The 57,671-nt window shown below is 31.5% G+C and carries 53 protein-coding genes, 2 pseudogenes and 1 riboswitch (1 of these 56 only partly in view); of the genes and pseudogenes, 44 read left to right on the top strand and 11 right to left on the bottom strand.

Annotated features, from left to right (window positions below; genetic code table 11):
* Positions 1-672 carry the 5' portion of a TetR/AcrR family transcriptional regulator gene (locus IMX26_RS06755; RefSeq protein ID WP_195160913.1) on the bottom strand. The gene continues 3 nt to the left of window position 1, outside the view, so the window shows 672 of its 675 coding nt (coding positions 1-672); it begins with the start codon at positions 670-672; its stop codon lies beyond the left edge, outside the window.
* A gap of 196 nt (positions 673-868) precedes the next feature.
* Between IMX26_RS06755 and IMX26_RS06750 the strand changes: the two genes are divergently transcribed.
* Genes IMX26_RS06750 through IMX26_RS06740 form a run of 3 tightly spaced genes read left to right on the top strand, consistent with a single transcriptional unit; the run spans position 869 to position 5,059 of the window.
* Positions 869-2,191 (top strand): glycine/sarcosine/betaine reductase component B subunit, encoded by a 1,323-nt coding sequence (locus IMX26_RS06750; protein WP_195160912.1) that lies wholly within the window; start codon positions 869-871, stop codon positions 2,189-2,191.
* 13 nt (positions 2,192-2,204) lie between these two features.
* Entirely contained in the window at positions 2,205-3,515 is a 1,311-nt protein-coding gene (grdH, locus tag IMX26_RS06745; protein ID WP_195160911.1) for a betaine reductase selenoprotein B, read from the top strand.
* A gap of 47 nt (positions 3,516-3,562) precedes the next feature.
* Positions 3,563-5,059: a BCCT family transporter gene (locus IMX26_RS06740; RefSeq protein ID WP_195160910.1), complete on the top strand. Its 1,497-nt coding sequence runs from the start codon at positions 3,563-3,565 to the stop codon at positions 5,057-5,059.
* A 118-nt stretch (positions 5,060-5,177) separates the two neighbouring features.
* Here the strand turns inward: IMX26_RS06740 and IMX26_RS06735 are convergent, their stop codons facing one another.
* Positions 5,178-5,552 (bottom strand): hypothetical protein, encoded by a 375-nt coding sequence (locus tag IMX26_RS06735; protein WP_195160909.1) that lies wholly within the window; start codon positions 5,550-5,552, stop codon positions 5,178-5,180.
* Positions 5,545-6,135, bottom strand: a complete 591-nt coding sequence (locus IMX26_RS06730) for a TetR/AcrR family transcriptional regulator (protein WP_195160908.1) — start codon at positions 6,133-6,135, stop codon at positions 5,545-5,547. The genes IMX26_RS06735 and IMX26_RS06730 overlap by 8 nt, the downstream gene beginning before the upstream one ends.
* Positions 6,136-6,355: 220 nt before the next feature.
* Between IMX26_RS06730 and IMX26_RS06725 the strand changes: the two genes are divergently transcribed.
* Together IMX26_RS06725 and IMX26_RS06720 are read left to right on the top strand one after the other, a co-directional pair.
* Complete coding sequence (locus IMX26_RS06725; protein ID WP_195160907.1) at positions 6,356-7,807, top strand: NAD(P)-dependent oxidoreductase; 1,452 nt, start codon at positions 6,356-6,358, stop codon at positions 7,805-7,807.
* An 83-nt stretch (positions 7,808-7,890) separates the two neighbouring features.
* Positions 7,891-8,850: an alpha/beta fold hydrolase gene (locus tag IMX26_RS06720; protein WP_195160906.1), complete on the top strand. Its 960-nt coding sequence runs from the start codon at positions 7,891-7,893 to the stop codon at positions 8,848-8,850.
* Between the two features lie 7 nt (positions 8,851-8,857).
* Here IMX26_RS06720 and IMX26_RS06715 read toward each other — a convergent pair whose 3' ends face one another.
* Positions 8,858-9,676 carry a MerR family transcriptional regulator gene (locus IMX26_RS06715; RefSeq protein ID WP_195160905.1) on the bottom strand — a complete coding sequence of 273 codons (819 nt, stop codon included), beginning with the start codon at positions 9,674-9,676 and terminating at the stop codon, positions 8,858-8,860.
* Positions 9,677-9,817: 141 nt separating this feature from the next.
* Between IMX26_RS06715 and IMX26_RS06710 the strand changes: the two genes are divergently transcribed.
* Positions 9,818-10,357 (top strand): hypothetical protein, encoded by a 540-nt coding sequence (locus tag IMX26_RS06710; protein WP_195160904.1) that lies wholly within the window; start codon positions 9,818-9,820, stop codon positions 10,355-10,357.
* Positions 10,358-10,568: 211 nt separating this feature from the next.
* Here IMX26_RS06710 and IMX26_RS06705 read toward each other — a convergent pair whose 3' ends face one another.
* The 4 genes from IMX26_RS06705 to IMX26_RS06690 all read right to left on the bottom strand — a co-directional run bounded on the left by IMX26_RS06705 (position 10,569) and on the right by IMX26_RS06690 (position 13,997).
* On the bottom strand, positions 10,569-10,922 hold the full coding sequence (locus tag IMX26_RS06705; RefSeq protein WP_195160903.1) for a four helix bundle protein: 354 nt from the start codon (positions 10,920-10,922) through the stop codon (positions 10,569-10,571).
* Between the two features lie 165 nt (positions 10,923-11,087).
* Positions 11,088-12,503 carry a deoxyguanosinetriphosphate triphosphohydrolase gene (locus tag IMX26_RS06700; protein ID WP_195160902.1) on the bottom strand — a complete coding sequence of 472 codons (1,416 nt, stop codon included), beginning with the start codon at positions 12,501-12,503 and terminating at the stop codon, positions 11,088-11,090.
* 74 nt (positions 12,504-12,577) lie between these two features.
* Positions 12,578-13,183, bottom strand: a complete 606-nt coding sequence (locus IMX26_RS06695) for a TetR/AcrR family transcriptional regulator (protein ID WP_195160901.1) — start codon at positions 13,181-13,183, stop codon at positions 12,578-12,580.
* Positions 13,184-13,346: 163 nt separating this feature from the next.
* Positions 13,347-13,997: a hypothetical protein gene (locus IMX26_RS06690; RefSeq protein ID WP_195160900.1), complete on the bottom strand. Its 651-nt coding sequence runs from the start codon at positions 13,995-13,997 to the stop codon at positions 13,347-13,349.
* Positions 13,998-14,217: 220 nt separating this feature from the next.
* On the opposite strand from IMX26_RS06690, the gene IMX26_RS06685 reads away from it, so the two are divergent.
* The 14 genes from IMX26_RS06685 to IMX26_RS06620 all read left to right on the top strand — a co-directional run bounded on the left by IMX26_RS06685 (position 14,218) and on the right by IMX26_RS06620 (position 29,037).
* The gene (locus tag IMX26_RS06685; protein WP_195160899.1) at positions 14,218-15,117 is read left to right on the top strand and encodes a bifunctional enoyl-CoA hydratase/phosphate acetyltransferase; all 900 of its coding nucleotides are present in this window, start codon (positions 14,218-14,220) and stop codon (positions 15,115-15,117) included.
* 80 nt (positions 15,118-15,197) lie between these two features.
* Positions 15,198-16,982, top strand: a complete 1,785-nt coding sequence (gene iorA / locus IMX26_RS06680) for an indolepyruvate ferredoxin oxidoreductase subunit alpha (protein ID WP_195160898.1) — start codon at positions 15,198-15,200, stop codon at positions 16,980-16,982.
* Positions 16,983-16,984: 2 nt separating this feature from the next.
* A complete protein-coding gene (locus tag IMX26_RS06675) occupies positions 16,985-17,557 on the top strand; it encodes an indolepyruvate oxidoreductase subunit beta (protein ID WP_195160897.1) in 573 nt (190 codons plus the stop codon).
* Between the two features lie 84 nt (positions 17,558-17,641).
* Entirely contained in the window at positions 17,642-18,736 is a 1,095-nt protein-coding gene (gene hisC, locus IMX26_RS06670; RefSeq protein ID WP_195160896.1) for a histidinol-phosphate transaminase, read from the top strand.
* Between the two features lie 325 nt (positions 18,737-19,061).
* Complete coding sequence (locus tag IMX26_RS06665; protein ID WP_195160895.1) at positions 19,062-20,708, top strand: hypothetical protein; 1,647 nt, start codon at positions 19,062-19,064, stop codon at positions 20,706-20,708.
* Between the two features lie 9 nt (positions 20,709-20,717).
* On the top strand, positions 20,718-21,605 hold the full coding sequence (locus IMX26_RS06660) for a UbiA prenyltransferase family protein (RefSeq protein WP_195160894.1): 888 nt from the start codon (positions 20,718-20,720) through the stop codon (positions 21,603-21,605).
* A gap of 11 nt (positions 21,606-21,616) precedes the next feature.
* Positions 21,617-22,012: a GtrA family protein gene (locus IMX26_RS06655; protein WP_195160893.1), complete on the top strand. Its 396-nt coding sequence runs from the start codon at positions 21,617-21,619 to the stop codon at positions 22,010-22,012.
* Between the two features lie 240 nt (positions 22,013-22,252).
* Positions 22,253-23,881 carry a hypothetical protein gene (locus IMX26_RS06650; protein WP_195160892.1) on the top strand — a complete coding sequence of 543 codons (1,629 nt, stop codon included), beginning with the start codon at positions 22,253-22,255 and terminating at the stop codon, positions 23,879-23,881.
* Positions 23,882-23,886: 5 nt separating this feature from the next.
* Positions 23,887-24,783: a UbiA prenyltransferase family protein gene (locus IMX26_RS06645; RefSeq protein ID WP_195160891.1), complete on the top strand. Its 897-nt coding sequence runs from the start codon at positions 23,887-23,889 to the stop codon at positions 24,781-24,783.
* Positions 24,784-24,846: 63 nt separating this feature from the next.
* Positions 24,847-25,683, top strand: a complete 837-nt coding sequence (locus tag IMX26_RS06640; protein ID WP_195160890.1) for a creatininase family protein — start codon at positions 24,847-24,849, stop codon at positions 25,681-25,683.
* Positions 25,684-25,696: 13 nt separating this feature from the next.
* Positions 25,697-26,470, top strand: a complete 774-nt coding sequence (locus tag IMX26_RS06635; RefSeq protein WP_195160889.1) for a MerR family transcriptional regulator — start codon at positions 25,697-25,699, stop codon at positions 26,468-26,470.
* Between the two features lie 199 nt (positions 26,471-26,669).
* Positions 26,670-26,762: riboswitch (THF riboswitch) on the top strand.
* A 95-nt stretch (positions 26,763-26,857) separates the two neighbouring features.
* Positions 26,858-27,376: a folate family ECF transporter S component gene (locus IMX26_RS06630; RefSeq protein ID WP_195160888.1), complete on the top strand. Its 519-nt coding sequence runs from the start codon at positions 26,858-26,860 to the stop codon at positions 27,374-27,376.
* A 237-nt stretch (positions 27,377-27,613) separates the two neighbouring features.
* Positions 27,614-28,450 carry a transposase gene (locus IMX26_RS06625; protein WP_195160887.1) on the top strand — a complete coding sequence of 279 codons (837 nt, stop codon included), beginning with the start codon at positions 27,614-27,616 and terminating at the stop codon, positions 28,448-28,450.
* Between the two features lie 299 nt (positions 28,451-28,749).
* Positions 28,750-29,037: a metalloregulator ArsR/SmtB family transcription factor gene (locus IMX26_RS06620; RefSeq protein ID WP_195160886.1), complete on the top strand. Its 288-nt coding sequence runs from the start codon at positions 28,750-28,752 to the stop codon at positions 29,035-29,037.
* A gap of 71 nt (positions 29,038-29,108) precedes the next feature.
* Here the strand turns inward: IMX26_RS06620 and IMX26_RS06615 are convergent.
* Positions 29,109-29,782, bottom strand: a pseudogene (locus IMX26_RS06615) (TIGR00266 family protein).
* A gap of 246 nt (positions 29,783-30,028) precedes the next feature.
* On the opposite strand from IMX26_RS06615, the gene IMX26_RS06610 reads away from it, so the two are divergent.
* The 5 genes from IMX26_RS06610 (at position 30,029) to IMX26_RS06595 (ending at position 32,505) form a co-directional block, all read left to right on the top strand.
* Positions 30,029-30,523 (top strand): NUDIX domain-containing protein, encoded by a 495-nt coding sequence (locus IMX26_RS06610; RefSeq protein WP_195160885.1) that lies wholly within the window; start codon positions 30,029-30,031, stop codon positions 30,521-30,523.
* Between the two features lie 80 nt (positions 30,524-30,603).
* Positions 30,604-30,918, top strand: a complete 315-nt coding sequence (locus tag IMX26_RS17835; RefSeq protein WP_243259318.1) for a small multi-drug export protein — start codon at positions 30,604-30,606, stop codon at positions 30,916-30,918.
* Positions 30,912-31,085, top strand: a complete 174-nt coding sequence (locus IMX26_RS17830) for a small multi-drug export protein (RefSeq protein WP_243259317.1) — start codon at positions 30,912-30,914, stop codon at positions 31,083-31,085. Before IMX26_RS17835 ends, IMX26_RS17830 begins: the two co-directional genes overlap by 7 nt.
* 99 nt (positions 31,086-31,184) lie before the next feature.
* Entirely contained in the window at positions 31,185-32,015 is an 831-nt protein-coding gene (locus IMX26_RS06600) for a GNAT family N-acetyltransferase (RefSeq protein WP_195160884.1), read from the top strand.
* 13 nt (positions 32,016-32,028) lie between these two features.
* On the top strand, positions 32,029-32,505 hold the full coding sequence (locus tag IMX26_RS06595) for an HAD hydrolase family protein (protein ID WP_195160883.1): 477 nt from the start codon (positions 32,029-32,031) through the stop codon (positions 32,503-32,505).
* A gap of 46 nt (positions 32,506-32,551) precedes the next feature.
* Here IMX26_RS06595 and IMX26_RS06590 read toward each other — a convergent pair whose 3' ends face one another.
* On the bottom strand, positions 32,552-33,223 hold the full coding sequence (locus IMX26_RS06590) for a membrane protein (protein WP_195160882.1): 672 nt from the start codon (positions 33,221-33,223) through the stop codon (positions 32,552-32,554).
* Positions 33,224-33,233: 10 nt separating this feature from the next.
* Positions 33,234-34,814: a D-aminoacylase gene (locus IMX26_RS06585; protein ID WP_195160881.1), complete on the bottom strand. Its 1,581-nt coding sequence runs from the start codon at positions 34,812-34,814 to the stop codon at positions 33,234-33,236.
* Between the two features lie 344 nt (positions 34,815-35,158).
* Between IMX26_RS06585 and IMX26_RS06580 the strand changes: the two genes are divergently transcribed.
* The 19 genes and pseudogenes from IMX26_RS06580 to IMX26_RS06490 all read left to right on the top strand — a co-directional run bounded on the left by IMX26_RS06580 (position 35,159) and on the right by IMX26_RS06490 (position 57,665).
* Positions 35,159-36,211 (top strand): NADH:flavin oxidoreductase, encoded by a 1,053-nt coding sequence (locus IMX26_RS06580; RefSeq protein WP_195160880.1) that lies wholly within the window; start codon positions 35,159-35,161, stop codon positions 36,209-36,211.
* A 109-nt stretch (positions 36,212-36,320) separates the two neighbouring features.
* Positions 36,321-37,535 carry a hypothetical protein gene (locus IMX26_RS06575; protein WP_195160879.1) on the top strand — a complete coding sequence of 405 codons (1,215 nt, stop codon included), beginning with the start codon at positions 36,321-36,323 and terminating at the stop codon, positions 37,533-37,535.
* Between the two features lie 70 nt (positions 37,536-37,605).
* Positions 37,606-37,890: pseudogene (locus IMX26_RS17820) on the top strand (glutaredoxin family protein); the annotation flags it as partial.
* 24 nt (positions 37,891-37,914) lie between these two features.
* Positions 37,915-39,003, top strand: coding sequence for a hypothetical protein (locus tag IMX26_RS06565; RefSeq protein WP_195160877.1), 1,089 nt, complete (start codon positions 37,915-37,917; stop codon positions 39,001-39,003).
* Positions 39,004-39,270: 267 nt separating this feature from the next.
* Complete coding sequence (locus IMX26_RS06560) at positions 39,271-40,899, top strand: M20/M25/M40 family metallo-hydrolase (protein WP_195160876.1); 1,629 nt, start codon at positions 39,271-39,273, stop codon at positions 40,897-40,899.
* 11 nt (positions 40,900-40,910) lie between these two features.
* Entirely contained in the window at positions 40,911-42,212 is a 1,302-nt protein-coding gene (locus IMX26_RS06555; protein WP_195160875.1) for a M18 family aminopeptidase, read from the top strand.
* Between the two features lie 49 nt (positions 42,213-42,261).
* Positions 42,262-43,497: a peptidase T gene (gene pepT, locus IMX26_RS06550; RefSeq protein ID WP_195160874.1), complete on the top strand. Its 1,236-nt coding sequence runs from the start codon at positions 42,262-42,264 to the stop codon at positions 43,495-43,497.
* Between the two features lie 158 nt (positions 43,498-43,655).
* Positions 43,656-44,294: an alpha/beta hydrolase gene (locus IMX26_RS06545; RefSeq protein WP_195160873.1), complete on the top strand. Its 639-nt coding sequence runs from the start codon at positions 43,656-43,658 to the stop codon at positions 44,292-44,294.
* 45 nt (positions 44,295-44,339) lie between these two features.
* Positions 44,340-44,540 carry a hypothetical protein gene (locus IMX26_RS06540; RefSeq protein ID WP_195160872.1) on the top strand — a complete coding sequence of 67 codons (201 nt, stop codon included), beginning with the start codon at positions 44,340-44,342 and terminating at the stop codon, positions 44,538-44,540.
* A gap of 556 nt (positions 44,541-45,096) precedes the next feature.
* On the top strand, positions 45,097-46,302 hold the full coding sequence (locus IMX26_RS06535) for an MFS transporter (protein ID WP_195160871.1): 1,206 nt from the start codon (positions 45,097-45,099) through the stop codon (positions 46,300-46,302).
* Positions 46,303-46,396: 94 nt separating this feature from the next.
* Positions 46,397-46,771, top strand: a complete 375-nt coding sequence (locus IMX26_RS06530) for a DUF2500 domain-containing protein (protein ID WP_347707899.1) — start codon at positions 46,397-46,399, stop codon at positions 46,769-46,771.
* A gap of 305 nt (positions 46,772-47,076) precedes the next feature.
* Positions 47,077-48,198: an efflux RND transporter periplasmic adaptor subunit gene (locus IMX26_RS06525; protein ID WP_195160870.1), complete on the top strand. Its 1,122-nt coding sequence runs from the start codon at positions 47,077-47,079 to the stop codon at positions 48,196-48,198.
* 1 nt (position 48,199) lies between these two features.
* Positions 48,200-51,208: an efflux RND transporter permease subunit gene (locus IMX26_RS06520; RefSeq protein ID WP_195160869.1), complete on the top strand. Its 3,009-nt coding sequence runs from the start codon at positions 48,200-48,202 to the stop codon at positions 51,206-51,208.
* Positions 51,209-51,579: 371 nt separating this feature from the next.
* Positions 51,580-51,924: a metalloregulator ArsR/SmtB family transcription factor gene (locus IMX26_RS06515; protein WP_195160868.1), complete on the top strand. Its 345-nt coding sequence runs from the start codon at positions 51,580-51,582 to the stop codon at positions 51,922-51,924.
* 13 nt (positions 51,925-51,937) lie between these two features.
* Entirely contained in the window at positions 51,938-52,276 is a 339-nt protein-coding gene (locus IMX26_RS06510) for a hypothetical protein (protein ID WP_195160867.1), read from the top strand.
* An 18-nt stretch (positions 52,277-52,294) separates the two neighbouring features.
* Complete coding sequence (locus IMX26_RS06505; protein ID WP_195160866.1) at positions 52,295-54,352, top strand: heavy metal translocating P-type ATPase; 2,058 nt, start codon at positions 52,295-52,297, stop codon at positions 54,350-54,352.
* Positions 54,353-54,476: 124 nt separating this feature from the next.
* On the top strand, positions 54,477-54,635 hold the full coding sequence (locus IMX26_RS06500; RefSeq protein WP_195160865.1) for a DUF1540 domain-containing protein: 159 nt from the start codon (positions 54,477-54,479) through the stop codon (positions 54,633-54,635).
* Between the two features lie 184 nt (positions 54,636-54,819).
* Entirely contained in the window at positions 54,820-55,869 is a 1,050-nt protein-coding gene (gene mnmH / locus IMX26_RS06495) for a tRNA 2-selenouridine(34) synthase MnmH (RefSeq protein WP_195160864.1), read from the top strand.
* A 188-nt stretch (positions 55,870-56,057) separates the two neighbouring features.
* Positions 56,058-57,665, top strand: coding sequence for an amidohydrolase (locus IMX26_RS06490; protein WP_195160863.1), 1,608 nt, complete (start codon positions 56,058-56,060; stop codon positions 57,663-57,665).
* Positions 57,666-57,671 lie beyond the last annotated feature (6 nt).

Here is a 57,671-nt window from a genome sequence, read left to right as displayed (position 1 = left end):
ATAAGATAAATCACAATCTTTAACCAAATGCATGTCAAAGATTTTACGTAAGTACCTTAATGTTTTGTTTACAGCATCCTCTACAGAGCCTTTAAATCTACCTGTTAACACCTCCGATAATATACCTTGATATATAAACAAGGTCATTTCATTGATATCATTAATATCTTCTTCTCTTAAATACTTTTCGTTAACACATCTTTTTAAGAGTATTAAAGCCCTAAAGTAGATATCATCTTGGGTTAACATCTCTAGTATATCTGCTGGCAAAGCACTTAAATGCTCTGGGTAAACATTATAGAACTCTCTAATATTGTTTGGGTAAGGTTTAAACACATTTTTGCCAAAGATATATGAGTATATTTTAGGCGATGAATATGAGTAGTAACAAAAACACTCCCATACTTTTAAAACTCTACATATAGTGTTTGGACAATCTTTTAAATAATTTGGCAAATCCTCTGTATAGGCTCGCATAAATTTTAATGAAGCCATAGATATTAAATGATCTAAATTCTCAAAGTAATTATAAAGAGTTGCACTATTATAACCTGCCAAATCAGCAACTTTACGTACTGTAATTGCCTCTACACCTTGTTTTTCAATAATTTCACTTGCTGCATCAATAAAATATCGAAGCATTCTATTCTTTTTAAGTATTTTGTTGTCCATAAAACCCCACCATTTACATGTTATTGATAGTATATATTAGCATAAGACCGTAAACACTGTAAAGGAATTAGAGATTATTAAAATATATTGTAATTTTCTATTGCCAAGTTAAATAGGTTTATAATATAATCAAAATATAAAAAATAAACACGTTTAAATAAATTGTGTTTTAATATTGTGCTGAAAGGAGAACAATATGAAACTAGAATTAGGCAACTTCTTTGTTAAAGATATAGTTTTTGGTGACGTTACATCTTATGCTAATGGTATTCTTACTGTAAATAAACAAGAAGCTTTAGCTGTAGTTAGAGAAGATGAGCATATTACAGAAGCTGATATCGAGATAGTAAAACCAGGAGATAATGTTCGTTTAGTACCTGTTAAAGAGGCAATTGAGCCTCGCATTAAATTAGATGGCTCTCCATTATTCCCAGGAACAACTGGGGACTTAGTAAGAGCTGGCTCTGGCAGAACTCATGCCTTAAAAGGCTGTAGTGTGTTAGTAGTTGGTAGACACTGGGGTGGATTCCAAGATGGTTTAATTGATATGGCAGGTGAAGGTGCTAAGTACACTTACTACTCTCAATTAAAAAATATTGTATTAGTAGCAGATAGTGATGAGGTATTTGAGCAGCGAGAGCAACAAAAGAAAAACCGTGCTTTACGCTGGGCTGGTATGCGATTAGCTGAGTATATTGGTAGTTGTGTTAAAGATCTTGAGCCAGAAGAGTTAGAAACTTATGAGCTTGAACCAGTTACAAAGCAAAAAAATACTAATGACTTACCAAATGTAGTTATGGTGTTACAGCCTCAATCTCAAATGGAAGAATTGGGTTACAACGATTTGTTTTACGGTTGGGATTGCAACAGAATGGTTCCTACTTTTGTTCATCCTAATGAGATTTTAGATGGAGCAATTATTTCAGGTTCTTTTATGCCTTGTTCATCTAAATGGTCTACCTATGATTTTCAAAACTTCCCTGCTATAAAAAGTTTATATAAAGAACATGGTAAAAGCCTTAATTTCTTAGGTGTTATACTTTCAAACCTAAACGTAGCTTTAGAGCAAAAACAAAGATCTGCTTTAGTCGTAGCCTCTATGGCAAATGCTTTAGGTGCAGATGGAGCAATTGTGGCAGAAGAGGGTTACGGTAACCCAGATGCTGACTTTATTGCTTGTATTGTTGCTCTTGAAGATGCTGGAGTTAAAACAGTAGGTTTAACTAATGAGTGTACTGGTAGAGACGGTGCTTCTCAGCCTTTAGTAACTTTAGATGAAAAGGCAGATGCAATTGTTTCTTGTGGTAATGTATCTGAGTTAATTAAACTTCCACCAATGGAACGTGTTATTGGTGAACTACAGGCTTTAGCCAGAGATGGTTTATCTGGTGGTTGGGCAGATGATGAAATTTTAGGTGCATCTGTTAAAGAAGATGGCTCAATTATTATGGAAAATAATGCTATGTTTTGTGGAGATCAGGTTGTAGGCTGGTCAACAAAAACAGTAAAAGAATACTAGGGGGGTATACTAAGTGAAAAAAGCAATTGTTTATTTAAATCAATTCTTTGGTCAAATTGGTGGAGAAGATAAAGCTGATTTTGCACCTGTAATTAGAGAAGGTTTAGTTGGCCCTGCTATGGAGTATAATAAACAACTCAATGCAGAGGTAACACATACCGTAATTTGCGGTGATAACTATATGGGTTCTAATGAAGCTGATGCAGTAGAACAAATTTTAGGTTTTTTAGCTGATAAGGAATTTGATATATTTTTAGCTGGTCCTGCTTTTCAGGCTGGACGTTATGGTAATGCCTGTGGTGTTATCTGTAAAGCTGTTCAAGAGAAATTTAATGTACCAGTATTAACTTCTATGCATGAAGAAAACCCTGGCGTAGAAATGTTTAGAAAAGACATGATTATTTTTAAGGGTGGCAGAAGTGCTGCAGCAATGCGTAAAAATATTAAGGTTATTGCTGATTACGCTAACAAAATGTTTAATAACGAAGAGTTATTTGATGCCGATACCGAAGGATACTTTGGTCGTGGTATTCGTCACCAAGTTTGGAGAGAGGATAAAGTTCCTGCTTCTGAGCGCGTTGTTAGTATGTTAATTAAAAAGCTAAGAGGCGAAGATTTTGTCAGTGAATTGCCAATTCCTGCGCTAGATAAAGTAGAAATTGCTGCACCTATTAAAGATTTAAGTAAAGCTACTATTGCTTTTGCTACTTCTGGTGGTATTGTGCCAGTAGCTAATCCAGATCGTATTCAATCTGCATCTGCAACAAGATGGGGACGTTATAGCATAAAAGATATGGATCGTTTAGAGGGTGGAGTATTTAAAACTATTCACGCTGGTTATGACCCAGCTGCAGCAGATGCTAATCCAAATGTATGTGTACCTATAGATGCTTTAAGAGCCTATGAAAAAGAAGGCAAAATTGGCAAACTACATGAATATTTTTATTCTACTGTAGGTACTGGCACAACCCAGGCTGAGGCAGCTCGTATGGGTCAAGAAATGGTTGAATACTTTGTAAATGAAGGTGTGGACGCAGTAGTTCTATCTTCTACTTGAGGAACCTGTACACGTTGCGGTGCAACGATTGTTAAAGAGATTGAAAAAGCAGGTATTCCAGTTGTGCAAATGGCTAACCTTATTCCAGTTGCAAAAACTGTAGGCGCCAACAAAATGGTACCAACTATTTCTATACCTTATCCATTAGGTGATCCATCTACCAGTAAAGAAGAGCAATGGAAATTACGCTATCATAGAGTAGGGGTAGCCCTAGATGCTTTAACAGCTGATGTTAAAGAGCAAACTGTATTTAAGGTAAAATATTAATTAAGTTTATTTGTGAGGGATAATGACACTATAATTATCCCTCATAAATGTGTAAGGAGGGAATTACTATAAAAAAGAAAAATAATGTTGTATTTTATATATCTGTTATATTTACTTTGGCTATAGTTGCTTGGGCAATGCTTATTCCGCAAGGGTTTGAGTCTGCAGCAAAGGCTGCTTTTAATTATTTAAATACAAACTTTGGCTGGTTTTATGTGTTAACTATGTTTTCATTTGTAGCATTTGCAATATGGATTGCATTTAGTAAATATGGCAAAATTAAACTTGGTCCCGATGATAGCAAACCTGCTTATAGTCTTATGTCTTGGTTTGCCATGTTATTTTCAGCGGGTATGGGAATTGGTTTAGTTTTTTGGGGTGTTGCAGAACCGTTAAAACACTTTATTAATCCTTTAGGAGCAGCTGCTGGTAGTGGTGCTGCCGCCGATTTTGCTATAAAAAAATCTTTTTTTCACTGGGGTTTACACCCTTGGGCCAACTATTGTGTACTAGCTTTAGCACTAGCATATATGCAATTTAGAAAAGGTAAACCTGGCCTAATTAGTAGTGTATTTATACCGCTATTAGGTGAAGAACGAGCAAATGGTCCTATTGGTAAACTCATAGATATTTTGGCTATTTTTGCAACAATTGCAGGTGTAGCTACTTCACTTGGTTTGGGAACACTACAAATCAATAGTGGTCTTAACTTCTTATTTGGTATACCCGAAACAAACTTAGTTAAATTAGCTATAGTTGCTATTGTAACTATTCTGTTTATGATTTCAGCAGTTACTGGTCTTGATAAGGGTATAAAGTTCCTTTCTAATTTAAATGTTTCTGTTGCAGGAATATTATTAATTGCCACTGCTATTGTTGGCCCTACTTTATTAATCATAAATACTTTCACAGATGGCTTAGGGGCATACTTTGGTAATTTCATAAGAGACAGTTTTAGAATTGGTCCTTATGGTGATAATAGTTGGTATGGCGGTTGGACTATATTTTACTGGGCTTGGTGGATTGCTTGGGCGCCATTTGTAGGCACCTTTATTGCCCGTATTTCTCGTGGCCGTACAATTAAGCAGTTTGTAGGTGGAGTACTGTTAGCACCAACTTTAGCATCATTTTTATGGTTTGCTGTATTTGGTGCAACTGGTATTAATACAGGAATTGATGTTGCTACCAAAGCTGCTGCAGTTACCGAAACTTCACTCTTTGTAGTTATGCAACAGTATCCTTTAGGTACAGTTATCTCATTAATTGCTGTTGTATTATTATGTACTTTTTTTGTGACATCGGCAGATTCAGCCACTTTTGTATTAGGCATGTTATCCTCTAATGGCGAAATGAATCCCTCTACTAAGCGTAAAATAATTTGGGGTGTAATTCAGTCTGGACTTGCCTTATCTTTACTATTAGTTACCGCAAATGGTCTGCAAATGTTGCAAACAGCCTCAATTGTAGCGGCTTTCCCATTTGCTTTTATTATGATTTTTGCCATGATTTCATTGGTGAAAATTTTAAAAACCGAAAAGGTATAAATAGCAATTATTTATATAATATCGCCCACAGCAAATTCTCTCTGTTGTGGGCGATATTTTTTTAGTTTTTGTGCCTAATCCTGTGAAATAGGATGATTTTATTTTAATTTCATTGCTACTATTTTGTTATTAAATGTAAAACCATAAAAGCAAAGGCTAATAGAGCCAAAATTCGATGTGGTATAAGCCATTTATTTAAATTAGTATCGTTTTGAAAAGCGCAGCTAATAGCAATAATAAATACAGTAATAAATGTTGCTGTTCCAAAGTTAAGAGATAGTATCTTTACAGGGGCTAATAATCCATGTATTAGTGAGGTTATTATTAGTAGTTTACCAGCAATTTTATGAAAACCTTTGGTTTTTTTATATATGTTATTAATTTTTCCTTTTTTCTTGTTATCAACAATTCTAAATAGCCATAAAAGTATAGTAAAGATTAATAATACAGAGCTTAGCTTAGCAAAAATAGTGTTAATAATTTCTTTAGGCATTATTTACCTCCAACTTAAATAGCTTTAGCGTTTTATTAAGGTGTAAAAAAAGTTCTTCTTTTTGCATATTAAAATTACCTGATATATATATCATTAACATGCCATGAATACTAAAAAAAATGGTATTGCAGACATCAAGTAGCTCCTCCCTATAATTAAGTTGTTTAAATGAATTTATAAACATCTCACTGAGTAAAGCATAGTCTACATTCTTTTCAAAATTAGTATGTTGTTTATTTAGTTTTACATAAAATAATAACTCAAATATATTTGTATTATTAACTAGGTAATCTATATAACATCTAAAAACATCATAAATAACGTTTTTCGAATTATTAGCTGTAATCTGTAATACACTAATTAACTCCGCTATAATCTTTGACCTTGTAGCAAACAAAAGCTCATCCATATTTTTAAAATGATTGTAGATAGTTGCAAAGGTATAGCCTGCTTCATCAGCAACCTTACGTGCTGAAACCTCTTTAATGCCCTGTTCAATTATTATATTTTTTGTTGTTTCAATAAACAGGTCTTTAACTCTTTGGGCCTTTAACTGTCGTTTACTAATTGCTGATTTATTCATATTTATAACACCCTTATAAAAATTATAACACTATTATAATTTACTATATTGCTTTAGTCAAGTAACTACAGTATTGTATACATATTTTTTAGCTTAGTTTTATTTAAATTTAGAGCTTTGTTGTTAGTGTGCTTTAATAAGTAAAAGGATTTTTAAGTGTTAAACGAGAACTTTTAATTATAATTTATGTATATATTAATGGTGTTAAAGGGGCATAAAAATGAAAAAAATCACCATATTGCTAACAGGAGCTAGTGGAACTATGGGACAAGCGGGGGTAGCTGAGTTATTAAAGCATAAAGATAAACATAACTTAATACTTTTTTCATTACCAACCCAAAAAGATAAAAAAATTTTAGCTAAATATAAAAAAGAAAACAATGTAAAAATTATTTGGGGAGATTTAGTAAACTATAACGATGTTAAAAAAGCAATAAAGGGTGTAGATATAGTACTTCATGTTGGAGCACTAGTATCACCACTCGCTGACCGTAATCCTGAACTTGCTTGGAAGGTTAATTATGGTGGAACTAAAAATATTGTAGATGCAATTTTGCAGAGAAAAGATAATAGCCAAGTCAAATTAGTATATGTTGGTACCGTAGCCCAAACAGGTAACAGAGCTTTTCCTGTGCATTGGGGGCGAGTAGGTGACCCCTTAGTGCCAAGTGTATATGATTACTATGCTTTGTCTAAAATTGCAGCAGAGCGGTATGTTATTGAGTCTGGTCTTAAACAATGGGTCTCTATAAGGCAAACGGGTATTTTGCATACTAAAATTCTTAGCATTAACGATGGAATTGCTTTTCATCAATCTTTAAATAATCATATTGAATGGGTATCGGCTAAAGACTCAGGCAGATTGTTAGCCAATATCTGTTTTAAAGATTTACCTAAGCATTTTTGGCGTAAAGTATATAATATAGGAGGGGGAAAGTGTTACAGATTAACAGCATATCAACTTATGCAAAAACTACTCAACTTAATGAATATTAACCTACATGATATATATAATCCCAATATGTTTGCCTTAAGAAATTTTCATGGACATTTTTACTTAGATTCAGATAAATTAAATGAGTATCTTAACTTTAGAAGTGAAGGTTTAAAAGATATAATGCAGGGCATTAAAGATAAATTACCTTTCTATATAAAATTACTCAAATACCTACCTAAAAAAATAGTTAAAAAACATATGATTAAGGAGAGTTTAAAGAATGCAAATACCCCTCTTTACTGGGCAAAACATAATGATAAAACTAAAATAAAAGCATATTTTGGATCAATTAAAGATTGGAATAGTATTGGTGATTGGCACACGTTTAACCACATTATAGACCCCCCCCATATAACTCTTAACCATGGGTATGATGAAACAAAAAAAGATCAAGAGTTTGTTATTGAAGATATGCAAAAAGCTGCAGAATATAGAGGTGGAAAGTGTTTATCTTTAACAATGGTTAAAGGTGATTTGCACACAAAGCTCAAATGGTTATGTTCGGAAGGACATGAGTTTAAAGCAAGCCCATATTTAGTTTTAAAAGCAGGACATTGGTGTAGTAAATGTGTACAGTCTCCCTGGAACTTTGATCAACAAGCTAAGCAGAATGATTTTTTAGCTCAAGTATGGTATGTTGACCATTGTAGAAGTGAAAATAATATCTACCAATAAACACTATTAAGCTCTAAATTTTGATAGTTTTCAAGTAATATTTATGCTAGAATAACTTTATAAAACGTATAGGTAAAGAAAAAATGAAATTAATTAATAAAAAAGCTCTACTAATCATAGCTATAATTGCCCTTTTAATACCACTGATTACAGGCATTGCAATAGGTTATTATCCTTTACAAATGAGTAAAGAACATACTTTAAAAGTGTCTAAGATGTTTTTAGAGGATATGGGTTTTAATAAACAAGAATTTTACGACTCATATACCAAAATTCTTAAACAGAGCACTATTAAATCCAGTAAATGGGGCCACGATATACCCATTAAGTACTTCGTAAATGGTGACTATTTTAAACCTACTATGGTACTAATACACTGGCATGAAACAAATCATTCAACTATGTTGCCCTTAGCAGAGATGTTTATTAAACAGGATTTTAACGTTGTAGTATACGATCAACGTGCCCATGGAGATAACACTGCTAAAACAGTTACCTTTGGTTATTATGAAAAAGATGATTTACAAGATGTAATAAACTTTGTTAAATCAAAATCTAAAGGTGTACCATTGGGAGTATTAGGGCAATCTATGGGAGCCTCTACTGTAGGTTTTTATATAGGAAGTAAACATGCTCAAAATAATATAGATTTTGCTATTATGGAGAGCCCATTTAATAACATGTATCAAGAGATAGAGTATAGCATACACTCTAAGCTTGGCTTTAAACTACCAGTAACTTTAGTTCTAAATATAGGTAGCATGTTTAATAAGTTGATTAATGGATTTTCATATAAAGAGGTTAATGTAGCTAAGTTTATTAAAAATACAACAATACCTACTCTAATAATGCATAGTGAAACAGATACTGTTTGTGATTATAATATGGGTAAGCAACTCTATGAAACAATTGGTTCAGGTACTAAAAAGATGGTAACTTTTAAAAACACTAAACATGTAACAGCCTTTTTTAAAAATTATAAGTTATATGAAACAGAAATTAATAATTTTATAAAAAATAACTTAAGGAGAATTGCTAAATAATGAAGTATTACTTTTTAACGGGAATTTCAATACCTGTTATATGATACTCTGTATTTTTAGTAATAAACTGATTACTAATGGTTCGCTCAATGGAATTGCCAATTATTGTGTAGTTGTGCTGTTGGATATAGTTTAGTAATGTGTTGTAATAAAGGTGAGCTTGCTCGTGAGTGCCTTTAAACCAAATACATACAAAATCAGATTCAGGTATTTCTTCTACTAAGTTAGGTTTAATTTTAATAGACTCTAACAGCATACCAACTGAGCTATACTCATAAAATTTATGACTTTGCATATTATCTTTAGACATACGTAAAATAACATTACCTATAATTACTGGTAACATTATATTTATTTTACGCTCTAGCTTTTTTAATAAAAGTTCGAGGCTGGTATTTAAGTAAAAGCTCTCTTTTAATAATACTATTCGCCTTTTAGATATTCGTTTTTCTATAACCTTATTAAATTCTTCAATTCTTTTTATTTCTTCTATAGCATCAATCCGGGTTTGAAACTTGTTATGAATATCTTTAAGCTCTTCTATTTTTCTTTCGGTTTGTTTTTGTTGTTCTTTTAATAACATCAAAAAATCGTCTATAACAGGGTTATCTAAATGCTTTTTAATCTTTTTTAGAGGCATACCTAAAATCTTTAAAAATAAAACTGTATCTAAATGCTCTATTTGGTCTGCTGAGTAATACCTATAACCAGTTTTTTCATTAATAAACTGGGGTTTAAAAAGATTAATTTCATCATAATATCGTAATGTTTTAACTGGTAAGTTAAACATTTTTGCCATTTGACCTATGGAATACTTATTTTCCATGATAAACTCCAATCTAATAACTGTAACTTTAAATAATTTGCGTAACACTTAACATTTTGCTACCATAATACTATTAACATAAAATCAATTATAATTATTATACCATTTCAACAAGCCAAGATTAAAAATAAGGATTTTACTATGTTATATAATTACTTATTTAATTACACCAAAAAAGACTATTATAACTTAATAAAAGAAGAATTAAAAATAATGCTATTTGCATTTTTTTTATCATTAACACTTTGTACATTATCCATTTTAGGATTTAAAGAAAAAATTGCAAGGATATTTTTTGGTGCAATATTTTGCTGTGCTTGTTTATACTTGCTAAAATATATTATTACTTATGTTGTAGAGTATTTTACTATGGATATAAAACATTTAGTATGCCACTATGCAAAAATAACCACTAAATATGACTCCAAAAAAAATCACCAATATCACCATGTTACTTTTATAGATAACAAACTAAAATACCAAGAAGCAAAATTTAGATTATCTACCACAAAAGAAGGCCAAAATAACATAATATTTAATGGCCCAAACACAATACTATTTTACACACCCAAAACAAATATCTTAATAGGATTTATTTATGCCGGAAAAGCAGTGAAATTTTATAACGTAGATAACGGCGAGAGTTTAAAAATTTATAACGAGTTAGTGCAAAAAGAGTAGGGGGTTGCCTGCAAACGGCAACGGGCAGGACTCAAACTTCGTTTGTGGTGGAGTGGGTATATACGGGTTGGACTCGCCAAAAGGCTCGTGGTGGGGGCTTGCTGTTGGCAAGCGGGTTTATTTGCTGTCGCATCATGGTATGCCTTTAGCATAAAAAGCAAAAAACTATAGAACTCTTAAGTCTTACATGGAGTTGTACATTTTAGTAATCCTATTTAATTAAATATTTTGAGAAGTTTGTTAATCTTATAGATAAGTTATTGCATTTATTTAACTGTTGATTATATGTATTATTAGTTATAAAATTTAATTCACATGAAATCTCTAGGTGACATACTAGTTCAAATAAAGATCCTTTAGCAATATTAATAAAGTGATTTCTATCTTTGGGGTTTGCTCTGCCATAACCTTCTGCAATATTTGCAGGTATAGATATTACTGCTCTATTCATTTGTGATACAAGTCCATAAAGTTCTGAATTAGGATAGTGTTTTGTTATATTATATATTTCAACTACTAATTCTTTAGATAATTTATAAATATCAAGGTTTTGAAATGTAAACATAGTCATGCCTTTCTGTAAAACGATAAAATATATTAGATAACGATGCGATAGCGAGTCAAAGCTCCGTTTGCCTAAGCAAACCCACCCCACGAACGAAGTGAGTCCTCCCCGTATGCCAACAGGCATACCCAAACCGCACAAACCAAAGGTTAAGCCCACCCCAAGTTAAAGAGTTCCACTTAGCTTTTTAAACAAATCAACTGCATAATAATCAGTCATTCCGCAAATAAAGTCAGTTATTAATAATAATCTATCGTATACAGATTGTTTGCTGTGTTGTTCATAGATATATCTATAGTTAGTGGAGATTATGCGGTAGAGTCTGTTTTCTTTGGTGTTGGCTTTTTTAAAGAGTAGCTTGTTATTTTCATCGGTTGCAGTTAAGCCTTTTACAAAGAGGTTTAGTAAATTGGTAATTACGCTTTCACCAGCTAGTTCTTTAGTTATTATTACTTTATTATTAAAGATTATATAAGATATTTCTTTTAAGGCATTTCTGATGGTACTGGCTTTGCTTTGATTTAGTAGCTCTTTGTTATAGCTACCGTTTATAATGTCTTTATAAGAATTTTCAAATTCTTCTACTACCGATTCAATCATAAATCCCTGTATTTTAGCTCTTAAAATTTGAATAATACGAGCCTCGTTATCTGGGTAGTCATCTGCTATTTTAAGGTTAAGTTTATTTAAAATTTCTTGCTCTTGAGGTAGCATAACTCTAGCACTACCATCTTCATTTGTATATAGCTTTTTTTCTAAGAATCTTTTAATTTGATTTAGGCTTAATACCTTCTTTTTAATGCCATCTTCTAAGTCTGTTACCGAATAAGCTATGTCATCAGCCGCTTCCATAATAAAAACTAAGGGATGCCTACACACAACACCGTTGTTTTGAATTAAGCCTGTTTTTTTAGCGATATCGGTAAACGTGTTTTGTTCGCTCTGAAAATAACCAAACTTTTTAAGGCAAACGCCTTTATTTTTTTTGTTGCCTTCAAGTGAATTACAGGGGTATTTAATTAACGCTGCTAGGGTTGCGTAGGTTAGGTTAAGTCCATAGATATCTTGTACATACTGTAGTTTAGTTATTAATCTTAGGCTATGAGCATTGCCATCAAAATACTGTAAATCTTGTTTTTGTAATGCTGTTAGCTGCTTATTAATGTGTGTATTGCTCTTTAAAAACTCTCTAAAGTATTGTTGAATAGCATATTCACCAAAGTGGCCAAAGGGCGTGTTGCCAATATCATGAAGTAAACCAACAGATGACAAAATAGCTTTTAGCTCTCCTTTGTGTTGTAACGACATATGCTTATTTTTTATTAAAAATCTCTCTATACTAGTACCCATAGAGGAAGCAATGGCTGCAACCTCTATAGAATGGGTTAAACGAGTTCTTATAAAATCACTTGTATCTAATGGAAAAACCTGTGCTTTATCTTGTAGCCTTCTAAAACCAGAGCTAAGTATAATTCTGCCATAGTCATTCTCAAATACATTTCTATTATCATTAGCTAACTTTCCAGATCTCGAAGGCCTACGTCTTGTATTGTTTAATAAAGAACTGCTATCCCATTTCATAAGTTACCTCCAGTATAAACATTATTTTATGAACTGTTTAAATAATAAAAAATAAGCTTATTTTTAAAACTTAGCTAACTAACATTTTCGCAAATAAATTCTAAATGCTGTTGTAAGCCATTTAAATAATTTTGTTTGTCTTTAACTGTAACTGAGTTAACTTTAAATTTACTTATAACAGATTCATTGTAGCCTTTTAAGATAAAAGCAACGTGTTTTTTTAATATATTATTAGGACTTGCTGGTAATTTTATGCTTTTACAAATAACATTAAGATAACAGTTAGCTTGCAAATTTAGTTTTTCTTTTAAGCTAGCCAAGTTAGGATGATGTAGCTCACTCCCTACCTTATTAAAAAATTTGTACATTAAATGATTCTTTATTAAAAAATCGAATTCTATAGCTGCATAACTCATTAAACGCTGTCGCCAATTTTTACCGGTTATTTGGTGTTGTTCAATATGGCTTAAGAGCTTGGTAGAGGCAATTTCAACCAGATAGCTATAAAGCTCTAACTTAGTTGAAAAGTACTTAATTAGGCTTCTATTTGAAATATCTAACTCCTTAATAATTAAGTTTGAAGACGTATTTTCATAGCCATGTTTAACAAAGTGTTTAAACGCAACATTAATTATTGTTTGTTGTTTACTTTGGGATATTTTAAAAAATGTATTGTTCATAAATCCTCCATAAGATCATTATGTCATTTTGTTTTAAATATACTAACATAAATTAAAAAGATGGGGGTTAAAATTAGTTTAAGACTATTTAATATAAAGGTTTTAATTATGTGTTAGAGAATTAGTTATTAAAAAGTTATATCCCTTAGTTAAAGTTCTAATGTTATTTTGTAGATAAATTGTATTGCTTTATTTCTTCATCAGTCAGCCACTTTATTTTATCAACAGGAGCATTAACTGTGAACCAATAAAATTCCTCACAGACCCCAATCTTTTTATACAGCTCTAAAAATCTCTGATGACTATTGTTACTTTTAGCTAAATTGTTTACAACGGTTTTATTTATGGTACGGGCACGAACACCAATTTTAGCTCCAGACTCTATTGTTCGGGAAACTCCAGCTAAAAATATATCTACGGCATTCCCAGCTACTAAACCATTGTATGGAACAAGGGTGTTTAGCTTGGCTGAATTAATCATTTCACAAACTTTTAAGGTGGCATCATCATTTATCGAACTTGGAACAAAGTCAAAAACAACTGTTGTAAGCTCTGGATAGTTAGCAATTACTGCCTCAAAATCTCGAGCTGTATTTTTACTAATAACCCCATTAATGTAAGCTTTATTATCTATAATCTCAAAGATTGCAGGGCTGTCTCCTTGAACTTTAAGTGTAATGGCCTCTAAGTTTGTATACATAACATAAATAATAAAAATGGCAACAGCCACTATTATCATTAATTTTTTATTTCTTTTTTTTGATTTTTCTCTATTTACTTTTAATTGCTTGTTATTTTGATTTTTATTGTCCATTATTATCTCCTGTAATTTAAATTGTTAATACTTGTAAATATCATTTTAGCATTTTCTTTTAATACTGATAATAGCCTAATAGCCTAAATTAGATTTTTTATATGAAAAAAATGTAAAAATTCTTGACTCTCCAGTTACTGTATAGTTTAGAATAGTAATGTACTATTAAATTTTATTTTAGATAAAGTGAAAATTAATAAGCATAAAAGGAGAGCGTTATATGATTAAATCTTTTGCTGATTTAGAGCGTTCTTTAAAGAGTAATGTAAAAACCGCACGTATTGCGGTTGTTTGTGCTCATGAAGAACATACTTTAGAGGCTGTAATTAAGGCCATGAAAGAGGGCTTAGTTACTCCTATACTTATTGGTAATAAATCAAAAATTGAAGAGATACTAAATAGCTTTGCTGTGAATTTAAACCTTGTTACTATTATTAATGAAACAGATGAACCTTTGGCAGCTCAAAAGGCAGTTGACTTAGTAAAAAATAATCAAGCCGACTTTATTATGAAGGGTTTAATCCAAACTAAAAATCTGCTTAAAGCAGTTGTGAATAAAGAACATGGTTTAGGAACAGGTAGTGTTATGTCTCATATGGCGTTTAATGAGGTGCCAAACTACCACAAGCTTTTAGTTACTACCGATGGTGGTATGGTAATGTATCCTAACCTAGAGCAAAAACGAGCAGTACTTGAAAATGCAGTTAAAGTTTTTAATAAATTAGGTTATGAAAAACCTAATGTAGCAGTTTTAGCTGCAGTAGAGAAGGTTAATCCTAAAATGCCTGAAACAGTTGATGCGGCAGAGTTAAAAAGATTGAATCAAGAAGGTATCATTAAAAACTGTATAGTTGAAGGTCCAATTTCTTATGATTTAAGTTTGAACAAAGAGTCTGCAGAAATTAAAAACTACCATAGCGAAGTAACAGGTGAAGTAGATATATTTTTAGTACCGAACATAACCGTTGGTAATATTTTAGGTAAGTCATTAATTTACTCTGCAAAAGCAAAAATGGCTGGTTTAATAGTAGGTGCTAAAGTGCCTATTATTTTAACATCTCGTGGTGCCACTGTAGAAGAAAAGTATTTATCAATTGTGTTGGCTGTTGCAGTAAGTTAATAACATAAAATATGCTAGTACCAACTAGCATTAATATATTAAGCAAATAAATATATGAAAAATTTGTAGGAGGTTGCTAAATGAAGAAGTTAATGACCGGTAACGAAGCAGTTGCTAGAGGTGCTTATGAAGCTGGAGTACGTTATGCTGCAGCTTACCCAGGTACCCCAAGTACTGAAATTTTAGAGAACATTTTAAACTACAAAAACGACATTTACGCAGAATGGGCACCAAACGAAAAGGTAGCTTTAGAGTCTGCAATTGGAGCAGCATTTGCTGGAGCTAGATCTATTGCTTCTATGAAACACGTTGGTGTAAATGTTGCTGCTGACCCATTATTTACTTTATCTTATATTGGGGTGAATGGTGGTTTTGTTTTAGTAAGTGCAGATGAACCTGGAATGCACTCTTCTCAAAATGAGCAAGATAATCGTAATTATGCAAAGTTTGCTAAAATTCCCATGTTTGAGCCTGCAACAAGTCAAGAAGCTAAAGAAATGATTAAAGAGGCTTATAAAGTTAGTGAGCAATATGATACCCCTGTTTTATATAGATTAACAACACGCCTATGTCACTCTAAAGGTATTGTTGATTGTAATGATAGGGTAGAGGTTCCTATTGTAAAATATGAAAAAAATGCTTCGAAAACTGTATCTGTTCCAGCTAACTCACGTAAAATGCGCTACAAAGTTGAAGAGCGTATGATTAAGCTTAAAGATTACTCAAACAATTCTCCTTTAAACTTTTCAGAAATAAATGATACTAAAATTGGTATTGTGGCCTCAGGGGTTTCATATCACTATGCTTATGAAGTATTTGGAGCAGAGGCTTCGTACTTTAAAATTGGTTTTTCTAATCCCTTGCCAATTGAAAAAATAAGAGAGTTTGCTAATCAGGTAGACAAGCTTTATATAGTGGAAGAGAATGATCCATATATAGAAGAGCAATTAAAAATTAATGGCATTGAATGTATTGGAAAAGATATCTTCCCATTCACTGGTGAAATGACTCCAGACGTTATTCGTAAGGCGTTTTATGGAGAGCAACTTAAAACAGCAGAGTTTACAGCAGATGAGGTAGTTGCCAGACCACCAACCCTATGTGCAGGATGTCCTCACCGCGGCTTCTTTTACGAGTTAGCTAAAAAGCGTAATGTATTTATAAGTGGTGATATTGGTTGTTATACTTTAGCATTTGCTCCACCTTATAATGCTATGGATGCTGTAGTTTGTATGGGCGGTTCATTGAGTATGGGACATGGTGCCCAAAAAGTCTTTAACATGAATAAAGATAACGATATGAGAGTTGTATCTGTATTAGGAGATTCAACATTTTTCCATACAGGCATTAACTCCTTATTAAATGTTGCTTATAACCAAAGTAATACAGTTAATGTTATTTTAGATAACCGCATTACAGGTATGACTGGTCATCAACAGAACCCAGGAACAGGATATACAGCGGGTGGTCAATCAGCCCCTAACCTAGATTTAGAGGTTTTAGTTAAGGCCTGTGGCATTAAACATGTTAAAACAATAGATCCTAATAATCTTAAAAAAGTAAAAGAAACCTTAAATTGGGCATTTGCTTTAGATCAACCATGTGTAATTATTACCAGATGGCCTTGTGTTCTTAAAAAATTCTCTCAAGAGGATAAAGATGAATTTACAAATGCCTTTAGAGAAAAATGTACTATAGACCATGACAAATGTATTGGCTGTCGTCAATGTATTAAAACAGGATGTCCAGCATTATCATTTAACAAAGAAACCAGAAAAGCTAGTATTGATTATAATTCATGTGTAGGCTGTGAGGTTTGTTTACAAACATGTCCTGTAAACGCTATTTCAAAGGAGCAAAGGTAATTATGACTAAGAGTATTATGTTAGTTGGTGTAGGTGGCCAAGGAACTATTTTAGCAAGTAAACTTCTAGTTACTGGTCTTCTTGAGGCTGGTTACGATGTAAAAATGAGTGAAATTCATGGTATGTCACAGCGTGGTGGCTCAGTATCATCACAGGTAAGGTACGGAGAAAAAGTTTCATCTCCAGTAATTGAGATAGGTAGCACAGATGTATTAATAGCTTTTGAAAAAATGGAAGCTTTACGTTATTTAAAATATTTAAAGCCTAATGGTAAAGTAGTAGTAAATGATTTTGCTATTGAGTCAATGCCTATACTTAATGGTGTTGCCGAATACCCAAAGGGTATAATTGATAAAATTAAATCTGTTGTAGACACTCAAGTATTAGATGCAGCCAAGCTAGCACGTGAGCTTGGCAACATAAAAGTTATGAATGTAATACTATTAGGTACCCTAGTAAAATCTATGAATTTAGAGTCTGTTAATTGGAATAAAATTATTGAAGAAAACGTTAAAGAACGTTTTGTTGAAATAAACAAAAAAGCCATTTCTTTAGGAATATCTTTAGTTAAATAAGCACTAAATTAAAGTAGCTTTACTTTAAATAGTAGAGCTGCTTTTTATTATAAAGTTATATTTATATGAAAGGATAAAGAAATAATGAGTAAAAACCTATTTAGAACAGAGATAAGTAAAATTGCACCTTATGTGCCTGGTAAACCAATTTCAGAAGTGAAAAAAGAATTTAATATTGATAAAATTGATAAACTAGCATCTAATGAAAACCCACTAGGACCTTCTCCTAAAGCCTTAAAAGCGATTAAAGAGGCTATAAATACAGTTAATATATATCCTGATGCGGCTGCCATGGATTTGCGAGCTAAACTTGCAGATTTTTATGGTTTAACCATTAATAATGTAGTTGTTGGAAGTGGAGGAGAGCAATTATTAGATTTTGTAGCTCGAACATTTATTAACCCAGGTGACGAGGCTATAATGGCTGATGTAACATTTGGGCTATATTCCTCATCTGTAACTATTATGGGTGGTGTACCTATAAAAGTGCCAATGATAGAGTTTAAACACGATTTTAAGCAGTTTGTTAATGCAGTTAATGAAAACACTAAGTTAATATATGTTTGTAACCCTAATAATCCCTCTGGAAACATAATGACAGCAGAAGAAGTTAACTATTTAGTAGATAATGTGTCCAAAGATATTGTTATAGTATTTGATGAAGCTTATTATGAGTATGCCAAGATAAATCAAGAATATCCAAACTCATTAGAAATACTAAAGAAAAGAGAGAATACAATTATTTTGCGAACATTCTCGAAAGTTGTCGGTTTAGCAGCTTTAAGGGTGGGTTATGTCTTAACATCTGAACATATTTCCCGGGAAATGTTAAAGATTAAACCTGTATTTAATGTTAATCAACTGGCTCAAGTAGCGGCAATTGCAGCTTTAGATGATACTGAACACATAAATAAAACAGTGCAACTAAACTATAAATGTATGGACTTAATGACAACATATTTCGACAGTAAAGGCTATAAATATATGCCTTCTAACTCGAATTTTATTTTTGTTAATATTGGTGTCCATAGTAAAGAGGTGTTTGTAGAGTTAATGAAACTAGGCACTATTATAAGACCAGGTTATTTATGGGGTTGTGATAATTGGATACGAGTAAGCACCGGAACAATAGAGCAAACAAAGAGATTTATTAATAATTTGCAAAAAATACTCAAATAAATAAAGGGAATTATGGATAACGTATGTAATCATTAAGTGTGAGGGTATATAACAAGGTATATTTGGCTATAATTAATTATGCAAAGTTTTGGCAAAGCAAATATAGAGATGAAAGCAACTCCTTATACAACTTATACAAACACTCAGTTTTCCTAATTGGGTGTTTGTGCTTTTAAATAAATAATGTTAAATTATTATTATTCTCTTAATAAAACCATACAATAAAAGTTAATCTATAAAGTTTATTTTTGTTTATAATAACTAGTGTAATTAACTAGTTTAGTATATAATTATTCTACAATCGTAATCATAATGAGGTGTTTTAATGAGCATCAAACATAAATATTATATAAGTAACATAGCCTTTGTTATATCTGCATTAGCTTTATCTACGCTATTATGTTTAAGGGCAGAGGGTTATGGGGTAACAGTAAACTTAGTTTTAACAGTTATGGTTGCTTGTGTTTTAGCTTTTGCTGTTAATATTGTTAAAAAGACTTTAAACAATATAACTTTTTTTTCAGCTTGTGTTGCTTTGACTTTTAGTATATTTACAATAATAAGTTTTTCTAAATTCTTTTATTTTTCAAATTCTTTTATATATAAAAAACTAACAGATTTTATTACTTTACCATCCAAATTACCTTTAAACGATGCTAAAATTGTTTGTTTTAGCTTAGCATTTTTATCTTTATGGGCAGTGTTTATTTATTATAATTACTTTTTTAATACTGTTGGTACAGTATTAAAAAAACTTTTGGCTAGCTTTTCTAAAGTAGATTATTTGTACATAGTTTTTGTTGTCTTAATTTTTGCTGTGATCACAGTGCTTGTATATAATGGTACTAATGCCTTTTATGCAGCAGAGCAAAATAATAAGCTAGTTAAATATGATGTTATTTTTACAACAGACTCAAGTAATCACATTCAAGACAACGTTTTTATGAATATTAATGCCCATGAAAATGACTTAAGACAACCTTTATTTGCAGTATTTGCTTTACCCTTTGCTGTTGTTGCTAAAATTATTTCTACAATCTTATTTAATATTACTAATATTTACCCTATAGCTATAAATATAATTCAAGTTTTACTTTTAACAATAGGATCACTTATTATAACTAAGTTATTAGATTTAAAGGGATTTAATAAGTATTTATTTTTAACACTAATAACAATAAGTTATTCTTATTTAGTTTTTTCTGTAACAATAGAGCAGTATGTATTTGCTTTTTTCTGGCTAATACTATTTGTGTATAGTTACCTAAATAATGAAAATCAATCAGCTAAAGATATACTCTTTATAGCTGCTACTGGCTCATTATTGACCAGCGGAGTTATCTTTGTGTTGTTAAGTAGCTTAAAAAATATAAAAAAATATGTATCTACTATTATGGTAACTGCTTTAAAGTTTTTTAGTGTAGTTATCTTATTTTCTCAAACAGTTATCTTTATTAATTTTAAAAAATTTTTAACTGCATATTCACCATATACAGGGCAAAGCTTAAGCTTTATAGATAAACTTTATCAATATTTTAACTTTATAGCTGCTTGTCTTATTAAGCCTCAAACAACTATTGATTTTACTTCATTTAAACACGTATCTTACCAACTAATGCCTGCTAACAGCTTAAACTTACTTGGAGTATTTTTGCTACTTTTAGCTGTAGTAGGTTTTATTAGTAATTATAAAAATAAATATGCTTTGATTTGTTTTTGTTGGTTATGTTATTCTTTTATAATGTTAACTTTAATTGGTTGGGGTACAACAGAAAACGGCTTAATACTGTACTCTTTATATTTTTCGTGGGCCTTTATATCTCTTTGGTATTTTGCTATTAAAACCTTGTTTAAAAAGAGTTTAGTATTAAAAAATATTACTTTATTATGTATTATTGCAGTTATTGGCTATTTTAATATTGAAGGCTTTATGGACTTAATAAAATTTGCCTTTGAGTATTATCCTCGGTAGGTGAGAGACATGGGTAAGTATTTAAAACTAATAAGAGTAAAACACTATTTAAAAAATACGCTTATCTTTTTTCCTTTAGTGTTTAGTAAACAAGTTTGGCAGTATAATTTATTTAAAACTACATTGTATGCCTTTATTGCCTTTTGTTTTTTATCATCTGTTGTGTATATTTATAATGACATTAATGATATAGATAATGACAAAAAACATTCACGGAAAAGGCATAGACCCTTACCAGCAGGGCTTATATCTATTAACAAAGCAAAAATTATTGCTGTATTATTATTATTATTAGTAATTTGCTTTAACTTTTTAGCATCAGCTTTAACAGTACAATCATGGTTATTACTTTTAGTCTATTTGCTCTTAAATATATCCTATAGTAAATGGTTAAAAAATGTACCTGTTGCTGATATTGCGGTATTAGCCAGTGGATTTGTTATTCGTTTAACGTATGGCTCGGTGGTAAGTGCTATTAGTATCTCTAGTTGGCTCTACTTAACAGTACTATCCATGTCATTTTATTTAGTACTAGGTAAAAGACGTAATGAAATTAATAATCAAGAACTAGATACCCGTAAGGTTTTAAAAAAATATAGTTATGCTTTTTTAGATAAAAACATGTACATGTATTTAGCTTTAACTATTGGTTTTTACGCATTATGGTGTGTTGATCAACAAACCATTATTAGCTATGGTAAAAACATTATTTGGACAGTTCCTTTGGTCATGTTAATATGTATGAGGTATAGCTTAGCTGTAGAGGGTGAGTCGGATGGAGATCCTATAGAAGTAGTGTTTAATGACAAATTTATGTTAGTATTAATACTACTTTATGCTATGACAATGTTTATAATAATTTATTATGAACCCTTGCTACAGTTAATATCAAAATAAGGGCTAATAAAATGAATAGAATAACCAAACTAAAAGCGTTGTTTTTTAACAAAAACTTTTTAGCATTTTTGATAATTGGAGTTATAAATGCAGTCAATGGTATTGTGTTTGCAACTGTTTACGCAATGTTTATAAACACAAATGTAGCTTTTATTGTAGGATATATCACTAGTTTATCAATATCCTATGTACTTAATAGTAGCTTTAATTTTAAAGAGAGATTACAGCTCTCTAAATACATTAAGTTTTGCATTTCGTATGTACCTAATTTTGTGATTCAAAACTTATTTGTGGTGGTGTTTTTTAATATATTACAGTGGCCGAAGCTAATAGTATTTGTTATGGCAGCCATCATAGGTGTACCTATAACCTATTTATGTATAAAGCTCTTTGTATTTTTTGATTAATAATTAATAAATAAAGTAAGGCATAAGGTTGAAATAAAAACCTTGTGTCTTTTGTTATTTTACTGTAAGAAAATCTTAAATAATATTTGTTATATTTTTAAAGAGCATGTAAAGATTACTGAAAAATTTAGCTTACAAAAATGTAAGCTATTTTTATATAATGTAAGGTTATTAAATGGCTGCTAACTCTTAAAAACTTTATGATTATAACAATTAGTAAATAGATAGGATTTAATTATTATGAAAGATATAAACAAAAAACAACATCTTCTGAACATTTTATTTATTATATCAGTAGTAGCACTTCAATCAATATTATCGATTAGAGGCACTCATTTAAAATTCTATTTAGGCTTAGTAGTAACTCCTATAGTAGCTGGAATTATGTGTTATAGATTTAAATTTGTTGAGCTTGCATTGCATAACACCACTAAAATGTTAAATATATTATCAGGTATATGTTCTTTATTCAGTCTATATTATTTAGCTTATTATTTTTTAACTATAAATTCTTGGACAAGTAATAGTCTAAAGCTTCTGGTAAAGGGCTCTAGCACTGCCTATGTAATGGCTGTGGCAATAATCTCGGGGTGGGCAATATTTTTACTTTTCAGCTACTTTTTTAGTACCTTAAAAGACCCTGTTGTAAAATTTGTGAAGAGCATTACCAGATATGAGTATTTTTATTTAATTGTAGTAGTAGTTATTTTTACAGCAGTAACATTTGTTATATATAGTCAAACATCTGTTTTTTACAAACCTATATATAAAAATGAGGTTTTAGATTGGGATGTAGTTTATACTACGGATTCACCTTATTTTATAGCAACAGATGTTTACACAAATGTTAAGGCGTATGCTAACGATATAAGACAACCTTTTTTTGCTATTTTTGCGTTACCATTTACCTATACAGCAGTGGTTTTAAGCAAGTTGTTGTTTTTTATTCCTAATAGTTATGTAATTGCGTTAATAGCAGTGCAGGCTTTTGTACTTGCTTTAACAGTTTTAATGTTGACTAGACTTATGAAGTTAAACAAAATAACAAAGCGATTTTTTATGGCGATGATATTTATTTGTTATCCATTTATGTTATTTTCAATATTATTAGAGCAGTATGTTTATTCTTTATTCTATTTAATTTTGTTCATATATGTGTGTTTGAATTACCAAAATCAAAGGCTGAAGGATTTAGTGTACCTAGGGGCTACCGGTTCACTATTAACCACAGGCATTTTGTTTCCATTATTAGCAAGTAGTAAAGCACCTAAAAAAAGCATAAAAGAAATTGCCTTTACTGCCTGCAAGTTTTTTAGCTTAATTTTTATATTCGCCTTAATCCCTATATACCCTGAAGCACCATCAGTTGTGAATGCCTACAAGAAGTTTACAGGTTATGGTTTAACATTTATAAACAAATTATTGCAATACATTAACTTTGTAGCAATTAGCTTCTTAAGGCCCGAGGCAGGTGTTAACAATACAACATTTGAGTTTGCTTCTTATCAGCAAACAGCCGTAAAAAGTTTAAACATACTGGGAGTTATTATTATAGCTTTAACAATTGTTTCATTTATAGTTAATCGTCGAAGAATGTTTGCTAAAATAAGTTTTTTTTGGGCGATATTCTCCTTTATAGTTTTATGCGCTTTTGGTTGGGGTACTGGTGAAAACGGTCTGTTATTATATAGTTTGTATTTTGCTTGGGCGTTTATTTGTTTAATATTTATGTTAGTGGACAAGTTTTTTTCAAATAAAAGCGTATCAAAAATTGCTATATTGAGTACAGTTATGATTGTGCTTTTATACTTTAATGTTAAGGAAGTTATGCAGCTTGTTAGGTTTGGCATTAAATATTATCCGAGGTGAAATAAATGAAAAAATATCTAAGGCTAATGAGAGTAAAACACTATTGTAAAAATATTTTAGTATTTGTACCACTTGTCTTTAGTAAACTTTTTTTTGTTCAGCAGCACTTTGTTAATAATTTATTGGGCTTTATCGCCTTTAGTCTAATGACCTCAGTAGTGTATATAGTGAACGATATTAATGACCTTGAGAGTGACAAAAAGCATCCCACAAAGTGTAAAAGGCCTTTACCAGCTGGCTTAATTACAGTTACAAAAGCTAAAATACTAGCCACAGTATTGTTTGTTTTTTCTATTATAGTTAATGCCTTTACAAAATCCAACTTGTTTATATCTACTAATTTGATATTGGCTTATTATTTGTTAAATATTTTATATAGTAAGCACTATAAACATGTGCCTATTTTTGATATAGCTATTTTGGCATCGGGCTTTGTAATAAGGGTTTTATATGGCTCAGCTGTGGTTAATATATTAATATCTTCATGGTTATATTTAACTATTATTACTTTGTCTTTATACTTAGTGTTAGGTAAAAGAAGAAATGAAATAGTAAAACAAGGTAGCTCAACAAGGTGTGTGCTAAAAAAATATAACTACAACTTTTTAGATAAAAATATGTACCTATATTTAGCCCTTACAATTGGTTTTTATTCAATGTGGTGTGTAGATAGTAATACTATAAGTAGTTTTGGAAAAAGTATAATTTATACAGTCCCTTTAGTAATGTTAATTTGTTTAAAGTATAGCTTAGCAGTTGAAGGAGATAGCGATGGAGACCCTGTAGAGGTTGTTTTTTCTGACAAAATAATGCTTTTACTGATAGCTAGTTATGCTATATTAATGTTTAGTATTATCTACTACAAGCCTTTTCATAACATAGTTATGGCAACTATAAATTAATTATTGACCTTCCTGTTACAGGAAAGCATAAGCTTAACTTATTAATGAAAAGAGGTGTAATTAATGAGTAAAAATATTATGCAATTAACTTGGCAGGAGCTAGCACAAATTAACAAAGATAGCGCAGTGATTTTTGTTAATATAGCTCCAATTGAGCAACATAGTATTCATTTGCCATTGGGAGTTGATGTTTATGAAACAGAGTATTGGCAAAAATTAGCGAGTAAACTATTAAAAGAGCAAACATATGAGGTATATCATTTACCAGTTATACCATGTGGTTACGCAACTAAAACAAATATTGTAGGTAATTTATATTTATCTAAAAACACTCTGTTTAACTTAGTTTATGAAGTGCTAAATAATATTGCGCAATGGAAGTTTAAAAATATCGTTTTACTTTCTGCTCACGCAGATCCTATTCATAACATTATAATGGAAAAAGCCTGCGACAAAATAAATGCAGAAAATGGAATAAAAGCAATAGCTCCCATGGGTGCAATTTTCTCTGGTGAAAAAGTAGGCATTAACAGTGAAAACTGTGCAGAAGTTAATGCCTTATTAACAAGTTATCCACATGATTATCATGCTGGCTGGATAGAAACATCATGTATGTTAAACTATAATAAAATGTTGGTTAAAGATAAGTACAAAGACATGCCTAATATAGAAATTGACCCAAAGCACATGCTTAGTAAAAAAAAGCTAAATAAATCAACTGGAGATTATGGTCATTTAGGTTATCCTCAATATGCTTCTACAGATATTGGTCGGCAACTAAATGAAGCTATGGCAAAGCAAATAGTAAAAGCAACTACGGCCTTTATAAAAAGAGATGGTTATGAAAAATATCAGCATCATTTTTTGTATTCCAAACCCTTTGTAAAATTAATGGTGTAAGGAGGAACTAAAAATGTATACAATAGGTCAGTTTGCAGTAATAACACAGGTTTCTGCAAAAGCATTAAGACACTATGATGAGATAGATCTTTTTAAACCCTATACAATAGTGGCAGAGAATAATTATAGATATTATCATAAACAACAAATAGCAGAATTAAACACCATTAAAGAGCTTAAGAGTTATGGTTTTAGTTTGCAACAAATAAAAAAAATAATGGCTAGCAAAAGTGGGCTTAACAATGATTTAAAACATCAATTAATAGTAATAGAAAAAGAAATAAAAGATTTACAACATAAGCAAAACTTGATTAATCAAAAGCTGAATAATAATAAACAAAACACCGCTGTTGAGAATCAGAACTACTTAATTGAAAAACACAGTTTAAAATCTTACCAAGCTATATGTGTGCGAGATACTATTAGGTTAAATGATATTGGGCAGCTAATTAGTAGACTTTATGAATTAGCCAAAGAATATAATGTTCAAGTAATAAATGGTCATAAAATGAGGGTTAAATATTTAGATAATGATTTATGTTCAATAGAGGTGTTTGCAGAGGTTATAGATTTAAAAAGCTTACCTATAAACAACGTAGTTGAAATAGAGCAGGGTACTTATGTAAGTACAGTTCATAGTGGTATAAAGCACAAAGAAAACGCCTATGCAAACTTATATGATTATGCTAACAAACAACATCTAAAGCTAGCTGATAATCCCCTTGAAGAAATTAGTATTATTTTGGGTAAATTAAATACTAAAATATACATTAGAATTATAGAATAAATATAAGATACATGCTCTAAAAATATCACACAATAACTTAAATTAAAACAAAGCAGCATGATTTATTAATTAACAAGCATGCTGCTTTTTATTCTAAAGCCTAGTTTTAGTTTTAAATTAAGAATCTTTTTGACATTAACGTTAACTCATGGTATCATATTTTTTACAAGTTAATAAACTTGTTAATAAAACTTAATAAAACAGAGTAGATGTTTTGCGTAAAGTGCTAAAGAATGGGATGTAGTCTTTAGACGAAGAATAATTTTCGCGATAAAACATCGCGTCCGCTGTATATTTCTGACTTAGGTATCTTATATAGCTGTTTTATATGGGATATTTTTTGTTTGTTATAACAGTATTGCGGATGCCTAAAGGAGGAAATAACACATGAAAATTTCTACAAGGCAGTTAGCAAAAGCAGGGTTATTAATAGCTATAAGTGTAATATTTACAAGGCTGTTTTCATTTAGATTAACGCCAGTTTTAAGAATTGGATTTGGACAATTACCAATAATTTTAGCAGGAATAACTTTAAACCCGCTATTAGGATTTACAGTAGGTGTATTAGCTGATTTAAGTGGCTTTATGATTAACTCAATGGGGGGTATGTTTATACCAGGCTTAACCCTATCGGCAGGATTATGTGGTTTAATACCCGGTTTAGTTTATCAAAGGCTAAAAAAGAAACCCAAAGTAGCTGTGTGGCTAAGTGTGAGCATAAATGCCTTAGTAGTTAACGCCTTAATTAATACCTATTGGTTATCATTATATATAGGAAGCTTTTCCTTTATGGCAGCTCTACCTATGCGAGTAATTAATCACCTAATAATGATTCCGATTAACTCAATTTTAGCAATTACCCTATTAAAAACACCAGTATTCAAAGATATAAAAATAAATAAATAAATAAATAAAATATGAAACGCTAAAGACAGTTTAAGGTCTCTAGCGTTTTATTTTATTAATTACAAATTAAAAATATTTTGATAAAATGTATATATATTTAACTATAATTATTAAATTATCACTATATATTTAAAAATTCCCGAACGCTGGGGACGGGTGCAAATGTTCGTTTTCCGAACAAAATCACCCGTCCCCAACGTTCGCAGTGTTCCATATTTAATTAATGGAGGTGTAAATGTGGCAAGGCAAGCAAGACAGCAAAGCTCAACTGGATATTATCATGTTATGTTACGAGGTATTAATAAAAAAGATATTTTCGTAAATGACACAGATAAAGAAAAATTTTTACAATTATTAAAAAAACAACAAGATGATTGTAAAATAAAAATAACAGCCTGGTGTATTATGAGTAATCATGTACATTTAATATTACATGCACATGTAGAAGATATGTCTTATGCTATTAAGGTAGTGAGTGGCATGTATGCTACCTACTATAATAATAAGTATGACAGAATAGGGGCACTATTTAATAATAGATTTAAAAGCAAAGCTATTGAATCGGATGAATACCTTAAATGTAATGTTAGATACATACATAATAACCCTGTAAAAGCGAATATAGTTAATCAGGCCCAAGATTATATTTGGAGTAGTTACATAGAGTATTTGCATAAAAGAAACTTTGTTTATAATGAAGAAAAAAAGTTTATACTAAAGTGTTTTAGTAACAATCTCAAAAGTTTTGCTGATTTTCATAAGCAAGATGATAATGAAATATATTTAGAGATAAAAGAGGATACTGAAAAGATAAAATACATAATGGGTTATAATTTAAGACAAGAGTACATAAAAAAATATAGTATTACAAGTGCAAAACAGTTACATATGAATAGTTATTTAATGAATGAATTATGTTACATGTTAGTAAGAGAATGTGGTTTGTCACTGAGAAAAACAGCATGCTTGTTAGAGACTCAATATAATGCGGTTGATAGGTATCTAAAAAATTATGAAAGAACGTTAAATACAGGTTCATCTGTTCACATTCCGAACAAAATCACCCATCCCTAGCGTTTAGATAAAAGGAGTTAGGTTAAGAAATAAATAATAAAGAAGGTACAAGAGAAAAACTATTGAGCTAACAATTTTTAGTACAATATTTAACTAATAGAGCAATGTAAAACTGGAGATTGATTAACTTGAGATAACTGACGAACGTTGGGGACGGGTGCAAATGTTCGTTTTCCGAACAAAATCACCCGTCCCCAGCGTTCGGGTATTTATGTTTTGGAGTAATAACTACTAGAGAATTATTTATTTTGTACTTTACTTTATTGCATTATTGAGATACTGTAATAGAGGTGATATAAATGAGTTTAAAAAAAGAAATTAATATGCTTGAAGAAAAGGCTGAATTATTAAAGGCTTTGGCACACCCCATTAGGTTATGTATTGTTAAACGTTTAATTGAAAAAGGTAAGTGTAATGTTAATACCATGAAAGAGCATTTAAATTTGCCTCAATCCACAGTTTCTCAGTATTTAGGTAAGCTTAAAAATGCTAATGTTATTTCTTGTGAACGTAGTGGAAATATTGTTACTTATTATATAGACAATCCTCAAGTTGTTAGTATGCTAACAATATTGTTTAAACAATGATTATAAATTATAGATAAACTGTATTAGCAATAAACAAAGGGTTGTAGTGTTAAAACTACAACCCTTTTAGCTTAATTATTATTTGGAGCTAAAGAGAATATTGAACCTGCAAGGTTTCTAATAGGTAATGATTGTAACCCAATTTTACCTGGTCCTCTTAGTTTTACTAAAAACAACCCCTCTCCTCCAAAAAACATGTTTTTAATGCCTTTAACCTTTGTTATTTCGTATTTAACGGATTCATCAAAATAAGCAACATGACCTTGGTCAACAAGTAATTCTTGCCCCTGCGCTAACTGCATTTCAGTTAAACAGCCGTCTATTTCAAAAAAGGCTGTTCCTGTACCTGTTATTTTTTGTAGTATAAAACCCTCTCCCCCTATTAGGCCAGCAGAGAATTTTTTTGTAAAGGCAACTTCTAGGTTAACAGACTCTTCTGCACATAAAAATGCACCCTTTTGAAATATCATAGGTCGGTCTATTTGCATAGCTTTAATTTCACCTGGTAAGTTAGTAGCAAAAGCAATCTCTTGATTGTCTGCTTGAGATGTATAGGTGTTTAAAAATAAGCTTTCACCGCTAAAAGAGCGAGCTAAACCCTTTAAAAACCTCCCCTAGTAGAGGTGTCCATTGCTATATCAGAACTCATCCATGCCATACTACCATTTTCATTAAAAACCGATTCTCCTCGATTTAAAGTAACGCGTAAAATAGGTAAGTTACCACCCTCAATGCTATATTTCATAATGTTTTTCCTTTCGTTCACTAATGTTGAAATAGTTTTAGCTTTTACAATAAATTGTATAATCGCTATACAACTGATTTTATATACCCAATTTTAGCACTATTAAATCATAATATGTTAAGTTTATTAATATTCATAAAACTTTAATAAAATATTAGTCTTTACAGTAGTAAAATTACTTATATTGACATGGTTCTAGTGTTATGATAATTTTATTATCCACAAAAATGAAAGAGGGTGCTTAGTATGGAGTTATGGGATATTTATAACGATGAAAGGATAAAAACAGGTAAAGTTGTAGAGCGTGGTCAGCCAATGGCTCAAAATGAATTTCATTTAGTAGTTCATGTATGGATAAAAAATAGTAAAAACCAGTACCTTATTTCTAAAAGAACTGCTAATAAAACGTATGCAAATATGTGGGAGTGTACAGGTGGCTCTGCTACAGTAGGAGAGAGTAGTTTAAAAGCAGCACTACGAGAAGTTCAAGAGGAGATAGGTATTATTATTAATCCTAATAATGGTGAGTGTGTTTTTAATTATAAAAGGCAACATGCAGATTATCCAGATTTTTTAGATGTATATTTATTTAAGCAAGACATAAATATAAGTGATGTTATTTATCAGCAAGACGAGGTCTGTGATGCAAAATGGGCTACAAAAGAGCAAATCCTAAAGATGATAGCTCAAGGTATTTTTGTGCCTGTCTTTTTCTACCTAGATGATTTATTTAATTTATAACTAATGCAGTTGTATTATTTAAGTTATACTAATTTAGTGTTAAAATATTTTTAAGTTACTAATTAACTTAGGAGCAAAAAATGGTTGAATATTTATTAAATTTGTTAGGCGGACTTTCAGTAGAGCTAAAACTAATACTTATGTCTATGGCGCCTGTAGTTGAACTAAGAGGAGCAATTCCTGTTGGTATAGCTATGGGAGTTGAGCCTTTAAAAGCTTTAACTATATGTATGTTAGGAAGTTTAATTCCTACTCCATTTATTTTGTTTGGAGTAAGACCAGTTTTTAAATGGCTTAAGAGAACTAAACTTTTTAGAAAATTAATTAATAATTTATCGGATAAAACACTGCGTAGAAGTAAAAAGGTAAAAAATATGGTTTTTGGGGTTTGCTGATATTTGTAGCAACACCGTTACCGGGCACCGGTGTTTGGAGTGGAACTTTAGCAGCAGCCCTTCTTAATATGAGATTTAAAGTAGCCTTTCCTGCAATTGTAATTGGTAATTTTATTGCTGGTGTAATTGTAACCTTATTAAGTAGCAATTTATTATTAGCATTTTAACTGTTCAGACTTTTTAAAAAGAAGTTGTTATATAATTACATATAGAATTGTGATAATAATTGATTTAAATATTTTTTCTTTAACTAGAGAGGGAAAATTATGAGTAAAAAGCTAATTAATGAAGAAGCTAGTAAGCAATTGTTAAATAATGCTAATAATCTAAAGTACACATCGTTAAAATATATTGAGGCTAAAAATCTGCTTAATAGTAGAATACATATTATTACTAATGATTTAATTATTTTAAGCAAACACGTTAATGAAAAACTGCAAATCTTTTGGGCTTGTAACAAAAAAAATGACTTAATAAAAGCTATAAAGAAAATTATTCTTAATGATTTAAGTACCAATGTAAATATAGAGTTTATACCACCAGAATTTGTAGAGCAGTTAGCTGAAATTGGTTTTAAAGAAAATTCTCACTTTTTAGATTTTTGGCTAAAGAATATTTCCTCAATAGCTTTTGCTACAGGACATAATTATATTATTAGAGAATTAGGCAGTAATGAGTTAGCAGAGGCAAGTTATGTTACTAAAATGTGTTGCGGATTATCAAGAGGATTTGAGGGATCAAGCTTTAAAGCAATTAAAGAATGGTATGAAAATGTAAATTCTAAAATTTTTGTGGCTGAAATTAACAATAATATAGTTGCTGTATTATTAACAAATCTATATGGTTTTAATAGTGAAAAAGGGACTGTTGTATGGATAAAAGAACTAGCAGTTAACCCAAATTATCAAAGCTTAGGTTTAGCTCGCAACTTAATGTATTGTGGTTTAAATTGGGGCTTAGCAAATAATGCTAAACGTAGCTTTTTGAGCTGTGATAAACAAAACCATAAAGCTATAGCTTTATACGAAAAATTGGGTTATACACGTAGCTCTGATTTAGGACAAATTAATATGGTATACTTTATTAAAAAGTCTTAAGGAGTATATCTTTATGATAACAATACAAATACCTCAACAATCTGAATTAATAATAAAACATATTGTTTGTGATTTTAATGGTACCCTAGCAACAGCTGGCAAGGTTAGTTCTAAAACTATAAATTTGTTAACATCACTTAGTCTAAAACATGATGTAAAAGTTCATGTACTTACTGCAGACACCTTTGGTACTGTACATCAACAGTTTGCCCAATCTGCAATTAATGTTCATTTAGTATCTAAGCTAAACGGTACAATAGATAAAGCTGACTTCATTAAACAACTAGGGGTAGAAAATTGTGTGGCAATAGGTAATGGTAACAATGATATTGAAATGTTAAGGTTAGCAAAAATAGGAATATGCCTTATGGGTGAAGAGGGCTGTGCCACAAAAACTCTTGTTGCTAGTGATATAGTTGTTGCTAATATAAATGATGCTATAAGTCTTTTAGATAACCCCCTATCTTTAAAGGCCACATTAAGGCCCTAAATAAATCCTGTAAATAAATAATACTAAGGGTCTACGACCCTTAGTATTAATCGGCAATATTAGTTTGATTAGTATTTTTTGATTTTAACAAGTAATAAAGTTTAGCAAAATCTAAATGGTTAGCATCTTTAGGATTATATTTGCCAATTTTAAAAATCCACTGGATTATTGTGCCTGTACACAATGATAAAATAATTGTGCCAATACCTACAGGTCCACCCAGGAGATAACCAATAGCTAAAACTAAAACATCAATACTGGTTCTTATCTGTTGTACAGGTCTTTTTAAAAGCTTTACTAAACCCTCCATTAATCCATCTCTTGGTCCTGCTCCAAGTTCAACTTTTAAATAAAAATATGAACCCAAGCTAATTATAAACATACCTGCTAGTAGCATTATTAGTTTTAGTAAGAATGAACTAGGAGTTTTAAGTATGTTCATGCCTATAATAAGATCCACAAACATGCCAACAAAAAACATATTACACACACTAGCAAAGCCTGGCACAATTTTAATAAAGCAGGTTAAAACAAGAATAACTAATCCCGTTAGTTGGTCAGCTCTACCAAACGTAATTGGAAATAATTTTGTTAGACCAAAGTGAAAAACACCCCAAGGATTAAGACCTAACTTAGCAGTTATTGTAAGAGATATGCCAAAAGCAAGTAAAAACAATCCCAAAAATAATGTGGGAATTTTTTTTAATATAAAGGTCATTTTCATAAGCTTACTTTCTTCTTATTACAACCCCTGCACTAGCACCAGTGTGTTTGCTGTTATCTACAGATAATACACCATTAACAAATACTTTCTTTATGCCTACCGGAAACTGTTTAGGGTTTGTATAGGTAACATCTGTTCTTACGGTATTGGCATCAAATAATACTAAGTCAGCTTTTTTACCAGGTAACAGTAAACCTCTATCATATAAGCCAAGTTTAAATGCTGATGCAGAAGTCATTTTTCTGATAGCCTCAGGTAGAGTAAGAACTTGTTTGTCTCTAACATATTCACCCAAAACTCTGGCAAAGCTACCGTAAGTACGTGGGTGAGGCATGCCAGCAGTTAATGGTCCATCAATAGGTCGAGCGCTTGTATCAGAGCCCACCATCATGGCAGGGTGTTTCATAATACGCTCTAAGTCTTCATCACAAATGGTAAAGTAAACAATGCTTACTCGACCCTCTATTGATTGTAGAATATCAAAGCAGGTTTCAAATTCATCTGCATTACGTTCTTTAGCTATTTCTGCTACTGTTTTACCTATTAAGGACTCGTCTTCAAAAGTATGAGTAATTAAAATGTTATCAAAACCTACCCCTTTATGAATACTAATCCATTTATCTACACCCTGTAAAATATCGTGTTTAATTTTTGCTCTTTGCTCTTTATCGGCCAATCTTTCACGCATTTTACTGGCACCGCCAACGTGTGCCCAGGGTGGTAATACAGCACTTAAACCACAAGCGGAGGCTTTAAAAGGGTATTGGTCAAAGGTAACTTCAATTCCATCTTCTCTGGCTTTATCTATCATATTTAAAATGTCAACAGATTTACCCCACATATGTCTGCCCATAGCCTTTAAATGAGATATTTGCACTGGCACATTAGCCTGTTTGCCAATCTCTATGGCCTCGTTAACAGCCTCTAATACAAAATCATTTTCACCCCGAATATGAGAGAAGTAAATTCCATTGTAATCGGCTATAATTTTAGTTAATTCAATTAACTCTTCGGTATCAGCATACGAACTAGGGGTATAAATAAGTCCAGTACTTACACCAAAACAACCACTTTCCATTGCCTCTTTTAGCAACTCTTTCATTTCGTTCATTTCGGTGTTACTAGGTTTATTAGGGTTATAACCCATAACACATTGACGTATAGCTGCCTGACCAGCAACAGGAACAACATTAACACTTAAATCTTTTTCTTCAAGCAGAGTTAAAAACTCATTGGTGGTTCTCCAAGTAATGTCTATTTGAGACTTATCGGAGGTTTGTAAACGCAAGTCAGTCACTGGCGCTAAAAAGCTACCACATTGACCTAATACATTAGTTGTAACACCCTGCAACAGGTGAGAATGAGCCCTGCCATCCACATAAAGAACCATTCCTGAGTGAGTATGAACATCTATAAAACCAGGACTTAAATAAAGACCTTTGGCATCAATTACAGTTTCTGCTTTAGCATTACTAAAATCACCAATACTAGCAATAATATCATTTTTAATAGCAACATCGCCGTACCGCCAAGGATTACCTGCACCATCTAATAATCGGGCATTTTTTATAATATAAGAATACATAATTTTCACCTTCCTTAATAATATTAATTCGAGTACAAAAGTAAAAATCCTTCTTATGTTCGCTTCGCTCACGGAATAGGTTTGCCATAGGCAAACGGAGTGAGTATGCCACGGCATACGGTATGGGTCTGCTAACGCAGACGGTAGGCTTGCTAAAGCAAGTTTTTAACCATGAGCGAAGCGAATCCAAAACGTGAAGAGCGTTAGCTCAAGCCCACCCCGTGTTTCACATAGTGAAATACCCAAACTGCGAAGCTGTAAGGCAAGCCCAATCCGTGAGCAAAGCGAACCAATATGTTATACTATAGTTAACGTTAAAGTAATAGTTATTTGCGGAGGATAATATGAAAACTTTATTTGATAAAACTAGTTTTAACAGCCTAGAGCTTAAAAATAGATTAGTTCGGTCTGCTACTTGGGAACGTATGGCAAATGAAGATGGTACAGTTAATGATTCTTTGGTTAATGTATATAAAGAGTTAGCGGAGGGTGGAGTTGGGTTAATTATTACTGGTTATGCTTTTGTTACAGAGCATGAGCAGCCCAATCCAAAAATGTTGGGTATTAGTCATGATAAGTTTATACCTGGTCTTAAAAAACTTACTAAGGTTGTGCACAATTATGATAGTAAAATAATACTTCAAATAGCCTATGGTGGCTCACAAACTAGTTATAAAGTAGAAAATAGAATTATTTGGGGACCTTCTGCGGTAAGGCATCCTCGCTCTGGTATTACCCCAGTAGAAATGAAGCAAAAAGATATAGATGAGTTAATTAAAAGCTTTGCTTTAGCTGCAAAACGGGCACAAGAAGCAGGCTTTGACGGTGTGCAAATTCATGGTGCTCATGGTTATTTATTGAGTCAGTTTTTAAGCCCTTTCTTTAATAAAAGGCAGGATTTATATGGTGGTTCTTTAACCAATCGTATGCGTATAATATGTGAAATTTATGAAGAAATGCGAGCAGAAGTAGGTTCGCAGTTTAATATTTTAATAAAAATAAACTGCAGTGATTTTATGCAGCAGGGATTCACTTTTAATGAGAGTAAAGAGGTTTGTGGTCGACTTGCTAATTTAGGTATAAATGCTATTGAAATAAGTGGTGGCAACGACCCCAGTGTTGAGCCAAATCAAGAATCAGTATTTGCCAAGTATGCCTGCAACATTGCTGAAAGTTGTAAGGTGCCAATAATTGTTGTTAACAAAAATAGAGATCCAAAGATGTTAACCAAAATTTTAAATACAACAAATATTAGCTATTTTTCAATGAGTAGAGCCCTTATTTGTCAACCAAATTTAGCTAATATATGGATGCGTGGAGAATTTACTAAATCTATGTGTATTTCTTGTAATAAGTGTTTTAGAAAAGATGGTATTAAGTGTATTTTTAGTGTTTAATTTTATGAAGTTTATAATTTTTTTTATAATTATTTAATACTATACAGGAAAACTCAAAAGTATAACGAATATTCTCTTAATAATCACATGACAGTACGGGGGTTTTTGTATGGAACACTTAGATAATTTGTCTAGTTTAATTCAGTACTTAAAGGTTGGGGACTTTGAACACATTCATAACTATATTAATAAAGCTAGGGAGTTATCATATAGTACAACAGAAAGAAAAAAGCTTTTAGTTTTAGCTAATGATTATAAGGATATTAATAAAGACTTAAGCGCATTATTAGCTGATTTAGCTTTTGCTGAAAAAAGACCTGAACTAATGATTGATATTGAGGCTAGTTTTGAATCATGGAATAGCAGTCTTAAACAAGCAAGCTTAAAGTATTTGGACTATTTAAATTGTGAAGAATCTATTGAGCTGTATGCTAAGTTACTAGTTAAAAATAAAAATTGTATAAATACTATTCCTTTTGATATTACTAAAAATAATAAAAAACTTGCTTTTAAGTTTTTAAAAAATATAAATGATTGTTTTAGCAATAAAGAGTTAAAAGATTCTATGTATAGTTTAGCATTAGAGGTAGTAAGTGTTGCTACTGTAAACTACATAAATAGCTTAAAAGAGAACTTAATAGCAGATTTAATTGTAGCCTCTACCTCACTAAGTAAATATAGACATCAAAATGGTGTAAATTGGAAATTTAAAAATCCAGAGTATTTAAAAATTAGAAAAACATCTTGTTTGTTATTAGAGTTATCGGGAAAAATAGGTGATGAGAACTTTGTTTCAGCGTTAAGATCCTTTATGCGTATTGGTGATATGAAAATAAGACTATACGCAGCCATCGCTATTATTAAACTTAATGGTAATGTAAGAAAGTCAGATTTTATAAAAATGGCTCAAGATCCTGAGGTTAGAAACTGTTTATATAAATCTTTAAATGAACTAGGGTTACTAGATAAATTCCCTTGTACTTATATTACTGCCGAATTTTTTGCGGAGAGTGATATGGTTAAATGGTTAATAGATAATAGCTTATTTGCTTGTGCTCCAGAGGATTTAGAGCTTGTTTGCATTTTTGAAACAGAAGATGGTATTCAAAAATATGAATGGTATTTCTTTAAGTTTAAAACAAGTTTTAATCAATTTAGTATTAAAGGTATGATGACCGGAATTGCAGGTCCTTATCAAAAAAATGCTCCTTTAGGGCTAAATGGAGGCAATTTAACTACTAGTTGTTTTGAGCAATTTAATAAAAAAAGTTTACAAGAGCATATTGAACAAATGTTTTCAGTTTTACAAAGTAGTATAAACTAATAATGAAGTAAGGATGATGTAAATGATTAATATTGAATTATATACCAGTAGTACTTGACCACATTGTCATACAGCCCGAGAGTATCTTAGGCAAAATGGTTTAAAATTTACAGAGCATAATGTTAGTACAGATGAAAATGCCAGAAATGTTTTAATGACTAAGGGTTTAAGAGGTGTTCCTGCTTTTGTAGTAGGAAACGAAAGTTTTGTAGGACTAGACATTCAAAAATTAATGCAATTAATTGATTACAAAATAATAAATTGCCCTCATTGTAAACAAAGACTAAGAGTACCAAAAGATAAGAAAAACTTAAAAATAACATGTCAAAAGTGTAAAAATAACTTTATTGTGTAACAGCATAAAGAATGACTATAAAGAATGAAAAATATACAGAATATTTTAATAAATAACTTTGAAACTAAAATAATATCTTCAGGAGAAAATTACCCTAAGATAAATATTAATAATAATAATCTCAAATCCTTGTGTATCTTATTACATTGCAGAATATCATTAGCAGAAATTAAAGACTATTTTGGTTGGGATGATATTAAGTTATTTAATAGAATACGACTATTATTAAATGAAGATTTAATAATTAAAGTAAAAGATACCTATGTACCAAACTTTATGATTATAACCCTTAATGAAGGTAAACAACTTTATAATCAATTGCTTAATATCGACATAGAAGTTGCAGATTTAATTATAAGTAGCTTAAGTGAAATAAAACAGCAGGCTCTAAGTTTAAAATGTTTTAAACAGTTTAATTTTGAAGACATTTCACTTTTGGTATTAAGTAATATAATCTTAGATGCAGTTCAAATAGATTATGTTGAGAGTTTATTTTTGAGTTCTAAAAGAACTATAAGAAATACTATGAATTATTATTATTCTATACAAGAGAAAGATCCAAGTAGTGAAGTTGAGGCTTTTAGAATTTACGGAAATATGATTAAATCGTATGGAACTGTGGAGTTGGGGGTTTATGGGAATAAAAGAAATGGTATTAATTTTCATAACCTTAATCAAAGTCAACTTACTAAGTGGTTTAATATTAATAATCATAGAGATGTATTAAGCAATAAATCTTATTTATTGGAGCAGTTGCTTAAGTATTATTCTTACAATACTTATGAAATAAGTGAGCAGAATATTAATGGATTTAATAAATTAGGCATAATGAATGATAAATCTATCAGTATCCCTATTTTAAGTCAGCAGCAGTTTACCCTATGGTATGACATAGCTAAAATTATTACAGCTGACTTAATAAAAATTTTAAATAAAAACAAAGCAATGATTTATAATAATTACAGCAAGTCAGTTTATGTAAATGAAATAAGTTTTAACGAGTATTTTATTTGGTGGTATCATCTCTTATACTCCAAAATAACTGATATTTTAGTAGAAAAAAGAGTAGTAAAAATACCTAAAGAGGGTGTTGCAAGTTACATAGTTTATTAACAAGTTTTAATAGTTAATTTGTTTTTATGTTAATTACAATGGTATAGGTCTTTTATCACGTAAAAGACTTATACTATTTTTTTGTTTAAATTTAATTTTGGTTAATATTTTAAAGTCTGTACTCTGTAAAGCAGGTTATTTAACTTGCTTGTATAATATATATTTTAATAGCTTATTTATAAGTACAGTATTGTATTTTTTACAAATATACTAATCACATTATTATAGTACAATGATTGTATAGCTTAATTAGAGAGGTATAAACGTATGAAAAAAAGAATTGAGCAGTTGATGTTAAGGTTAGTAAATGTACCTTCAGAAACAGCAACCTTAGAAGAAAACAATATGTCACAGCAGTACATAAACATATTTAAGGAATTGGATTATTTTAAACAAAATCCAAATCATTGTGGTTTATATGATATCGAAAATGACTTTTTAGAGCGTAAGGTTGCTTGGGCTTTTGTTAAAGGTAGTGGAGCAAAAACAGTTGTGTTAATTAATCATTCCGACACTGTAGATACTCATGATTATGGCACATTAAGGCCTATTTCTACAAAACCTTTACAATTAGTTAAGCAGTTAAAAAATTTAAAGTTAAATGAAGAAAGTACAAAAGACTTAGAGAGTAATGAGTGGTTTTTTGGACGTGGTGTAGCAGACATGAAAGGTGGAGCTGCAATTCAGTTAGCATTGCTTGAGCAATACAGTATCGAAAAAGATTTTGAGGGCAATATTGTGTATTTATCTGTACCCGATGAAGAGACACTATCGGCTGGTATGCGTAGCTCAGTAAATTTGTTAACAGAATTACATAATAAATATGACCTGCAATATACTTTGCTGATTGATGTTGAAACCCATGTAAGAAACAGGGACGATCAAGCCATTCTATATGGTGGAAGTATTGGAAAAATAATGCCATCAGTATTTGTAAGGGGTGTAAGAGCTCATATTGGAAATGTTTTTCAGGGCTTTAGTCCAGTAGCTTTATTAAGTGAAGTTGCTAATAGAATGGAGCTAAACCAAGACTATAGTGATTCATTTAAAGGCGAGCTAGCACCACCACCAACTTGGATGTATTTTAGAGACGGTAAAAAGGGTTATGATGTGTCATTACCAGAGACTGCTTTTGGTTATACTAGCGTTTTAACCTTTACAATGTCACCAGAGCAAGTGCTAAAGGGATTAAAGCAAATTGTTACAGACTCTTTTGAAAGCTGTTTAAACAGGTATAACAAAGCCTATCACAAACACTATGGGCAGTCACCTAAAAATGACTGGTCGTGCGAGGTGTATAGCTTTGCAGAAATATATCAACAGGCTGTAGATAATGGTGGTAAAGAATTTGAAAATGAGTGGCATAAAGAGCTTGAAAAAGTGCAAATTTCTTTACGCAATAAAGAATATGATATGACACAAGCTACATCATTATTAATTCAGTTTATTGTAAACACTTTGCCACATAAACGCCCATTAGCTATAATAGCATTTGCACCACCATATTATCCTCATGTTGTAAATGCCCGAATGGATAATTTAAGTGATGCAGTTGTTAATATAGAGCAAAAATTAATAAATCTCTATACCGAAAAATTTAATGAAGAAATGAAGCTTCAGCATTTTTATACTGCAATCTCAGATATGAGTTATGCTTCATTACAAGACGCTACTGAGGTAATTCCCTACCTTGTGCCTAATATGCCATTATGGGGGAAAACCTATGATATACCTCTAAGCAGTATTGCAAAGCTCCAAATTCCATCTATAAATTTAGGACCTTGGGGCAAAGACTTACACATGTATACTGAGCGTGTTTATAAAAAGGACTTATTAGAGCGTACCCCATGGTTAATGGATAAGGCCATTCGCATTGCTTTATCTCAAAACATATAAGGAGAATAAAAATGAATAAAGAACAACAATTTTCACAGAACCTAGTAGATTTTTTAGATATTAATCCATCGCCATATCATGTAGTAGAAGGCGGAAAACAATTACTTAATAATAAGGGATTTAAGCAGCTTGAGTTAACACAAACATGGAGTTTAAAGCGTGGTGGAAAATACTATATTACCCGTAATGGCTCAACTTTAGTTGCCTTTATAGTTGGTACAGGAGAGCCAGAAGAGCATGGTTTTAAAATTGTAGGAGCACATACAGATGCCCCAGCATTAAAGATTAAAGCTATTCCAGAAATGCTTGCTGAAAAAAAATACTTAAAGCTTAATGTAGAGGTTTATGGTGGCCCAATTTACAGTACCTGGTTAGACCGCCCATTAGCTATAGCTGGTAGAGTAAGCACAAAGTCGAATAACCCTTTTAAACCTCATATAACTACAGTGGATATACGTGAGCCAATCGCCATTATTCCCAATATAGCAATTCACCAAAATCGCGAAATAAACAATGGTTTTAAATACAATCCTCAAAAAGATTTACTACCATTTTTAGGCATTGCTACTGACGATAATTTGGCAAAAGATTGGTTTATAACTAAAGTAGCCAAAGAGTGTAATGTTGCTAAAGAAGATATTTTAGGCTTTGACTTATACTTGTATGAACTACAAAAGGGTATGTTAACAGGCATAAATAAAGAGTTAGTTTCTGTTGGCAGGCTAGATGACGTTGCCATGAGTTATACAGCTTTACAGTCAATAGCTGCTTGTGAAGCAACAAAATCAACAACTATTGCTGCTTGTTTTGATAACGAAGAGATAGGCAGTAGAACAAAACAGGGTGCAGGATCATCACTAATGTACACCTTATTAGAGAGAATAATGCTTGGCCTTAATAAAAATACCGAAGAATTTCATAGAGCACGTTATCAATCGTTCTTTATTTCCTGCGATATGGCTCATGCTGTGCACCCAAATGCTACAGATAAACACGATGCAACTCATCGCCCTGTCATTAACGGTGGTCCAGTTATAAAGGTACATCATGGTCAAAAGTACACAACAGATGCTGATTCTGGGGCGGTTTTTAAGTCTGTATGTGAAAAAGCTAATATCCCTTACCAAGAGTTTCACAACCGTAATGATGCCCGTAGTGGTGGAACAATTGGCAATATAGTTGCTAGCTTATTGGATGTAAGGGCTGTAGATATTGGTAACCCAATGTTAGCAATGCACTCGATTAGAGAGCTTGGTGGAGTATTAGATAATTATTACCTATATGAGTGTTTTAAAACATTCTTTTCTCTTTAAAAAAATGATAAAAAATAAAGTTTAAGCCTATTAAAAAAGGAGATATAAAATGAAACAAATCTATAAAAATATGATAGATCGTTTTTTAAAGTATGTAAAAGTAGATACAGCCTCCGATGCAGAATCAATAACATCACCAAGTACCAAGAGACAGTTGGCATTTGGTAAAGATGTTGTTAAAGAAATGGTAGAAATGGGTTTGTTAGATGCGCATATTGATGAAAACGGTGTAATTATGGCTACAATTCCTGCCAATACTACAAATAATATTCCTGTTATTGGTTTTGTAGCTCATCTTGATGTTGTTAATTCAGTTCCATCAGCTAATGTTAAGCCTCAAATATTTAATAATTATCAGGGTGGAGATTTAGTTCTTAATAAAGAGCAAAATATAATTTTATCTGCAACAGAATACCCAGTGTTAAATGATTATGTGGGACAAGATATAATCACCTCTGATGGAACAACACTTTTAGGTGCAGATAATAAAGCTGGCATGGTAGAGATTTTAGCTATGGCTGAATATTTATTAAACAATAACAATGTTAAACACGGTACCATAAAAATTGCCTTTACCCCAGATGAAGAGATAGGTAGAGGAACAGTTAATTTTGATGTTAAAAAGTTTGGTGCAGATTATGGTTATACAGTTGATGGTGGTAAAATTGGTGGTGTAGATTATGAAAACTTTAATGCGGCTACAGCTAAAATAAAAATTAATGGCATAAATATTCATCCAGGCTCTGCTAAAAATAAAATGAAAAGTGCACTTTTAATAGCTATGGAGCTAAATGCAATGTTGCCTGTTAACCAACGCCCAGCATTTACTGAGAGATATGAAGGATTTTATCATTTAACCAATCTAAAGGGTAATGTTGATTCTGCTGAAATGACCTATATTGTTAGGGATCATGACCGAACTAAGTTTGAAAATAAAAAACAACTAATGCAACAGGTTGCTAAATTTTTAAACGATGTGTATGGCGAAGGCACAGTAGATTTAAATCTGATGGATTCTTATAGAAATATGAGCGAAAAAATAGTAACAAATATGCATTTAATAGATAATGCTTGTGAGGCTTTAAAAAGAAATGATATTGAGCCAATTATTGAACCCATTAGAGGTGGATCAGATGGTGCCAGATTATCGTTTATGGGTCTACCTTGCCCTAACCTGTTTACAGGTGGTCATAATTTCCATGGTAAAAAAGAGTTTATTCCTATTCAATCTATGGAAAAAGCTGTTGATGTTTTAATTGATATTGTTAAAATTTACTCTAAATAAATACCATTGTAAGTAGTAACAAAACTAATAGGACTGTAATTAGCTTTAAAGCTAGTTATAGTCTTTTTTTATTTACATTAATTTATTATAACAAAACATTAAATTGTTTGATTATAATAGTATTATTATGTATAATGTTTTAAAAAGAGGTGAGAGAAGTGAGCGAAGTATTATTTTTAAGTGGTTATGCTTGTAAACCTTTAATTTGGAGCAAGATAAAGCATAGCCTAAATCATATTATAGAACCTGATTTTTTAGAATGGCCTAAAGAACAGCTAGCTAATTTTACAGATATTAATGACTATGTTAACTGGGTTAATGATATAGTAAAAAGTCATAACTATCATACTGTGGTTGGGCATAGTATGGGAGGTTTAGTTGCCTTAAAATTGGCTGAAATAAATCTAAACATTAAGCAAGTTATTTTTATTGAGTCATTTATTAAGAGTCCCCAAGATTTTTTTCAGAATTTGCTAATGGAACATACTAATAAAAAACTAAAAGCTAAGATTATTACTATGCTTAAAAAAGAACAAGGTTTATATTCACCTATTCTTGGCTCAAAACTAAAACAACTAAACGTAACCGAACAAGTATTACAGCTAAGGTGTAGTTTACACGCAGTTTACGGTGATAGAGGACTTAATGATTACCATGCTGTGGAAAAAGAATTGAATTGGTCAGCTCCACTTAAAGATAAAATAGCATTATGGATAATCAATAATAGTTGTCATTTTCCTATGTTAGAAAACCCAACTGATTTAGCAATGTTGCTAAATAGAATAATAAAATATTAAATATTAACATTTATTAACAAAGGTAAAATATTATGTGATATATTAATGCTTGGAAAAACAGCTCAAATTAGTGATGTAATGGCTAAAAGGCTGTTATATATTCTTAAACACTTAATATTTGAGCGAATATATGATTTAAAGGTTATTAAAAATGATACCAAAAACTTAAAACCACCTTATTTACTTCTTGCAAATCATGTTAACATCTTAAGACAATTATTAAAAATGTATGAGTTGCGTTTATAAAGTAAAGTATACTAATTTAGGTTATTTTAAGGCAGTAAACAATAAAACACACTTTCAAAACACTAGAGTTAATAAAAAGTCGATAGGTAAAAGTAAAATAAGAAATGCAAATTTTTGAGTACAGATATTTCAGAAGAGAACTAAAATATAATGATGTTAGTTTATTTGAATGGATAATTTTGCGGTATAATATAATTAAATAAAATTAGTATAAATATTACTAATTGTATTGACATGATATAAACCATGCTATATAATTCATAAAAATATATTGAGAGTGTATCTAGGGTTCCGACTTTTATGTGACAGGTCCGAGCGATACAATGTGTTATATTAAACACAACACTTTTAGGATAAAAGCCTGAAGGACGAGTCTCACATTTTGAGACTCTCTTCAGGCTTTTTTGTAGTTGTAAGTACCAAATGGGATCATGTTACTATCTGCACAGTTTTTATACATAAATCTATCAATGAATTTAAAACAACTAGGGGCATAAAAAACTGTAAAACATCAGCTTTAAACACTGCTTAAAGAATTGTTAAGGGAGGATATGTTATGTCGGTATACAAGAACATAAAGAGATTTTATCTTTATAAAATGTTATCAGGGGCTATAATTATTGGACCAATAATTATGTTGTATTTGCTAAATGTAAAGGGGTTAGATTTTAAACAGGTTATGCTATTAAGCTCTATAGCAGCAATAGCTACTGTAATTTTTGAGGTTCCTACTGGAGCAGTTGCAGACTATTGGAGTAGAAAAGCTAGTCTTATATTGGGCTCATCTTTTATAGCTATAAGCCTAGCATTTTATGTTACTGCCCGGGGTTTTTGGGGCTGTTTAATTGCAGAAGTATTGTTTGCTTTAGGTTTTGCTTTTAACTCTGGTGCAGATACAGCCTTGTTATACGATAGTTTACTAGAGCTTAAGCAAGAAAATGAATTTCAACGCATTGCAGGGTTAGCCCAGTCCCGACTTTTTTGGGTACAGGCATTAGGCTCTATTGCTGCTGGATTTTTGTATGAGTATAATGAACATTTGCCTATGATTTTTTCAGCAGTATTTGTTTGTGCCTCTATCCTAATTATAATGTTGTTTAAAGAACCAGAAGTAAAAAAACATGAAAACAGTGAGAAAAAGTCGTACTTTAAACAGGTAGCTGATAGCGCTTATTTTACTTTTACTCATAAAAAAGTAAAGGCTTTATTAGTATATGTAACAGTATTTTTTGTTTTTTATAGAATGGGATTTTTTTTATTTCAACCTTACATGACTACTGTAAATATTCCTGTAAGATATATTGGGATAATGTTCTTTTTATTTAATGTTGTTGCAGCATTAACCTCACGTAATTGTCATAAAATAATGGCTTATACTAAAAAGAGGACTTTATCTTTTTTATCTGCTTTATTGATTGTATCTTTTTTACTTTTAGGAGTAACAAAAATATGGATTGGTTCGTTTGCAATCCTTCTTCAACAAGTTGCTAGAGGATTATATTCACCCATAACTCGTAAGTACTTTAATAAACATATTGAAAGCAATATGCGAGCTACAGTTTTATCATTTATTAGTTTGGTGACTAGGTTAGCTGGTAGTTTAATGTTTCCGCTGTTAGGAATATTAAAGGATAATACATCAATTTTTAATACCCATTTAGTGTTGGCTAGCGTTATGTTATTATTAACAATCTTGTCATTAATATATATTAAAGATAAATTGGGTAAAAGAGTAAAGGACATAAAAACATTAGCTACTTAAAAACTTTTATTACAGTAATAATTTTGAAGTTTGAGCCTGTATTATTAAGGGTATATAATTATTGTTGTGGAGTTTTTAGAGGGAGAATATCTTAATGAATAATTTTATGTTTGGCGGCGGCTTTGAGATAATATTCTTTTTAATATTTGGCATTGTGATATGTACTTTTATTGTATCAATGTTTAGGGGAATAGCTTTATGGTCATCTAATAATTCTAAACCGAAAGAAACAAAGTCAGTTAACGTAGTGAGTAAAAGAACCCATAATTGGAGTTCCCATAGTGGAACAGGAACCCATCACCATAGTCGTAGTAGAACATCTTATTACGTTACCTTTGAGTTTGAAAATGGAGACAGAATAGAGCTACATGTAAGTGGTGAAAAATATGGTGAAATGGTTGAGGGTGATATTGGTATGCTTACATATCAAGGAACCAGATTTCACGACTTTGAAAGAAGTAGATGGTAAAATAAAAATAAAACAGGTCACTGCTTGCAGTGGTCTGTTTTTTTTGTAATACCTTAATTTTCAACAGATAAACAATCTCCTTTGGGTAATTTCTTTGTGTATTTTGATAACCTATTTTGTTTATTAAAGGCATTCCGTCTATTAAAAATAACCCCTAATTATTTAGACATTCTGCAGCTTTAATTAAATGAAATTATACTGAAACTGTTAATAAAAAACGAATAAATAATCTAAAATACTCAAACAATAAAATATTGAAAAAATCTGGAATTAAGGCAATCTTAAGAAAAGTTGGGTGGATTTTTATGGCTAAATTAAAAAGGCTTATTTTTTTAGCATGTTGTTTTTTATTAATATTCTCATTAACTAGTTGTACCTTTTCTAATGCTCCAAAACAAATAGTAGAGGACTATGTTCCTGTAGAAACAATAATTGTCAACACTAAAACTATTACAAACAACATTACACTTGGGGGTTTAATTGAACCAAATAAAACTATACCAATTATTGCTAATATGGTAGGTAAGGTGGGTAAAGTATATGTAAGTGAGGGTGACTATGTTAAAAAAAATCAAAAACTCTTTAGTTTAGATAGTAGCTTAATAGAACAACAGCTAAATGATGCTGAACAAGCTTTAAATAAAACCTATTCAAACTATAAATCTGTTTCAAATCAAGTAGCTTTAGCCAAACAAAATTTAGATAGTGCCACTCAATTATATAAAAAGAAAAGAATATCTAGTGAAGAATATCAACAAGTAATGTACTTTGCCTCTAGTCAACCGGTTGAAATTGCTTATCAGGCTATGGAGCAAGCTAAAACTAATTTTGAGATAGCTAAAAAGGCTTATGAATCCACAACTGTGAGAGCTTTAGAGAGCGGATTAGTATCTTTTGTTAATGTTCACAGTACTGGAATGGTTCCTAATAAACAACCCTCTATTGTAATCCTAGATATGAAAAGTCCTATAATAAACTTGGAGGTTTCTGAAAGCTATATAAATAGCATAAAAGAAAACACAATAGTTGAAGTTTGGATACCAGCTGCTGACTATAGTACAACTGGAGAAGTAATTAGTGTAAGCTCTTTAAAGAACTTCAACAGTATGTTATACCCTATTAAAGTTAAATTAACTAACACACCTCATAAAGTGAAGTCTAGTATGTATGCTGAGGTTGTAATAGATACAGATTGCCATAAAGAGGTTATTGCAATTCCCTCGCAGTGTATTTTTGTAGAGGACTATAAAAGCTTTGTTTACATAATAAAAAATAGTATTGCCTATAAAAGAGAGGTAAAAAAAGCAACAGAAAACAATGATTTAACTATTATTAGTGAGGGACTAGATAATGGTGATGAATTAGTTGTTAAAGGTCAGTTTTATTTATCTCATGGTAGAAAAGTAAAAGTGGTTGTGGAGGAATAGTATGTTTTTATCACGCTTTGCAGTTAAAAGACCTATAACCATTGTTATGATAACCTTTGCAGTTATTTTGCTGGGTTTTGTTTCTTTAGCTAAATTACCTATTGACCTATTACCTAATATTGAGTTCCCTATTATAGCCGTCTCTGTTAACTACCCTGAAACTGGTCCTCGAGAAATGGAGAATCTTATCACAATCCCTTTGGAGGGGGCTATTGGTACAATAAGCAATGTAAAAAAGGTTCGTTCAATTTCGTCTGAAGGCAGAGTGGTAGTTATTGCTGAGTTTAAATTTGGAACCAATATGGATACTACTAGCTTAGAGCTAAGAGAAAAAATTGAATTAATAAAGGGGTTACTGCCAACTGAGGCTAGTAATCCTATGTATTTAAAGCTAGATCCAAATACCCTTCCTATTATTCAAATATCTGTTACAGGGGCGTCGGACTTATATCAACTGCAGAGTTTTTCTAATGATGTTATTAAGTCTAGCTTGGAAAGGATTAATGGTGTTGCGTCTGTATCAATATCTGGGGGATATAAAAAACAAGTTGAGGTAATAGCAAACGAACTCAAGCTAAAAAAATATGGCTTAAGTATGAGTACAATATCTCAAATAATTGCCACTAACAATTTAAGTCTGCCTGGAGGATCTGTTAAAAAAGGAAACCAAGATTTGGCAATTAGAGTAGAGGGTACATTTAAAAGTATAGAAGATATTAAAAGTCTTAGCATTACTTTAATGAATGGTAGCACTATACCACTAAGTGAAGTAGCAGATGTACTTTTAGTAAATGATTATAGTGGCAGTTTAAACCGCTTAAATGGTCATCGTTGCATTAATATATCTGTTCAAAAACAAGCTGGTACAAATACTGTTTCTGTTGCCAAAGAGGTTATTGCTCAAATAAAAGAGCTTAAAGAAAGCTACAGTCAATATGAAATTGTTCCTATCATAAATCAAGCAGAGTATATTCAAAAATCTATAAGTCAGCTTGTAGAAAATTCTATATTAGGTTCAATTTTGGCTGCCCTTGTATTGTTATTGTTTTTTAAAAATATTAAAACAACTTTAATAATAACTGTAGCAATACCTATATCTATAATAGGCACCTTTGTTTTATTGTATTTTAATGGCATTACCCTTAACCTCATGACTTTGGGTGGGTTAGCTTTAGCAATTGGTATGCTGGTTGATAATGCTATAGTTGTTTTAGAGAATATTTTTAGAATGAGTGAACAGGGTGAAGATAAAAAAAACGCAGCCATAAAAGGGGCAGGAGAAGTTGCTATGGCTGTAACCGCTTCAACCCTAACCTCGGTAGCTGTATTTTTACCAATAGTGTTTATTGGGGGTATTACCTCCGAAATATTTAGAGAGTTAGCTTTAACAGTAACACTTTCACTACTAGCATCACTGGGAATTTCACTTACGTTAATTCCCATGTTGGCATCTAAATTTATGAAAATCAAACAGTCCTATAAAGATAAAACATTTAAAGCAAAGCCTTTAAACAGGATTTATTTGCGAGTAGTTAAAGGCTACAAAAAAATTCTTAAATTAGCATTAAAATACCCCCGCAGAACAATTGTAATTGGAGTACTAGTTTTTGTTAGTTGTATTAGTAGTCTTTATTTTGTGGGTGCTGAATATTTCCCTCAAATGGATCAAGGGAACTTTACCATAAATGCAGAATTTCCACCAGGACAAAACATAACAAACATAGAGAATACCATAGTTGATATTGAAGAAAAGGTAAAATCTTTAGCTGAAGTAGATACTACATATACATCTGTTAACAGGTCAAGTGCCATTATTACAGTTATAACTAAAAAGCAAAAAGCTATCACAACATCCGAGGTTGCTGATATTACCCGAAACATCTTAAAGGATGTTACAGATGTAAAAATAAATATTAGTGTAGCATCTATGGCAACAAAAAATATAATGGGTAATCCTGTAAATATTGTAATTAAAGGAAAGGAACTCAATGTACTCGAAGATATCAGCAACGATATAGTTAATATAGTATCCAAAGTAGAGGGTACAAGAATGGTTAAATCTAATATGCAGCGTGGTATACCTGAGGTTTCGATAATAATAAACCAAAAAATTGCCAGTAAATATGGTTTAACAACTGCTCAAATAGGGGGTTATGTTAGATCCTTAATAAGTGGTAGTACAATAAGTCGTTATACTGATGATGCTAATGAAATTAATATTATAATTAAAGGTGAACAAAAAAATCGAAATAGCATAAAAAAGCTGGGAGAGATTATGATTCCTACACCTGTAGGAATAGTTATACAGCTAAGCCACATAGCTAACATCACCGAGGTGCCTGGTCCAGAGTCTATAATAAGAGAAAACCAAGCAAGAGTAGCAGAGGTATCCTCGCAAATCTATAAACGAGATTTAAACTCGGTAACCAATGCAATAAAAGCAGAGCTTGATAAATACTCTTTACCTAGTGGTTATTCTTACGAGTTTGGGGGAGAGTTTAGTGAAATGACCAAATCGTTAAAAGATCTTTCGAGGGCTTTGTTATTATCTGTAGTATTAGTGTATATGGTTTTAGCCTCCCAGTTTGAGTCATTGCTTTACCCATTTATCATTATGTTTGCGGTTCCTTTGTCTTTGTCTGGAGGAGCTTTTGGCTTGTTTATTACAGGTAAAGCACTTAGCGTACCAGCCTTAATAGGAGCTACAATATTAGCTGGAGTAGTAGTTAACGATGCCATAGTGTTAGTTGACTACATAAACACGCGTCGGGCAAGTGGAGAAAACAGATATAACGCCATTATTAACGCCGGATCAATAAGACTAAGGCCTATCTTAATAACAACCTTAACCACTGTTTTAGGGCTCATACCGCTAGCCTTAGGCATAGGAGAAGGTGCAGAAGCCCTAGCCCCTATGGCCATAACAGTTATCTTTGGACTCAGCCTTGCAACCTTGCTAACTTTAGTTTTTATACCAATAGTTTATGTAATATTAGATAATCTGCGTTGATAAAAGCTCCACAGATTGAGGTGGTGGTTTTTTTAGTTAAAACTCACGGTGGGGGTATTTAATAAGTTAAATACGGAGTGGGCTTGAGCTATCGCTCTTGACGGGGTGCGCAATAAAATGCTTACGGTAATCATAAAACGCTAATTAGCGTTTTTTTATTTTTATAGTATTATTCCACGAAGTCTAAACCATATTTCTTTAGAAATATCCACCCCGCTTGCCAAAGGCAAGCCCAAGCCGTATGCTACAGGCATGCCAACTCCATCGCAATGTTAGTCAACAAATTTTTGTAGAATTGTATTGACAAAACATAAGATAAGAATATAATAATATATGAACACGTATTCATATATTGATATGTAGGTGATTAAATGACAAATGAGTTTATAAATAGTAATGAAGAGTGTAGTAATAATGTAGACGATATTAAGCCGTTAGTACAAGAGCTTAATGGATTAGGAGACTTGTTTAAAGCGCTAGCTGATGAAACCCGTAGTAAATTAATGTATGCATTATCTTTAAGAGAGTTATGTGTGTTTCATCTTAGTGAGTTACTAGAAACATCACAATCTAATGTGTCACATCATTTACGATATTTACGGGCTGCAAGATTGGTTAAGTACCGTAAAGTTGGTAAACAGGTATTTTACTCACTTGATGACGATCATGTAGAGGGATTAATAAAGCTTGGTATTGAGCATTTAAAACATATATAAAGAGGTGCTAAATATGAGTAGCAAAAACTTGGGAGAGAAACATATAAGCAATAATGAGTCAAAAGCGGAGTTTGAAGATAATCATAAACATGTACACAAACATGGATTAACTGAGTGTAATTGTGGGCATCACCATGGTGAAAGCAAAGCAACTATTACCGAAGAAAACCATGACTGTGGTAATGAACATCAGCATGATAATCACCACCACCACCATCATCATGATGAGAGTTGTAGTTGTGCTGGTCATAATAGTAGTCATATAAGCGTTGACAGTAGTGATACAGGTGGAAGTATACCCTTAGATCTTAAAGATAAAGCACAGTCTTTTGTGGTAAGTGGTGTGGATTGACCAGAGTGCGCCAAAGGTGTGCAGAGGGCAGTTGCTCTTTTAAATGGTGTATCTTATGCTTCTTATAATTTCAGTACATCAATACTAAAGGTTGTTCATGATATAGATAAAGAAGATGTAATAAAAACTGTACAAAAAATGGGTTATAAAGTTGCTTTTAGAAAATCTAGTAGAGAACGTTTAAAATTTAAACCCTGGTATCAAGAGCCAAAATCAATTATTACTGGAATTGCAACATTGTTTTGGCTAGCAGGTATTATTGTAAGTTTGGTAAATGGTGCTACAAATGTTAAGGATGCACTACTATATATAGGGCTGTTCTTTGGTGCTATTTATCCTACTAAGTCTGCCTTTATGGCTCTTAAAAATAAAATGGCTCTGGACATGAATGTACTAATGGTAATAGCTGTTTTGGGTGCTTTATATTTAGGTGAAATATTTGAGGCAACAACTGTAACGGTTTTATTTACAATAGGTAAAATGTTAGAGACTTATTCTATGGATAAAACCAGGCAATCAATTAGATCCTTAATGAATTTAGCTCCCCCAGTGGCACTGGTTAAACGAAATGGTGAAGAAGTAGAGTTAGCTGTAGAAGAGATTGTTTTGAACGATATTGTTATTATCAAGCCGGGTACTAGAATTGCTATAGATGGTGAGGTTATTAATGGTTACTCTAGCGTTAATCAGGCACCTATTACGGGTGAATCTATGCCTGTCTCAAAGAATATTGGCGATATTGTATATGCAGGTACAATTAATGAAGAGGGTTATTTAGAAATTAAGGTTACAAGGTGTGTTGGTAATACAACCCTAGATCAAATTATAGACCTAGTAGAAGAAGCCCAATCAAAAAGAGCTCCTTCTCAACAATTTGTAGATATATTTGCTAAATATTATACCCCAGCTGTAATTGTAATAGCTTTAGCAATAGTCACTATTCCAAGCCTGTTTTTTAATGCGGACTTTACTAAAATGTTGTATAGTGGCATATCTTTATTGGTAGTATCTTGCCCCTGTGCTTTAGTAATTTCAACACCAGTATCAATAGTTTCGGCAATTGGAAATGCAGCTAAGAATGGTGTGTTAATTAAGGGTGGTGCTTGTTTAGAGTTAGCTGGTAAAATTAATGCTGTAGCTTTAGATAAAACAGGAACACTAACTAAAGGCGAACCTAAAGTAACTAAAATTATTTCGGTAGCAGATTTAACTAAAAACGAGGTACTACAATTAGCGGCCACAGTTGAAGAGGCCTCACAACATCCATTAGCCAAGGCTATAGTGATGTATGCTAACAGTAATAATATAGAATATTTACCTCGCAAAAACTTTGAGTCACTAACAGGTAATGGTGTAAAAGCAATAATAAAAGCTAAAGAATGTATAGTGTGTAAACCAAACTATGCTCAAGATGAGTTAAAGTTTGACTTAAATCTTTTTAATACTGAAATAGAGCAGCTTCAGCAAGGTGGAAACACAACTATGATAGTAATTTATGATAATAAAGTTGTAGGTTTAATTGCTGTGGCAGATATGTTACGTGATGAAAGCATAGCTACAATTGCTAAGCTTAAAAAAACAGGTATTAAAAATGTTATTATGCTTACTGGCGATAACAAAAAAACAGCAAAAGCAATTGCCGCAAAATTAAAGCTTAGCGATTACAGAGCTAATCTTTTACCAAATGAAAAAGTTAATGCTGTAACAGAGCTGATAAATAAATATGAAAATGTAGCAATGGTTGGCGATGGTGTTAACGATGCCCCAGCTTTAGCTACTGCTAGCGTTGGTATTGCCATGGGTGGAGCAGGAACAGATACTGCACTCGAAACAGCAGATATTGTGTTAATGGCGGATGATTTAAAAATGTTGCCATATACCATGATGTTAAGTAAAAAAACACTAGGCATAATTAAACAAAATATTTACTTTGCATTAATTGTAAAAATAATTGCCATATTTTTAGTATTTCCTGGTTGGTTGACTTTATGGATAGCTGTAATGGCCGATACTGGAGCGGCTTTAGTAGTTATTCTAAATGCTATGAGATTGTTAAGAGTAAAAAAAATTAAATAAATTGTCATTAGTAATTAATGCTGCTATTTTAAGTGGCATTTTTCTTTTTTAAATTTTATATGGAATATATTACAGTATTAAAAGTCTTGTTTTTATCACACTCTATAATGGGGGTGATTAGCAAATGCATAAAAGTACACAAGGTCCTGTAGTACGCTGCATAGTTAACACATGTAAGCATTATAAAACTGGTGATTATTGTAACGCATCACATATTAACATTGAGCCACGTAATGCTAGCACAAATCAAATGACAGACTGTGCTACATTTGAGCGTAAGTAAGCAAGTACATTATCGCTAACTAAGTCAACCAATTTTGGCAATAATATCAATTTATTATTATTACTAAAATAAAGTTGCAACCCAGTTTTACTTTAGTAATAAAGAACTAAACTAAAACTGGGTTTTTATTTTAAATCATTTTGCGTTAAAATAGGCTTTAATGGGTAGTTAAAGGAGATATATAATGTATAAATCAATGCATATAACAATTGAAGAGGTCTTAAAGATAGATAATAAATTATTTATTGATGTACGCTCACCAAGTGAATACGCGCAATTTCATATACCTAATTCAGTAAATATACCAATTTTAAATGACCAAGAACGACATGAAATAGGGCTTGTTCATAAAAATAAAGGCCCTGTTATTGCAAGAAGAGCCGGACTTGCTTATGTAACTCCCAAGTTAATGAACATAGTTAATCAATTAATTGAATTAAGTGAACGTCATACACTAATTTTATACTGTGCACGTGGAGGTATGAGAAGTCAAAGTTTAAGTAGTGTTTTGCAATTAGTTAAAGTTCCACATAAGCTATTAATGGGTGGTTATAAAGCATACAGAAAAAAGGTTTCGGATTATTTAACTCTATTTCCTACAAATGAAATAGTTGTTTTACATGGTTTAACAGGTGTTGGTAAAACTCTTATTTTAAATGAGTTGAAGAAAAATGCCCCTGTTATAGACATAGAGGCTTTAGCTAATCATCGTGGAAGTGCATTTGGCAGTGTTGGTTTGGGAAATCAGCCAACTCAAAAGATGTTTGATAGTAGATTATTCGATGAGTTGCTTAGGCTGCAAAATGAGCCATATATTATTGTAGAATGTGAGAGTAGAAGAACTGGTAAAATAAATTTACCTAATAAATTTTTTACCAAAATGAAAGAGGGTACCCATATTCATGCCTACACTACAGTTGAAAAACGAATTGAGAGAATAATTGATGAATATGGCCCAAGCATAATTAAAGTAGATGAATTAGCCAAATCTATAAGTAAGTTAAATAGAAATTTAGGCAATGAAAAAGTTAATTATTTATTAAATTGTTTAAATAATAATCAAATAGCTGAACTAGTAAGAATACTACTAGTTGATTATTATGATCCTTTGTATGGTTATAGTAATAGCTCAGATAATCGATATAAATTTAATGTAAGTGCCGACAATATAATAAAAGCAGCAGCAAGTATTAAACTGTGGTGTGAAGAACAGTTTAAAGTTGAGAGTATTTAATATTACTTTTAGTTGTAATCTCTAATTGTTAAATCAAGTAAAAAACTGTACAATGCATATATACTAACTATTTATCAATAGAAACTGCTGGTGTAAGTAAAGTGAATATTTCAGTTGCGTATTTAAATAAACCTTTTGCATGGCTCATAGCTAAAGCATACAAAAGAGTACAAAATGGAGGGGTTAAAATGCAAAAACTCTTTATTAATGGTAATGTGTATACCGTGGATAAAAACAAACCGCGTGCAGAGGCCTTTGTTGTTGAAAATAATAGATTTTTAGCTGTTGGCAGTACTGAGGAAATATTAAAATATAAAACTAAATCAACTGAAGTAATCGACTTACAGGGTGTTACAGTTTTACCTGGCTTAAACGATAGTCATATTCATTTAATGGGTGTTGGCAGATCACTTGAGCAAGTGAATTTAGCTAGTACAACCTCACGTGAAGAGTTAGTAAAAAAGTGTATAGAGTTTATAAATAATAATCAAGATTTAGATTGGATTTTAGGTAGAGGTTGGAATCAGGCCTATTTTGCTGACCGTAAAATGCCTAGTAGACATGATTTAGATAAAGTTTGTAGTTATAAACCTGTATATTTACGTAGAGCTTGTGGACATATCTCTGTGGCAAATACCTGCGCTTTAGAAATGGCTGGTTTAATGAAAGGTAAAATTCAGCAGCCTAATGGAGGTCATATCGATTTAGATGAAAACGGTGTTCCTACAGGGATTTTAAGAGAAAATGCCTGTGGAATAGTGGCTCATTTAATTCCTAAAGCTGGTAAAGAAGATTACAAGAGGTGTATTATTAAAGGTGCTAATTTAGCCGCTAGTTTAGGATTAACTTCAGTCCAGAGCAATGATTTAAGCTCTATTCATGCCATGGATACAATATTGCAGGCTTATCAAGAGGTTCAAGCCGAGGGTAGTTTACCTATTAGAGTTAATCATCAGGTGTTATTGGGTAAACCAGCAGAAATAGACTCATATATGGAAATTAAAAAGAACTATAATTTTCCTGAACATACTGTCACATACGGACCTTTAAAACTAATGACAGATGGTTCTTTAGGCGGCAGAACAGCTTTAATGCATGCCCCATATAGTGATGATTATACAACTAGTGGTATGTCTACCATGAGCCAAGAAGAAATAAACGAAACGTTTAAACGCGCCCATAGTTATGGTTTACAACTAGCAGCGCATGCCATAGGAGATTTAGCTATTCAAAAACTACTTAATGCTTATAAAATAATACTAACAGAAAGCCCAGTAGAAGATGCGCGTCCACGTATCATTCATGCTCAAATTACAAACCCACATATTTTAGAACAAATGAAGCAGCTTGCAGTTGTTTGTGATATACAACCAATCTTTGTTCCTACAGATATGCACTTTGTAGAACAACGATTAGGAAAAGCTAGAGCAAGTCAAACATACCCATGGAAAACTATGCGAGAGATGGGTATAGTGACAGCCGGTGGCTCAGACTCACCAGTAGAACCCTGTAATCCTATTTTAGGAATAGCTGCCGCCGTAACCAGACAAGATATAAATAACATGCCCGAAAACGGCTGGAGACCAGAAGAAAAACTAACACCACTGGAAGCAATAGAACTATTCACCAAAGGTTCAGCTTATGCTGAAAAAGCAGAAAAACATAAAGGTGAGATTAAAAAAGGCCTGCTAGCAGATTTTATAACATTAAATAAAGATATAGTAACAATAAATTCACAAGATATTAAGAATACTAAGGTTACAGCGACCTATGTAGGTGGAAAACAAGTTTACTAAAAAAAA

The sequence above is a fragment of the Clostridium sp. 'deep sea' genome, assembly GCF_014931565.1.
GTDB lineage: Bacteria > Bacillota > UBA994 > PWPR01 > PWPR01.
Note: the sequence above shows the minus strand (reverse complement) of the source record. Positions and strands in the feature narration are given on the sequence as shown.

What these genes read in the sequence shown, in the direction of transcription:
- IMX26_RS06750 (WP_195160912.1), top strand. Translation starts at nt 869, where the DNA reads ATGAAACTAGAATTAGGCAACTTCTTTGTTAAAGATATAGTTTTTGGT.
- IMX26_RS06740 (WP_195160910.1), top strand. Translation starts at nt 3,563, where the DNA reads ATGTGTAAGGAGGGAATTACTATAAAAAAGAAAAATAATGTTGTATTT.
- IMX26_RS06735 (WP_195160909.1), bottom strand. Translation starts at nt 5,552, where the DNA reads ATGCCTAAAGAAATTATTAACACTATTTTTGCTAAGCTAAGCTCTGTA.
- IMX26_RS06730 (WP_195160908.1), bottom strand. Translation starts at nt 6,135, where the DNA reads ATGAATAAATCAGCAATTAGTAAACGACAGTTAAAGGCCCAAAGAGTT.
- IMX26_RS06725 (WP_195160907.1), top strand. Translation starts at nt 6,356, where the DNA reads ATGAAAAAAATCACCATATTGCTAACAGGAGCTAGTGGAACTATGGGA.
- IMX26_RS06720 (WP_195160906.1), top strand. Translation starts at nt 7,891, where the DNA reads ATGAAATTAATTAATAAAAAAGCTCTACTAATCATAGCTATAATTGCC.
- IMX26_RS06715 (WP_195160905.1), bottom strand. Translation starts at nt 9,676, where the DNA reads ATGGAAAATAAGTATTCCATAGGTCAAATGGCAAAAATGTTTAACTTA.
- IMX26_RS06710 (WP_195160904.1), top strand. Translation starts at nt 9,818, where the DNA reads ATGTTATATAATTACTTATTTAATTACACCAAAAAAGACTATTATAAC.
- IMX26_RS06705 (WP_195160903.1), bottom strand. Translation starts at nt 10,922, where the DNA reads ATGTTTACATTTCAAAACCTTGATATTTATAAATTATCTAAAGAATTA.
- IMX26_RS06700 (WP_195160902.1), bottom strand. Translation starts at nt 12,503, where the DNA reads ATGAAATGGGATAGCAGTTCTTTATTAAACAATACAAGACGTAGGCCT.
- IMX26_RS06695 (WP_195160901.1), bottom strand. Translation starts at nt 13,183, where the DNA reads ATGAACAATACATTTTTTAAAATATCCCAAAGTAAACAACAAACAATA.
- IMX26_RS06690 (WP_195160900.1), bottom strand. Translation starts at nt 13,997, where the DNA reads ATGGACAATAAAAATCAAAATAACAAGCAATTAAAAGTAAATAGAGAA.
- IMX26_RS06685 (WP_195160899.1), top strand. Translation starts at nt 14,218, where the DNA reads ATGATTAAATCTTTTGCTGATTTAGAGCGTTCTTTAAAGAGTAATGTA.
- iorA (WP_195160898.1), top strand. Translation starts at nt 15,198, where the DNA reads ATGAAGAAGTTAATGACCGGTAACGAAGCAGTTGCTAGAGGTGCTTAT.
- IMX26_RS06675 (WP_195160897.1), top strand. Translation starts at nt 16,985, where the DNA reads ATGACTAAGAGTATTATGTTAGTTGGTGTAGGTGGCCAAGGAACTATT.
- hisC (WP_195160896.1), top strand. Translation starts at nt 17,642, where the DNA reads ATGAGTAAAAACCTATTTAGAACAGAGATAAGTAAAATTGCACCTTAT.
- IMX26_RS06665 (WP_195160895.1), top strand. Translation starts at nt 19,062, where the DNA reads ATGAGCATCAAACATAAATATTATATAAGTAACATAGCCTTTGTTATA.
- IMX26_RS06660 (WP_195160894.1), top strand. Translation starts at nt 20,718, where the DNA reads ATGGGTAAGTATTTAAAACTAATAAGAGTAAAACACTATTTAAAAAAT.
- IMX26_RS06655 (WP_195160893.1), top strand. Translation starts at nt 21,617, where the DNA reads ATGAATAGAATAACCAAACTAAAAGCGTTGTTTTTTAACAAAAACTTT.
- IMX26_RS06650 (WP_195160892.1), top strand. Translation starts at nt 22,253, where the DNA reads ATGAAAGATATAAACAAAAAACAACATCTTCTGAACATTTTATTTATT.
- IMX26_RS06645 (WP_195160891.1), top strand. Translation starts at nt 23,887, where the DNA reads ATGAAAAAATATCTAAGGCTAATGAGAGTAAAACACTATTGTAAAAAT.
- IMX26_RS06640 (WP_195160890.1), top strand. Translation starts at nt 24,847, where the DNA reads ATGAGTAAAAATATTATGCAATTAACTTGGCAGGAGCTAGCACAAATT.
- IMX26_RS06635 (WP_195160889.1), top strand. Translation starts at nt 25,697, where the DNA reads ATGTATACAATAGGTCAGTTTGCAGTAATAACACAGGTTTCTGCAAAA.
- IMX26_RS06630 (WP_195160888.1), top strand. Translation starts at nt 26,858, where the DNA reads ATGAAAATTTCTACAAGGCAGTTAGCAAAAGCAGGGTTATTAATAGCT.
- IMX26_RS06620 (WP_195160886.1), top strand. Translation starts at nt 28,750, where the DNA reads ATGAGTTTAAAAAAAGAAATTAATATGCTTGAAGAAAAGGCTGAATTA.
- IMX26_RS06610 (WP_195160885.1), top strand. Translation starts at nt 30,029, where the DNA reads ATGGAGTTATGGGATATTTATAACGATGAAAGGATAAAAACAGGTAAA.
- IMX26_RS17835 (WP_243259318.1), top strand. Translation starts at nt 30,604, where the DNA reads ATGGTTGAATATTTATTAAATTTGTTAGGCGGACTTTCAGTAGAGCTA.
- IMX26_RS06600 (WP_195160884.1), top strand. Translation starts at nt 31,185, where the DNA reads ATGAGTAAAAAGCTAATTAATGAAGAAGCTAGTAAGCAATTGTTAAAT.
- IMX26_RS06595 (WP_195160883.1), top strand. Translation starts at nt 32,029, where the DNA reads ATGATAACAATACAAATACCTCAACAATCTGAATTAATAATAAAACAT.
- IMX26_RS06590 (WP_195160882.1), bottom strand. Translation starts at nt 33,223, where the DNA reads ATGACCTTTATATTAAAAAAAATTCCCACATTATTTTTGGGATTGTTT.
- IMX26_RS06585 (WP_195160881.1), bottom strand. Translation starts at nt 34,814, where the DNA reads ATGTATTCTTATATTATAAAAAATGCCCGATTATTAGATGGTGCAGGT.
- IMX26_RS06580 (WP_195160880.1), top strand. Translation starts at nt 35,159, where the DNA reads ATGAAAACTTTATTTGATAAAACTAGTTTTAACAGCCTAGAGCTTAAA.
- IMX26_RS06575 (WP_195160879.1), top strand. Translation starts at nt 36,321, where the DNA reads ATGGAACACTTAGATAATTTGTCTAGTTTAATTCAGTACTTAAAGGTT.
- IMX26_RS06565 (WP_195160877.1), top strand. Translation starts at nt 37,915, where the DNA reads ATGAAAAATATACAGAATATTTTAATAAATAACTTTGAAACTAAAATA.
- IMX26_RS06560 (WP_195160876.1), top strand. Translation starts at nt 39,271, where the DNA reads ATGAAAAAAAGAATTGAGCAGTTGATGTTAAGGTTAGTAAATGTACCT.
- IMX26_RS06555 (WP_195160875.1), top strand. Translation starts at nt 40,911, where the DNA reads ATGAATAAAGAACAACAATTTTCACAGAACCTAGTAGATTTTTTAGAT.
- pepT (WP_195160874.1), top strand. Translation starts at nt 42,262, where the DNA reads ATGAAACAAATCTATAAAAATATGATAGATCGTTTTTTAAAGTATGTA.
- IMX26_RS06540 (WP_195160872.1), top strand. Translation starts at nt 44,340, where the DNA reads ATGCTTGGAAAAACAGCTCAAATTAGTGATGTAATGGCTAAAAGGCTG.
- IMX26_RS06535 (WP_195160871.1), top strand. Translation starts at nt 45,097, where the DNA reads ATGTCGGTATACAAGAACATAAAGAGATTTTATCTTTATAAAATGTTA.
- IMX26_RS06530 (WP_347707899.1), top strand. Translation starts at nt 46,397, where the DNA reads ATGAATAATTTTATGTTTGGCGGCGGCTTTGAGATAATATTCTTTTTA.
- IMX26_RS06525 (WP_195160870.1), top strand. Translation starts at nt 47,077, where the DNA reads ATGGCTAAATTAAAAAGGCTTATTTTTTTAGCATGTTGTTTTTTATTA.
- IMX26_RS06520 (WP_195160869.1), top strand. Translation starts at nt 48,200, where the DNA reads ATGTTTTTATCACGCTTTGCAGTTAAAAGACCTATAACCATTGTTATG.
- IMX26_RS06515 (WP_195160868.1), top strand. Translation starts at nt 51,580, where the DNA reads ATGACAAATGAGTTTATAAATAGTAATGAAGAGTGTAGTAATAATGTA.
- IMX26_RS06510 (WP_195160867.1), top strand. Translation starts at nt 51,938, where the DNA reads ATGAGTAGCAAAAACTTGGGAGAGAAACATATAAGCAATAATGAGTCA.
- IMX26_RS06500 (WP_195160865.1), top strand. Translation starts at nt 54,477, where the DNA reads ATGCATAAAAGTACACAAGGTCCTGTAGTACGCTGCATAGTTAACACA.
- mnmH (WP_195160864.1), top strand. Translation starts at nt 54,820, where the DNA reads ATGTATAAATCAATGCATATAACAATTGAAGAGGTCTTAAAGATAGAT.
- IMX26_RS06490 (WP_195160863.1), top strand. Translation starts at nt 56,058, where the DNA reads ATGCAAAAACTCTTTATTAATGGTAATGTGTATACCGTGGATAAAAAC.